At 63.8% G+C, this 54,852-nt stretch carries 59 protein-coding genes and 1 riboswitch (1 of these 60 only partly in view); of the genes, 46 read left to right on the forward strand and 13 right to left on the reverse strand.

Annotated features, from left to right (window positions below; all coding sequences use genetic code 11):
- Positions 1–20 precede the first annotated feature (20 nt).
- Positions 21–791 carry a YebC/PmpR family DNA-binding transcriptional regulator gene (locus ACFELO_RS01845; protein ID WP_440958875.1) on the forward strand — a complete coding sequence of 257 codons (771 nt, stop codon included), beginning with the start codon at positions 21–23 and terminating at the stop codon, positions 789–791.
- A 20-nt stretch (positions 792–811) separates the two neighbouring features.
- Positions 812–1,435: a (d)CMP kinase gene (gene cmk / locus ACFELO_RS01850; RefSeq protein ID WP_440959882.1), complete on the forward strand. Its 624-nt coding sequence runs from the start codon at positions 812–814 to the stop codon at positions 1,433–1,435.
- Between the two features lie 39 nt (positions 1,436–1,474).
- On the opposite strand, the gene ACFELO_RS01855 is transcribed toward cmk, so the two are convergent.
- Complete coding sequence (locus tag ACFELO_RS01855; protein WP_440958876.1) at positions 1,475–3,298, reverse strand: autotransporter domain-containing protein; 1,824 nt, start codon at positions 3,296–3,298, stop codon at positions 1,475–1,477.
- A 156-nt stretch (positions 3,299–3,454) separates the two neighbouring features.
- On the opposite strand from ACFELO_RS01855, the gene ACFELO_RS01860 reads away from it, so the two are divergent.
- The 5 genes from ACFELO_RS01860 to ACFELO_RS01880 all read left to right on the forward strand — a co-directional run bounded on the left by ACFELO_RS01860 (position 3,455) and on the right by ACFELO_RS01880 (position 9,383).
- Positions 3,455–4,273, forward strand: coding sequence for an aldo/keto reductase (locus ACFELO_RS01860; protein WP_440958877.1), 819 nt, complete (start codon positions 3,455–3,457; stop codon positions 4,271–4,273).
- Positions 4,274–4,382: 109 nt separating this feature from the next.
- Positions 4,383–5,348 (forward strand): ArsR/SmtB family transcription factor, encoded by a 966-nt coding sequence (locus tag ACFELO_RS01865; protein WP_440958878.1) that lies wholly within the window; start codon positions 4,383–4,385, stop codon positions 5,346–5,348.
- Positions 5,338–6,870 (forward strand): glucose-6-phosphate isomerase, encoded by a 1,533-nt coding sequence (gene pgi / locus ACFELO_RS01870; RefSeq protein WP_440958879.1) that lies wholly within the window; start codon positions 5,338–5,340, stop codon positions 6,868–6,870. Before ACFELO_RS01865 ends, pgi begins: the two co-directional genes overlap by 11 nt.
- A gap of 71 nt (positions 6,871–6,941) precedes the next feature.
- Entirely contained in the window at positions 6,942–8,930 is a 1,989-nt protein-coding gene (gene tkt / locus ACFELO_RS01875) for a transketolase (RefSeq protein WP_440958880.1), read from the forward strand.
- Positions 8,931–9,125: 195 nt separating this feature from the next.
- The gene (locus ACFELO_RS01880; protein WP_440958881.1) at positions 9,126–9,383 is read left to right on the forward strand and encodes a YjhX family toxin; all 258 of its coding nucleotides are present in this window, start codon (positions 9,126–9,128) and stop codon (positions 9,381–9,383) included.
- A gap of 17 nt (positions 9,384–9,400) precedes the next feature.
- On the opposite strand, the gene ACFELO_RS01885 is transcribed toward ACFELO_RS01880, so the two are convergent.
- Entirely contained in the window at positions 9,401–10,585 is a 1,185-nt protein-coding gene (locus ACFELO_RS01885) for a cupin domain-containing protein (protein ID WP_440958882.1), read from the reverse strand.
- 5 nt (positions 10,586–10,590) lie between these two features.
- The gene (locus ACFELO_RS01890) at positions 10,591–11,211 is read right to left on the reverse strand and encodes a hypothetical protein (RefSeq protein ID WP_440958883.1); all 621 of its coding nucleotides are present in this window, start codon (positions 11,209–11,211) and stop codon (positions 10,591–10,593) included.
- 126 nt (positions 11,212–11,337) lie between these two features.
- On the opposite strand from ACFELO_RS01890, the gene ruvC reads away from it, so the two are divergent.
- The 13 genes from ruvC to ftsH all read left to right on the forward strand — a co-directional run bounded on the left by ruvC (position 11,338) and on the right by ftsH (position 22,986).
- A complete protein-coding gene (ruvC, locus tag ACFELO_RS01895; protein WP_440958884.1) occupies positions 11,338–11,835 on the forward strand; it encodes a crossover junction endodeoxyribonuclease RuvC in 498 nt (165 codons plus the stop codon).
- Complete coding sequence (gene ruvA / locus ACFELO_RS01900) at positions 11,832–12,482, forward strand: Holliday junction branch migration protein RuvA (protein WP_440958885.1); 651 nt, start codon at positions 11,832–11,834, stop codon at positions 12,480–12,482. The genes ruvC and ruvA overlap by 4 nt, the downstream gene beginning before the upstream one ends.
- Positions 12,479–13,516, forward strand: coding sequence for a Holliday junction branch migration DNA helicase RuvB (ruvB, locus tag ACFELO_RS01905; RefSeq protein WP_440958886.1), 1,038 nt, complete (start codon positions 12,479–12,481; stop codon positions 13,514–13,516). Before ruvA ends, ruvB begins: the two co-directional genes overlap by 4 nt.
- A complete protein-coding gene (gene ybgC, locus ACFELO_RS01910; RefSeq protein WP_440958887.1) occupies positions 13,516–13,959 on the forward strand; it encodes a tol-pal system-associated acyl-CoA thioesterase in 444 nt (147 codons plus the stop codon). Before ruvB ends, ybgC begins: the two co-directional genes overlap by 1 nt.
- A 168-nt stretch (positions 13,960–14,127) precedes the next feature.
- On the forward strand, positions 14,128–14,781 hold the full coding sequence (locus tag ACFELO_RS01915; RefSeq protein ID WP_440958888.1) for a MotA/TolQ/ExbB proton channel family protein: 654 nt from the start codon (positions 14,128–14,130) through the stop codon (positions 14,779–14,781).
- A 3-nt stretch (positions 14,782–14,784) separates the two neighbouring features.
- Complete coding sequence (locus tag ACFELO_RS01920) at positions 14,785–15,216, forward strand: ExbD/TolR family protein (protein WP_440958889.1); 432 nt, start codon at positions 14,785–14,787, stop codon at positions 15,214–15,216.
- 11 nt (positions 15,217–15,227) lie between these two features.
- A complete protein-coding gene (locus ACFELO_RS01925; protein ID WP_440958890.1) occupies positions 15,228–16,055 on the forward strand; it encodes a hypothetical protein in 828 nt (275 codons plus the stop codon).
- Between the two features lie 29 nt (positions 16,056–16,084).
- Positions 16,085–17,431: a Tol-Pal system beta propeller repeat protein TolB gene (tolB, locus tag ACFELO_RS01930; protein ID WP_440958891.1), complete on the forward strand. Its 1,347-nt coding sequence runs from the start codon at positions 16,085–16,087 to the stop codon at positions 17,429–17,431.
- Positions 17,432–17,567: 136 nt separating this feature from the next.
- Positions 17,568–18,083, forward strand: a complete 516-nt coding sequence (gene pal / locus ACFELO_RS01935) for a peptidoglycan-associated lipoprotein Pal (protein ID WP_440958892.1) — start codon at positions 17,568–17,570, stop codon at positions 18,081–18,083.
- 78 nt (positions 18,084–18,161) lie between these two features.
- Positions 18,162–18,638 carry a hypothetical protein gene (locus ACFELO_RS01940; RefSeq protein ID WP_440958893.1) on the forward strand — a complete coding sequence of 159 codons (477 nt, stop codon included), beginning with the start codon at positions 18,162–18,164 and terminating at the stop codon, positions 18,636–18,638.
- 75 nt (positions 18,639–18,713) lie between these two features.
- Complete coding sequence (gene ybgF, locus ACFELO_RS01945; protein ID WP_440958894.1) at positions 18,714–19,679, forward strand: tol-pal system protein YbgF; 966 nt, start codon at positions 18,714–18,716, stop codon at positions 19,677–19,679.
- Positions 19,680–19,687: 8 nt separating this feature from the next.
- Complete coding sequence (gene tilS / locus ACFELO_RS01950) at positions 19,688–20,971, forward strand: tRNA lysidine(34) synthetase TilS (protein ID WP_440958895.1); 1,284 nt, start codon at positions 19,688–19,690, stop codon at positions 20,969–20,971.
- An 83-nt stretch (positions 20,972–21,054) separates the two neighbouring features.
- Positions 21,055–22,986 carry an ATP-dependent zinc metalloprotease FtsH gene (ftsH, locus tag ACFELO_RS01955; protein WP_440958896.1) on the forward strand — a complete coding sequence of 644 codons (1,932 nt, stop codon included), beginning with the start codon at positions 21,055–21,057 and terminating at the stop codon, positions 22,984–22,986.
- A 74-nt stretch (positions 22,987–23,060) separates the two neighbouring features.
- Here the strand turns inward: ftsH and ACFELO_RS01960 are convergent, their stop codons facing one another.
- The 3 genes from ACFELO_RS01960 to ACFELO_RS01970 are packed head-to-tail and all read right to left on the reverse strand — an operon-like array spanning position 23,061 to position 25,379.
- The gene (locus tag ACFELO_RS01960; protein WP_440958897.1) at positions 23,061–24,167 is read right to left on the reverse strand and encodes a hypothetical protein; all 1,107 of its coding nucleotides are present in this window, start codon (positions 24,165–24,167) and stop codon (positions 23,061–23,063) included.
- Positions 24,168–24,210: 43 nt separating this feature from the next.
- A complete protein-coding gene (locus tag ACFELO_RS01965; protein ID WP_440958898.1) occupies positions 24,211–24,957 on the reverse strand; it encodes a helix-turn-helix domain-containing protein in 747 nt (248 codons plus the stop codon).
- A 56-nt stretch (positions 24,958–25,013) separates the two neighbouring features.
- Entirely contained in the window at positions 25,014–25,379 is a 366-nt protein-coding gene (locus tag ACFELO_RS01970; RefSeq protein ID WP_440958899.1) for a hypothetical protein, read from the reverse strand.
- Positions 25,380–25,571: 192 nt separating this feature from the next.
- Between ACFELO_RS01970 and ACFELO_RS01975 the strand changes: the two genes are divergently transcribed.
- Both ACFELO_RS01975 and folP read left to right on the forward strand, forming a co-directional pair.
- Positions 25,572–26,504 (forward strand): LysR family transcriptional regulator, encoded by a 933-nt coding sequence (locus ACFELO_RS01975; RefSeq protein WP_440958900.1) that lies wholly within the window; start codon positions 25,572–25,574, stop codon positions 26,502–26,504.
- Complete coding sequence (folP, locus tag ACFELO_RS01980; protein ID WP_440958901.1) at positions 26,498–27,337, forward strand: dihydropteroate synthase; 840 nt, start codon at positions 26,498–26,500, stop codon at positions 27,335–27,337. Before ACFELO_RS01975 ends, folP begins: the two co-directional genes overlap by 7 nt.
- Here folP and ACFELO_RS01985 read toward each other — a convergent pair.
- The 3 genes from ACFELO_RS01985 to ACFELO_RS01995 form a co-directional block, all read right to left on the reverse strand.
- Positions 27,325–27,954: an ankyrin repeat domain-containing protein gene (locus ACFELO_RS01985; RefSeq protein ID WP_440958902.1), complete on the reverse strand. Its 630-nt coding sequence runs from the start codon at positions 27,952–27,954 to the stop codon at positions 27,325–27,327. The two genes, folP and ACFELO_RS01985, sit on opposite strands and share 13 nt — an antisense overlap.
- Positions 27,955–28,015: 61 nt before the next feature.
- Entirely contained in the window at positions 28,016–30,091 is a 2,076-nt protein-coding gene (locus ACFELO_RS01990; protein WP_440958903.1) for a DEAD/DEAH box helicase, read from the reverse strand.
- Positions 30,092–30,258: 167 nt separating this feature from the next.
- Positions 30,259–32,055: an ABC transporter ATP-binding protein gene (locus tag ACFELO_RS01995; protein ID WP_440958904.1), complete on the reverse strand. Its 1,797-nt coding sequence runs from the start codon at positions 32,053–32,055 to the stop codon at positions 30,259–30,261.
- Between the two features lie 388 nt (positions 32,056–32,443).
- Here ACFELO_RS01995 and thiD point away from each other — a divergent pair, with 388 nt between their 5' ends.
- Entirely contained in the window at positions 32,444–33,325 is an 882-nt protein-coding gene (gene thiD, locus ACFELO_RS02000; protein ID WP_440958905.1) for a bifunctional hydroxymethylpyrimidine kinase/phosphomethylpyrimidine kinase, read from the forward strand.
- Here thiD and ACFELO_RS02005 read toward each other — a convergent pair.
- Entirely contained in the window at positions 33,322–34,221 is a 900-nt protein-coding gene (locus ACFELO_RS02005; protein WP_440958906.1) for a DMT family transporter, read from the reverse strand. The two genes, thiD and ACFELO_RS02005, sit on opposite strands and share 4 nt — an antisense overlap.
- The gene (locus ACFELO_RS02010) at positions 34,218–35,351 is read right to left on the reverse strand and encodes an aminotransferase class V-fold PLP-dependent enzyme (protein ID WP_440958907.1); all 1,134 of its coding nucleotides are present in this window, start codon (positions 35,349–35,351) and stop codon (positions 34,218–34,220) included. Before ACFELO_RS02010 ends, ACFELO_RS02005 begins: the two co-directional genes overlap by 4 nt.
- A gap of 128 nt (positions 35,352–35,479) precedes the next feature.
- Here ACFELO_RS02010 and ACFELO_RS02015 point away from each other — a divergent pair, with 128 nt between their 5' ends.
- From ACFELO_RS02015 to ACFELO_RS02045, 7 genes are all read left to right on the forward strand, one after another.
- A complete protein-coding gene (locus ACFELO_RS02015) occupies positions 35,480–36,646 on the forward strand; it encodes a phosphoserine transaminase (RefSeq protein ID WP_440958908.1) in 1,167 nt (388 codons plus the stop codon).
- A 92-nt stretch (positions 36,647–36,738) separates the two neighbouring features.
- On the forward strand, positions 36,739–38,028 hold the full coding sequence (locus ACFELO_RS02020) for an adenylosuccinate synthase (RefSeq protein WP_440958909.1): 1,290 nt from the start codon (positions 36,739–36,741) through the stop codon (positions 38,026–38,028).
- 197 nt (positions 38,029–38,225) lie between these two features.
- Positions 38,226–38,714, forward strand: a complete 489-nt coding sequence (locus ACFELO_RS02025; RefSeq protein WP_440958910.1) for a DUF892 family protein — start codon at positions 38,226–38,228, stop codon at positions 38,712–38,714.
- Positions 38,715–38,755: 41 nt separating this feature from the next.
- Positions 38,756–39,199, forward strand: coding sequence for a PA2169 family four-helix-bundle protein (locus ACFELO_RS02030; RefSeq protein ID WP_440958911.1), 444 nt, complete (start codon positions 38,756–38,758; stop codon positions 39,197–39,199).
- A 93-nt stretch (positions 39,200–39,292) separates the two neighbouring features.
- On the forward strand, positions 39,293–40,141 hold the full coding sequence (locus ACFELO_RS02035) for a helix-turn-helix domain-containing protein (protein ID WP_440958912.1): 849 nt from the start codon (positions 39,293–39,295) through the stop codon (positions 40,139–40,141).
- 37 nt (positions 40,142–40,178) lie between these two features.
- Positions 40,179–41,702, forward strand: a complete 1,524-nt coding sequence (locus ACFELO_RS02040) for a serine hydrolase (protein ID WP_440958913.1) — start codon at positions 40,179–40,181, stop codon at positions 41,700–41,702.
- Positions 41,703–41,797: 95 nt separating this feature from the next.
- Entirely contained in the window at positions 41,798–43,072 is a 1,275-nt protein-coding gene (locus ACFELO_RS02045) for a dipeptidase (RefSeq protein WP_440958914.1), read from the forward strand.
- Positions 43,073–43,142: 70 nt separating this feature from the next.
- Here ACFELO_RS02045 and ACFELO_RS02050 read toward each other — a convergent pair whose 3' ends face one another.
- Entirely contained in the window at positions 43,143–43,655 is a 513-nt protein-coding gene (locus ACFELO_RS02050) for a hypothetical protein (protein ID WP_440958915.1), read from the reverse strand.
- A gap of 160 nt (positions 43,656–43,815) precedes the next feature.
- Here ACFELO_RS02050 and ACFELO_RS02055 point away from each other — a divergent pair, with 160 nt between their 5' ends.
- From ACFELO_RS02055 to ACFELO_RS02110, 12 genes are all read left to right on the forward strand, one after another.
- Complete coding sequence (locus tag ACFELO_RS02055) at positions 43,816–44,040, forward strand: RebB family R body protein (RefSeq protein ID WP_440958916.1); 225 nt, start codon at positions 43,816–43,818, stop codon at positions 44,038–44,040.
- A gap of 17 nt (positions 44,041–44,057) precedes the next feature.
- Entirely contained in the window at positions 44,058–44,579 is a 522-nt protein-coding gene (locus tag ACFELO_RS02060; protein ID WP_440958917.1) for a hypothetical protein, read from the forward strand.
- A gap of 83 nt (positions 44,580–44,662) precedes the next feature.
- A complete protein-coding gene (locus tag ACFELO_RS02065) occupies positions 44,663–45,571 on the forward strand; it encodes a hypothetical protein (protein WP_440958918.1) in 909 nt (302 codons plus the stop codon).
- A 1-nt stretch (position 45,572) separates the two neighbouring features.
- Positions 45,573–45,971 (forward strand): hypothetical protein, encoded by a 399-nt coding sequence (locus ACFELO_RS02070; RefSeq protein WP_440958919.1) that lies wholly within the window; start codon positions 45,573–45,575, stop codon positions 45,969–45,971.
- A 12-nt stretch (positions 45,972–45,983) separates the two neighbouring features.
- Complete coding sequence (locus tag ACFELO_RS02075; RefSeq protein ID WP_440958920.1) at positions 45,984–46,238, forward strand: hypothetical protein; 255 nt, start codon at positions 45,984–45,986, stop codon at positions 46,236–46,238.
- 110 nt (positions 46,239–46,348) lie between these two features.
- The gene (locus tag ACFELO_RS02080; RefSeq protein ID WP_009801838.1) at positions 46,349–46,639 is read left to right on the forward strand and encodes a RebB family R body protein; all 291 of its coding nucleotides are present in this window, start codon (positions 46,349–46,351) and stop codon (positions 46,637–46,639) included.
- Between the two features lie 178 nt (positions 46,640–46,817).
- Positions 46,818–46,922, forward strand: a riboswitch (TPP riboswitch).
- Positions 46,918–47,307 (forward strand): MmcQ/YjbR family DNA-binding protein, encoded by a 390-nt coding sequence (locus ACFELO_RS02085; RefSeq protein WP_440958921.1) that lies wholly within the window; start codon positions 46,918–46,920, stop codon positions 47,305–47,307. It overlaps the preceding riboswitch by 5 nt.
- A complete protein-coding gene (locus ACFELO_RS02090; RefSeq protein WP_440958922.1) occupies positions 47,297–47,824 on the forward strand; it encodes a hypothetical protein in 528 nt (175 codons plus the stop codon). The genes ACFELO_RS02085 and ACFELO_RS02090 overlap by 11 nt, the downstream gene beginning before the upstream one ends.
- Positions 47,821–49,704 (forward strand): phosphomethylpyrimidine synthase ThiC, encoded by a 1,884-nt coding sequence (gene thiC, locus ACFELO_RS02095; protein WP_440958923.1) that lies wholly within the window; start codon positions 47,821–47,823, stop codon positions 49,702–49,704. The genes ACFELO_RS02090 and thiC overlap by 4 nt, the downstream gene beginning before the upstream one ends.
- A gap of 386 nt (positions 49,705–50,090) precedes the next feature.
- Complete coding sequence (locus ACFELO_RS02100; protein ID WP_440958924.1) at positions 50,091–51,029, forward strand: hypothetical protein; 939 nt, start codon at positions 50,091–50,093, stop codon at positions 51,027–51,029.
- 252 nt (positions 51,030–51,281) lie between these two features.
- Positions 51,282–51,695, forward strand: coding sequence for a hypothetical protein (locus tag ACFELO_RS02105; RefSeq protein ID WP_440958925.1), 414 nt, complete (start codon positions 51,282–51,284; stop codon positions 51,693–51,695).
- A gap of 23 nt (positions 51,696–51,718) precedes the next feature.
- The gene (locus ACFELO_RS02110; RefSeq protein ID WP_440958926.1) at positions 51,719–52,135 is read left to right on the forward strand and encodes a hypothetical protein; all 417 of its coding nucleotides are present in this window, start codon (positions 51,719–51,721) and stop codon (positions 52,133–52,135) included.
- A 16-nt stretch (positions 52,136–52,151) separates the two neighbouring features.
- On the opposite strand, the gene ACFELO_RS02115 is transcribed toward ACFELO_RS02110, so the two are convergent.
- Positions 52,152–52,478, reverse strand: a complete 327-nt coding sequence (locus ACFELO_RS02115) for a YkgJ family cysteine cluster protein (RefSeq protein WP_009801833.1) — start codon at positions 52,476–52,478, stop codon at positions 52,152–52,154.
- A gap of 171 nt (positions 52,479–52,649) precedes the next feature.
- Between ACFELO_RS02115 and ACFELO_RS02120 the strand changes: the two genes are divergently transcribed.
- The 4 genes from ACFELO_RS02120 to ACFELO_RS02135 form a co-directional block, all read left to right on the forward strand.
- Complete coding sequence (locus ACFELO_RS02120; RefSeq protein ID WP_440958927.1) at positions 52,650–53,036, forward strand: hypothetical protein; 387 nt, start codon at positions 52,650–52,652, stop codon at positions 53,034–53,036.
- Positions 53,037–53,046: 10 nt separating this feature from the next.
- A complete protein-coding gene (locus tag ACFELO_RS02125) occupies positions 53,047–53,895 on the forward strand; it encodes a thioredoxin family protein (protein ID WP_440958928.1) in 849 nt (282 codons plus the stop codon).
- A 14-nt stretch (positions 53,896–53,909) separates the two neighbouring features.
- Positions 53,910–54,380, forward strand: a complete 471-nt coding sequence (locus ACFELO_RS02130; protein ID WP_440958929.1) for a hypothetical protein — start codon at positions 53,910–53,912, stop codon at positions 54,378–54,380.
- A 150-nt stretch (positions 54,381–54,530) separates the two neighbouring features.
- A protein-coding gene (locus tag ACFELO_RS02135; RefSeq protein ID WP_440958930.1) for a hypothetical protein crosses the window boundary here: on the forward strand, positions 54,531–54,852 show its 5' portion. The gene runs 101 nt beyond the window's last position; 322 of the gene's 423 nt are visible here — the first part of the coding sequence; its start codon is at positions 54,531–54,533; the stop codon falls past the right edge of the window.

Here is a 54,852-nt window from a genome sequence, read left to right on the forward strand (position 1 = left end):
CCCACCCGGAGGTTTCGACCATGGCCGGCCACTCAAAATGGGCCAATATCCAGCACCGCAAAGGTCGCCAGGATAAGGCTCGCGCCAAACTGTTCTCGCGTTTGTCCAAGGAAATCATGGTCGCTGTGAAAATGGGCGGCCCGGATCCGGACATGAACCCGCGCCTGCGCCTTGCCGTGCAGAACGCCAAGGGTCAGTCCATGCCCAAGGACAATATCGAACGCGCCATCAACAAGGCTGCGGGCGGTGATGCCGAAGAATACTTTGAAATCCGCTATGAGGGTTTCGGCCCGGCTGGCATCGGTCTGATCGTGGAAGCGTCCACGGACAACAAGAACCGCGCCGCCAGCGACATCCGCGCCGCTTTCTCCAAGAACGGCGGCAATCTGGGCGAGACCGGCTCGGTCAGCTTCATGTTCGACCAGCTGGGGGAGATTCGTTTCCCGGCTTCGGTTGCGGACGAGGAAGCCATGTTCGAAGCCGCCATCGAGGCGGGCGCCGAGGATGTGGTGCAGGAAGATCTCGTCGATGACGATGGCGAGCCTGCCCCTGAACACGTCATCTACTGTGCGCGTGAAGACCTCGCCGAGGTCAGCAACGCCCTGCAGGAGACGTTCGGCGAAGCTAAGTCCGCCAACATCATCTGGAAGCCGCAAAACCTGATTGAGGTCACCGGCGACAAGGTTGCGACCGTGATGAAACTCATGGAAGCGCTTGAAGATCTCGATGACGTCAGCACGGTCTTCGCCAACTTCGACATTTCTGACGAAGACATGGCCGCGCTCGATTGATGACCGGCTCATCGCGCTCCGTGATTATCGCCGTTGATGGTCCGCTTGCCTCAGGCAAGGGGACCATTGCGCGCGCGCTCGGGGCGCGGTTCGGCGTGCCGCATCTGGATACCGGCGCGCTCTATCGCGCGGTCGCGGTCGCCATGATCGAGGCCGGCCTGCCGCCTGAAGACGCCGACGCGGCGGAACAGGCGGCGCGTACGCTGGACGTGAGCGCCATTGATGAAAGCAAGATCCGTACGGCGGGCGCCGGCGTCGCCGCCAGCGTGGTTTCCGCCCACCCCAAAGTCCGCGCAGCGCTTCTGGATGTGCAGCGCACTTTCGCCAACCAGCCCGGCGGCGCTGTGCTGGATGGCCGCGATATCGGTACGGTGATCTGCCCGGATGCGGATGTGAAACTGTTCGTCACCGCGGACGAGGAATCCCGCGCCTGGCGGCGCCGGGCCGAGCTCGTCAATCGCGGCGAAGAGATCAGCTTCGAGCAGGTGCTGGGCCAGCTGCGACAGCGTGATGCGCGGGATGCCAGCCGGGCCGATGCGCCAATGCTGAAGGCGGATGACGCCATCGAGCTCGACACTTCAGAGATGTCGGTCGACGAGGCGGTCCGCGAAGCGATCCGGCTGGTGGAAGCGAAGTTGGGGTAATCCTGGCCGCTTGAGGACGGCCAGGATCAAGGCCGGTGTCTAGAAGCCCATCCGCACCTGCAAGCGCGCCTGAAGGCTTTCCGTTCCATCCCCGGTGCGGCCTGCTGCGGTCAGGGCGACGCTGATCCGCTCGCTGATCCGGCCCTCATAGCCCAGCTGCGCCCGGACAAGGCCATCCTCATTCCCGCCCACACGCGCCGTGGACAGGTCGACATCATTGAGCAGGACGCCCAGCGTGCGTTCCGCGTCGTCCTCGCTTTCATAGGCGAGGCCGACCTGCAGGACGCCAGCATCTGACACCTGCCATTCCGCCCGGACGCCCGCTTCATAGAGCGTGCTGCTGAAGTCGGTGTCCTGATAGCGCCCGGCGAGAAGCGGGCCCTGCTCAACATTTGACGCCAGGTCGTAATCGGTGAAGACGCCCCGCAGATAGGGTGTGAGCTCAAACCCCTCCGCGATGGCGAACCCGACCCCGGCTTCCAGGGCGGTGAAGCTGTGATCAATCGCCCAGGCCCCGGACACCGCATTTCGGGGCGCAAAGCCCGTTGCGCGTAGCGTATCCATATCCGTCCGGCCAAGACCGGCTGCGCCCATCAGATAGAAAGCGCCGGTCGACCAGCCGCCATGCACGGCGACTGCGAAAGTCTCCGCTTCGCCTGAAGCGGCGAGCACGCTGCTAACATCACTGCTGGTGTCAGCATAGCTGATGCGGCCGCCCGTGAAGAAGCCATTGCCGAGATTGGCGTTAAAGCCCCCGGACACGGTCCAGCCGTCATAGTCCACGCCTGCGCTGTCGCCCTCGGCGTCAACCGAGCCATCCAGCCAGCCGCCAGTCAGATAGGCGCCGGTTTCAGCCTGTCCGCGTCCGGCCGCATCCAGAGCATCCACGATCAGATGGCGACTGACCTGATAGGCGTGCTCGGACAGGCCGCCTGCGCTTTGCGCGGCATAGTCGTCATTCGCCCCGCTTGCGATGACGAAAGCGGCCAGCATGGCGTGAGACTGGGTTGTGGGGTGAACGCCGTCATAGTCCTGCCAGTCAGACGGGCAAGCATCCAGCAACAGGCCCTGGCTGACGCAATCAAGGCGCACCTCGCTGAAACCATACGCAGCCGGATCGGAATAGAGATCGAGCAGCAGGTCCTCGACATTGATGTAAAGCACGTCTGCGCCGTACTGGGCGGAGATGGCCGCATCCACGCCGCGAAGCCCCAGATTGAACTGGGAAGCAGCGAGGTCGAATTGGGCGTCAAACGGGGCGGGCGCCTCAACAGACGTGCCGATCGGCGGCAGTCCGAACAGCACGAAGCGCTGTGCGCCGGCCTCAGCCAGGGTCGCCAGTGTCTGCTGGATGTCCGCGACGCCCTGGTCAATATCCAGCGTGCCGCTGCCGCTCAGCGCGGACAGGAAGTTGTTCCCCCCGATCCAGATCGAGAAAATATCCGAGCTAGTGGGCGCGGCGATGCTGCCATTGGCCACCCCTGCCGCGTAGAACTGGGCCTGCTCGATCGAGCCGGGCAGGATGGGGCCGCCGGGACTGCTGGCGAAGCCATAGGTGCGGGCCCCGCCATGGGCGAAGTTGATGCCGTTGGCGGCGTCGCCAACAATCGCGGACAGGAAGGGCGACAGGGCCAGCGTGTCACCGGTCAGATATTCGTGCCAGACAGGCCCGTTGGAGAATCGGCCATTGAAGTGGACCGGCGGTCCGCCAGCTCCCACCGCCAAAAACACATTGCCCGTATCTGACAGGCTGTCGCCGAACACATAAGACTTGCCAGCGGTGAAATCCCAAGTCTGAGCAAGCGATGGTGCAGATGCGAAGGACAGGGCGGCCAAAGAGGCCCCCATGATTTGTTTAAACATTTTGCTCCTCCCCAGAGCGCATTCATATGGCGCGTTTTTTATTTTTTGCGCGACATGATTAGCTGTCTTTAACTGTGTTCTTGTCAAGTATTGTGGTTTTCATTCGAGCGGCGCTGAGGCGTGGCGAAACCCGAAAAAACGGCTTAGCGTCTGGGAATGGTTGAGCTTTCCCCTCTCGGTTTTGGCGTATCCGGCGCCCATGGCACGCCCCTCTTGCCGGCGTCGCAAACCCAGGCGTTGATCGAGGCGGCTGTGGCGGGCGGCGTGCGCTATTTCGATACCGCGCCGTCCTATGGCGCAGGGGAGTGCGAGCGTCGTCTGGGGCGGGCGTTACGGGGGCTGGATCGGTCCGATCTCGTTATTTCCACCAAGGTCGGGCTGATGAGCCACGGCCTCTCAGGGCGTCGCCGGGACCTGTCTCCGGAAGGGATAGAAGCCAGCCTGCGTGCTTCCCTCGATCGTCTGGGCGTGGAGGGCGTGGATCTGCTCATCATTCATGGCGCTGCGCTGCATGAGCTGACCTGGGAGTTGAAGCTGCGCCTTGATGCGCTGAAACAGGCTGGCGCCTTTCGCTGGCTGGGGGCGGCGGGCCGAACTGTAGCGCTCGACTGGGCGCTGGATGTGGGCATGTTCGATATGCTCATGGCGCCGGTGCATCCCTTTCTGGATGCGGCGGAGACCGCCACGCTTGATCGCGCCGCCGCTGCCGGCGTGGGCGTGGTCGCCATCGAAACGGCGGGGGATGCGCCGCCGGTTCTGCGCGCGCCCCGTACGCCGTCTGATCTGTATTCCCTGGGCCGGCGCTTGCGCGGCGTTCCTGCCGGTCGGGGCCGGATTGCGACCCCGGACGGGCTTGCGCAGGCGTTGAAGCGTCCGGGGGTTGTCAGCGCGCTGTTCACCACGACACGCCCGGCCCACCTTCAGAGCAACATTGCCCGGCTTGCGCACGCCCATGAAGATGACGAAGCCGGGTAAGGCTGAGCAGAAAGCGCATTAAGCCGCGCGGAAAAGATGACTTTTCGCCATTCTCCCGCTAATCGGTGGGGGATAGGTTTCAGGCGCAATGCGCCGGGTGGGAGAAACGATGCAATCTGATCTGTTGGCGAAGCTCAAGGCTCTGGCTGAGCCAACGCGCCTGCGGATCGTGTCGCTCCTGTCCCAGGGTGAACTCACCGTCAGTGAAATCATGCAAGTGCTGGGGCAAAGTCAGCCGCGCATTTCACGCCATCTCAAACTTCTGGCCGATGCCGGTCTGTGCGAGCGCTTTCCTGAAGGCGGCTGGGTGTTCTATCGCCTAATGCGCACCGGGCCGGTCAGTCGCCTCGCGGCTTTGGTGGAGGAGTTCACCGAAGCCAACGAGCCCCAGGTGCATCGTGATCGCCAGCGCCTGCAGGAGCTCAAGCGCCTGCGCGCCGAGGAAGCGGCCAAGTATTTCGAAGCCGCCGCACAGGAATGGTCGACGATCCGCTCCCTTCACTTCTCTGAAGCTGCGGTGGAAGCAGCGATGGTGGAGCTCGCCGATGGGCGGCGCTTCCATCAGCATGTGGACGTGGGCACCGGGACGGGCCGGGTGCTCGAGCTGTTCATCGATCAGGCGGATGAAGGCATGGGCGTCGATCTCAGCCGCGAAATGCTCCATGTGGCGCGCGCCAAGCTGACCGAGGCGGGCCTGTCCTCGCGCTTTGTGCGCCAGGCGGATGCGTCCGCCTTGCCGCTGGACGCCGGCGCTGCTGATCTCGTGACCCTGCATCAGGTGCTGCACTATCTGCCGGACCCGCAGGCGGCGCTGTCGGAATGCGCCCGCGTGCTGGCGCCCGGCGGTCTGCTTCTCGTGGTCGATTTCGCTGAGCACCATCATGAAAGCCTGCGTCTGGAGCATCACCATCGCTGGCTCGGCTTCCCGCCTGCGCAAGTCACAGCCTGGCTTCAAACCAGCGGGCTCACCCTGAAATCGTTGCGCACGCTTCAACCAGAGGGCATTGAAGGCGGTCTGACGGTGTTGATCTGGGCGGCGGAGCGCCCGGTCGAGGGGGACGGGGATGACGCCTGAAACGGGTGTGAAGGCGATCGCCGGGACGCAAGCAGACGTCCAGATGGCGGACCTTCTTGACGACAAGGCGCGTGACGAGGCCCTGCAGTTTGAAGCGGCGGGGCTTTATCTCGATCTGCGCCGTCAGAAGCTCGACCTTGATGGCTGGCGCGCGCTTCTGAAACAGGCGGAAGGTCTGAAGATCGACGCGCAGATCGCGCGTCTGTTTGCAGGCGAGATCGTCAATGGCACCGAGCAACGCCCCGCGCTGCACCCGGCTTGCCGCAACGCTGCGCTTTTAGGCGATGCCCCTGCGGGGGCGGCGCTGTCCGAGGCGCGCCAGAAAACCCGCGCCTTCGCCGAGCAGGTGGGGCGGCCTGACTGTCTGGACGGTCATCCGGTGCGCCGGATCGTCAATATCGGCATTGGCGGGTCCGATCTCGGTCCGCGTTTTGTCTATGATGCGCTCAAGGCTTTTCGGCGCGTCGGGATCGACACGCGCTTTGTGTCCAATCTTGATCCGGCTGACCTTGATGATGCGCTGGAAGGCGCGGACGCCGAGACCACGCTGATCCTGGTGATCTCCAAATCTTTCACCACCCAGGAAACGTTGATGAATGCCCGCGCTGCCCGCGCGTGGATCGTCGAGCGTCTGGGGGAAGAGGGCGTGGCGCCGCGCTTCGCCGCCGCCACCGCCTGCCCGGACAAGGCGCGAGAGTTTGGCCTTGAAGAGGCGCGCATCTTCCCGTTCCCCGACGGTGTAGGTGGGCGTTATTCGCTCTGGTCCGCCGCCGGGCTGGCGCTCGAAGTCGGGCTGGGCGCGGAGGTGTTTGACCGCCTGCTGGCGGGCGCGCGGGCCATGGATGAGCATGTCGCGACGGCGCCGCTGGCGCGCAACATGCCCGTCGCTAAGGCGCTGATTGATGTGTTCAACCGCGCCGGTCGCGGTCTGCCGTCTCGTTGCGTGGCGGCCTATTCCTCCCGGCTTGAGCGGCTCGCGAGCTATCTCCAGCAGCTCGAAATGGAGAGCCTCGGCAAATCGGTGAACGCCGAAGGTGGGCCTCTGGCCGAGAGCCATTGCGGGCCGCTCGTCTGGGGCGGACGCGGGTCAGACCTGCAGCATTCGGTATTCCAGTGGCTGCATCAGGGGCTCGATGAAGCCCCCGTCGATTTCATCGCGATTGCGGATCATGGCCGCACGGATGAACGCGTGCGCGCGCTCAACGCCAATCTCGCCGCCCAGGGCGCCGCCCTGACCCATGGCCGGGTTGGCGAGGGTGAGCTGGCTGCGCACACCGCCATTGCTGGGGGGCGGGCCAGCGCCACCTTCGTCATGGAGACGCTGAGCCCCGAAGCCCTCGGCGCGCTTCTGGCCCTGCACGAGCACAAGGTTTTCGTCGAGGCGTTGTTTTATGGCCTCAACCCGTTTGACCAATGGGGCGTCGAGCTGGGCAAAAGCCTTGCCCGCTCCATCCTTTCCGGCGACATGGCCGGGTTTGACGGTCCGGCACGGGACCTGACGCACAGATTGGGCCTTGATTGATTGTCTTCAGGGCTGTGTAAACACATTCCGGATACGCCCCCTCGCACCCGCGCTCTTAAAAGGCTTGCGATATGACCCAGCCCGCTCTTGATCCGGCCCGGATCCAGCCCCTCGCCAATGCTGTCCGCGCCCTGTCCATGGACGCGGTCGAGGCCGCCAATTCCGGTCACCCCGGCATGCCCATGGGCATGGCCGACGCCGCGACCGTTCTGTGGACCCGGCACATCAAGTTTGACCCCAAGGACACCAACTGGGCCGATCGTGACCGCTTCGTGCTGTCTGCGGGCCATGGCTCCATGCTGCTCTACTCGATCCTGCACCTGATCGGGGTCGAGGCGCTGAGCATGGACGAGCTGAAGAACTTCCGTCAGCTGGGTTCGAAAACCGCCGGCCACCCTGAGTTCGGTCATGCGCCGGGCATCGAAACGACCACCGGCCCGCTGGGTCAGGGCCTGTCCACTGCGGTCGGCATGGCGCTGGGCGAGCGGATCATGAACGCCCAGTATGGGGATGATCTGGTGGACCACCGCACCTGGGTGATCGCCTCTGACGGCGATCTTCAGGAGGGCGTCAGCCAGGAAGCCATCTCCATCGCCGGCCATCTCAAGCTCAACAAGCTCGTGGTGCTGTGGGACGACAACTCCATCCAGATCGATGGCGACACGGCCCTGTCTGACACCGTCAATCACCGCCAGCGCTTTGAGAGCGCCGGTTGGACCACGATGGAAGTGGACGGCCATGACGCCGCCGCCGTCGACAAGGCGCTCAACGACGCCAAGATGTCGGACAAGCCGGTGCTGATCGCCTGCAAGACCACCATCGGGTTCGGCGCGCCCACCAAAGCGGGCACCGCAGGCAGCCATGGTTCGCCGCTGGGCGCCGAGGAAATCAAGGGCGCGCGCGAAGCGCTGGGCTGGAGCCATGCGCCCTTCGTGATCCCTGACGAGATCTATGACGGCTGGCGCTTCGCCGCCGAGCTGGGCGGCCAGACCCGCGAGGCCTGGGACGCCCGTCTCGCGGCGTCTGACAAGGCCGACGCTTTCAAGGCGCAAATCTCCGGCCAGCCGCCGAAAGCCGCGCTTGACGCGCTTGACGCCCACATTCAGAAGACCCTCGCTGACAAGCCGGCGCTGGCGACCCGCGCCTCGTCCGGCAAGGCCATCGAAGCCTTTTGGGAAACCTTCCCGGGCCTCATTGGCGGTTCTGCGGACCTGACCGGGTCCAACAACACCCGTGCGCCGGGCATGGCCTCGATAACGCCTGACGATTTTTCGGGTTCCTACGTCCATTACGGCGTGCGTGAATTCGGCATGGCTGCGGCCATGAACGGCATGGCGCTACATGGCGGTCTGCGGCCCTATTCGGGCACCTTCCTGGTGTTCTCGGACTATTGCCGCGGCGCGATCCGTCTGTCCGCGCTGATGAACCAGCCGGTGATTTATGTCTTCACTCACGACTCCATCGGTCTTGGGGAAGACGGCCCGACACACCAACCGGTCGAGCATCTCACTGCCCTGCGCTCCATGCCGAATGTGGCGGTCTATCGGCCCGGCGACGCCGTCGAGGCGGCGGAAGCGTGGAAAGCCGCGCTTGAGCGCACCGACGGCCCGACGGTTCTGGTGCTGTCGCGTCAGAAAGCGCCCCATGCGCGTCAGGATGACGGCTCTGAAAACCTGTCGGCCAAGGGCGCCTATGTGATCCGCGAGGCCGAAGACGCGGCGCAAGTCACCCTGATCGGCACCGGCACCGAGCTGTGCCTGGCGCTGGAAGCGCAGGACAAGCTCAAGGCCAAGGGCGTGAACGCGCGCGTCGTGTCGGCGCCGTCGCTGGAAACCTTCCTCAAGCAGGATGCAACCTATCGCAAATCGGTCGTGAACCCGGACCTGCCGGTGGTCGCGGTCGAGGCGGCCATCCGCTGGGGCTGGGATGGCCTGATCGGCCTTGAGGGCGGCTTTGTCGGCATGGATGGCTTTGGCGCGTCCGGTCCGGCGGAAGCCCTGTACGAGCATTTCGGCATCACCGCCGACGCCGTGGTCGAGCAGGCGCTCGCCCGGGTGTGACCTGGAAGTCATAGGCGGCCCGGAGCGTTCATGCTATACGGGCCGCTTATGAGTAACACTCTGTCTGAGACCCGTTAGGGCCTCGCCTCGCATGTGCGGGGTGAGGCGGCCTTCAAGAGCCCGTTCGCTACGATCAGCGAGCGCCGATTTCTTGCGTCCGCGGCCTGGCTGCGGACCCTCGGGACCGACAGACCCATGGATATTTCAAAAGACGAACAGCGCGTGCTGCACGCGCTGGCTAAAGGCGGCCGTTTGCAGGCCGCCAAAACCTCATCCGGCCGCATTCTTGATGTGGAGCTGATCACGCGGGAGGGCTGGGCCATGCCCGGCGTCACCCCGCGCCTGTTCCGCAAGCTCAAGTCCAAGCGCGCGGTGGCGTCCTCACAAGGCGGGCCTTACCGAATTACGCGGCGAGGGTTGGAGCTGGTGCGCGCCCAGCTCGACAATCGTTAGGCGAAAGCGGGGCGGGCTCAGGCCCGCTCCGCCACGCCATAGGCGATCAGCCGCTCAAACAGGTCGCGCGCCTTGGCCTCGTCCAGTGCGGGAAAGTCTGACAGGCTGATGGTCTCGCCCTTTAAAAGCCGCTCCAGCCCGGCTTCAGCGGGCGCGTCAAAAGTCAGCGCGCCGCCCGGCGCCACCAGCGCCACATGATCCCCGTCATCCACAAGGTCGAGCGCAATCAGCGCCCGGCGCTTCAGTTTCGTGTCCGCCGTGATCGGACCAAAGGTCAGCGCGCCGCGCGTATCGGCGGGGCGTGAAGTGAGGGCGGTGTCGGTGAAAAGGCCCAGCACCGCATCGATGTCGGCGTTCCTGCCCACCGCTTCCAGCGCTTCGGCAAAGGTTTTTGCGAACACGCCGGAGCTGACGGCGCCGCGGGCGAAGCCGGGCGGCAAAGCGCGGCGCAGTTGCGGCGTGCGCAGCGCGGCTTCAGACACCGCTTCGAGCAGGAAGTCCGCCCAGGTCTTGGCCAGAAGGCCTGTCGTGATGTGTAGCGAGGCCTCGTCGGTCCCTTCATTGACCGCGTCATGCATCAGCCCGCGCGGCACATAAAGGACATCGCCGGGGTTCAGCACCAGCTCGTCGCGCGGCTCGGTCTGGGCGAAGCGGCCCGGCGTGAAGCGCTCGCCGCGATAGGGCGTGCCCACCGGGGCGTCATAGAGCCGCCAGCGCTTGGAGCCCTCGACCTGCAGCACCAGCACATCGTGATTGTCGTAATGGGTCTGAAAGCCCTGCGCGTTGGGCGGGGTGAGATAGATATTGGTCTGGACCGGGCACGAGAACTCCGCTTCCAGCTGACGGCAGAGATCGGCCAGCGGCCGGTGACGCGCCTGCAGCTGGGGCAGGATCAGCGTCGCGCCCTGCTGGTAGAGCCTCGCGACCTCGCCCCGATCCACCAGACCGTCCTCCCGCAGCCAGGCGCCGGCCTGCAGGCGGGGTTCGGCCCGCGCCATGGACAGATCGCCCTCCCGCAACAGGTCTTCAGCCAGAATACGGTCGATGGCGTCCAGACTGATCAGTGGCTTGAACCGGTCATGGTCCGTCCCCGCCGCATGCAGATGGGTCTGCTCAAAGGCGGTCTCAAAGAACGTATCTGTCTTGTGGGGCGCGAGGAGGCTGGCCAGCGCGCCGGACGTGGAAACAGGCGTGGATGACATGAGGGCTAGCAGCGCCGTCCCTGATTGGCCGGATCGGCATAGGGCCCTGAGTCAGAGTCCGTGCATTGGCGTCCGCCGCCCGGATGGCCGCCCCGACCCTGACCGGGCGGGTCCGCATACGGCCCCTGATCATTGTCGGTATATCCGCCCTGATAGCCGTTGCCGCGCCCTTGACCCGGCGGATCGGCGTACGGTCCCTGGTCGTTATCGGTGACGCCATTCTGGTAGCCCCCGCGTCCCTGTCCGGGCGGGTCGGCGTAAGGGCCCTGATCGTTGTCAGTATAACCGTTCTGGTAGCCGTTGCCGCGACCCTGACCGGGCGGGTCCGCATACGGCCCCTGATCATTGTCGGTAAAGCCCGACTGTCCGCGGCAATTGCGGCCCTGATTTGCAGGATCGGCATAAGGGCCCTGATCAGCGTCGGTGCAATTGCGTTCGCCGCCATAGGCGCCGCGGCGTCCGTATCCCACAGCGTCTGCGTAGGGGCCTGTATCCTGATCGGTCAGCCCGGTGTAGCCCGCGCCGGTCGTGGTGCAGCCCGTAAGACCCGCCGCGCCGATGGCGGTTGCGCCGCCTGCGACCTGGGTCAGGAAGGACCGCCGTGAGAGCGTCCGTTTCTTGCTCATGCCCGTCTCCCCCAAAGACAATGACCTTACACCGATTATGGTCCCTGAGAAGCTGAATGCGATCTGAACGGGCCCGCGTGCAGAGTTTGGTCGCGTTTTGTTCCAAGTGCTCTATGCTGGCGCCGGATGAGCAGCGCGATTCGCATATTGGGCATCGATCCGGGTTTGAACGCCACGGGTTGGGGGGTGATCGACCAGACCGGCTCGCGCCTGTCGCTGGTCGGCTATGGTGTCATCAAGGCCCCCTCCAAAGCGCCCATGGCTGAACGACTGACGGTGATCTACAACGCCGTTGAAGAGCTTGTGATCGCGCACAAACCCGACGAAGCCGCAGTGGAAGACCAGTTCGTTCACGCCAGCGCGGTCAGCGCGCTCAAGCTCGGTCAGGCCCGGGCGGCCGCCATGCTGGCCCCGGCGCGCGCGGGTCTGATTGTGGGCGAATACGCCCCCAAGCTTGTCAAGAAAGCGGTTGTGGGCACGGGCTCGGCGGAGAAGGCGCAGGTCGCGGCGATGATCGCCATCCTGCTGCCCGGATCGAAAGCGGATGCGGACGCCGCCGACGCGCTGGCTGTCGCAGTCTGTCATGCGCACCATAGAACCAGCGTGAAAGGAAGCGCGTCGTGATCGGAAAGCTCAAGGGCGTCGTCGATTGTGTGGGCGAGGAAGAGGCCGTCATTGATGTGAACGGCGTCGGCTATCTGGTCAGCGCCGGATCGCGCACTTTGGCCCGGCTTGAACCGGGCAAGCCGGTCGCGCTTCATATCGAGACCCATGTACGCGAGGACCAGTTCAAGCTGTTTGCGTTCCTGAGCGATTCCGAACGCGCCTGGTTCGTGCGCCTGCAATCGGTGCAGGGGGTGGGCGCCAAGCACGCCCTCGCCATGCTGGACGCCATCGAGGTCGGGGAGATCGAAAGCTCCGCCATTCTGGGCGATCCCATTCCGTTCGAGCGCGCCAAGGGCGTGGGCAAGAAGCTTGCCCAACGCATCGCCACCGAACTTAAGGACAAGGCGCCGCCATTGGGCCGGTCGCTGGGCGCTGGTGTTGCAGGTCTGGCCGCCGCTCTGGCCCCTGCGGGCGCGGATGCGCCGTCTGCTCCCTCCGCGCCACGAGACAATGTGATGCGCGAATCCGCCGTCTCGGCATTGGTCAATCTGGGCTATAGCGAAAGCGATGCACGCAAGGCCGCCGCCGAAGCCTTGCGTCAGCTGGGCGATGATGCGACCGAAGGGCTTGTGATCAAATCAGCCCTCAAGGAGCTGGCGCGGTGAGCGAAGCCGAAGAGCGCATCATTTCAGCAGAAGCCAGCCCCGGCGATGGCCGGGACAAGGCGTTGCGTCCGCTGTCCTTTGACGAGTTCGTGGGCCAGCCCGCCGCCATCGCCAATCTCAAGGTCTTCACCCAGGCCGCTGCGCGACGCGGCGAGGCGCTCGATCACGTCCTCTTGTCCGGCCCGCCCGGCCTTGGCAAGACGACGCTCGCCCAGATCGTGGCCAAGGAGTTGGGCGTGAATTTTCGCGCCACGTCCGGCCCGGTGATCGCCAAGGCGGGCGATCTTGCAGCGATCCTGACCAATCTTGAAGAACGCGACGTCCTCTTCATCGACGAGATCCACCGCTTGCTCCCGGCGGTCGAGGAGATTCTCTATCCGGCGATGGAGGATTTCTGCCTTGATCTGGTGATCGGCGAGGGACCGAGCGCGCGCACCGTGCGCATTGATCTGCCGCCCTTCACGCTCGTGGGCGCCACGACTCGGGCGGGTCTACTGGCGACGCCTTTGCGGGACCGCTTCGGCGTGCCGGTGCGGCTTGAGTTTTACTCTACCGAAGAACTCTCCGGCATTGTCGCCCGCGCCGCCGCCAAGCTGGGTGCGCCCATGAGCGAGGATGGCGCGACCGAGATCGCCAAGCGCGCCCGCGGCACGCCGCGCGTCGCCGGGCGTTTGCTTCGCCGGGTGCGCGACTTCGCCGAGGAAGACGGCGTGCCTGTCATTGATTCAAAAGCCGCCGACGCTGCGCTGAGACGGCTCGACGTGGACGAAGTGGGGCTCGACAGCCTCGATCGGCGCTATCTTCGGGTTTTGATTGATGGTTTTGGCGGCGGGCCTGCGGGCGTTGAAACGCTGGCGGCGGCCTGCGCCGAGGCGCGCGATGCGCTGGAAGACGTGGTCGAACCCTTCCTGATCCAGCAAGGTTTCATCATGCGCACGCCGCGCGGCCGGGTGGCGGCCAAGCGCGCCTATGAACATCTGGGCTTCACCATGCCGCGTCATCTCAGTGACGATCTGTTCGGGGAGGGCGCGTAATGGCCGAACCCCATGCCGGTGTCTGGCTCGATGACAAGACGCACCAGTTGTCTGTCCGGGTCTATTACGAAGACACCGATTTCACGGGCGTCGTCTATTACGCCAACTATCTCAAATTCCTGGAGCGGGGTCGGACCGACGCCCTGCGCTGTGCGGGCATATCTCACGCCGAGATCCTGAAACTGGACCCGCCGCTGGGCTTTGCCGTGCGCAAGATCAATCTCGATTATCTCAAGCCTGCCCGCATTGATGACGCTCTGACCATCGAGACGCGGTTTCTGTCTGCAAAGGGCGCCCGGCTGGTGATCCGCCAGCGGGTCATGGCGGCGGGTGAAGTGCTGGTCACCGCCGATGTGGAAGCGGCCTGTATCGACCTTGAGGGGCGCCCAAGGCGCTTGCCCAAGAGCATGCTGGATCAGGTGTTACGCTACGTAACCGACTAGAATTCTCCCTCAATTCGCCCCAATCGCGGTGTTTTCTGTTGATGTTATGCCCGGCTCGAAGAGTTCGGCTTGGCGTGGCGCGTGCGTGCGGTTACACCTGCTTGCCGAGGGCGTTTCATAATGACGCATCCGCTCGGCGCGGGTGCGTGAGGGTCTAGCGGAGTTTCCATGGAAAGCGTTGCAGTTGAGCTGACGGGTCCGGCCACTGAACTGACCATCATGCATTTGTTCATGCGCGCCGACATCGTGGTGAAGGCGGTGATGGCGATCCTGGCGTTGATGTCGATCTGGTCCTGGGCCATCGCCATCGAGAAGTGGATGCAGCTGAACAAGGCCCATGCCGGCGCCTCGCGCTTTGAAAACGATTTCTGGTCCGGCGGCTCCCTCGATCAACTGGTCGACAAATACGCCAAGCCCGCCAAGGAGCCCTTTGGCCGTGTGCTGGCGGCCGCCATGCGTGACTGGGACGGTTACGCGGTCGCCAAAAGCGGCGGCGCGGAAGCCAATCGCGAGCTGAACAAGATGGAAGCCGGTCTCGGCGTGCTGTCGATCATAGGCTCGTCCGCGCCTTTCATCGGTCTCTTCGGCACGGTGTGGGGCATCATGAACGCCTTCCGCTCCATCGCTGCGTCCGAGAATACGTCTCTGGCCGTCGTGGCCCCGGGCATTTCCGAAGCCCTGTTCGCGACCGCCCTGGGTCTTCTGGCCGCTATTCCGGCCGTGATCTTCTTTAACGCCCTGTCGTCCAATCTCGCCAAATACGCCGCCCGCCTTGAAGGCCTGGTGGATGACCTGGCGGCGCTTGCGAGCCGGGGGAACTAGCTCATGGCTGGCGGTCTCGACTCCGGCGGCGGCAATGGGCGTCGTCGCTTCAAGCCCAAGGCTGAGATCAATGTCACGCCGTTCGTGGACGTGATGCTGGTGCTGCTGATCGTGTTCATGGTGTCCGCGCCGCTCCTGACGGTGGGGGTCGAGGTCGATCTGCCTGACACCGAAGCGCGCGCCATGACCACGTCGGAAGAACCGCTGACCCTGACGATCCAGGCGGACGGCACGCTCTATCTGATGGAGACTGTGGTCGAGTTTGACGAGCTCGCCCCGCGTCTGGCCGCAATTACCGGCGCAGGTTCTGAAGCACGGATCTATATCCGCGCCGATGATGGCGCCCCCTATGGCGATGTCATGCGGGTGATGGCCCGGGTGTCGGCTTCTGGCTACACCAATATCGGCCTCGTCACCGAACCGATCCGCGAATAGGGGGTCGGGCCATGCGTCAGGCCCTGGGGTTCATCCTCTCCCTGTGCATTCATGCAGGGCTGATTGCGAGCGCGCTGATCGCGTTTCCGCATACGCGGCGTTTGACCGAAGAGCTGACCTATGTGCCCGTCGAGCTGGTGACGCTGGCGCGCGAGACGAATGTGCGCGCCGCCCGTCCCGAGCCGGAGCCTGAACCCGAAGAGGTCATCGAAACGCCTGCGCCGCAACCTGCTCCAGAGCCGGAGCCGGAGCCCGTGCAGCCTGAAGCCCAGCCGGAAGTCATTCCGCCTGCGCCTCAGGACGAGCCGGAGCCCGAACCCGAACCCACGCCGCCGGAGCCTGAACCCGAACCTGAGCCGGAACCCGAGCCGGTCCCGCAGCCCCGTCCGCGCGAGCCTGAACCGCGTCAGGAATCCCTCGATCTCAACGCGCTGTCCCAGCTTGTGGACCGCTCGCGCGATAACGCCGCCCCGCAAGGTCAGGCCGAAACGGGCGAGCAGCGCAACAGCGTCGGCGCAGGCACGGACATGACCGCCAGCCTGTCGGCGATGGCGGCGTCTCATATCAGTCGCTGCATTCGCTCGAACGCGGACGCGCCGGCCAGTATGGACCTTCGCGTCGCCATGGAAGTGCGGCTGGAGCGCAATGGACGCCTGTCGGTTCCGCCGCGTCTGATCGACGAAGCGCGCATCATGAATTCGCCCAATTCCTTCCTGAGAGTGGCGGGTGAACGAGCCTTGCGCGGCGCGATCGAATGCCAGCCCTATCCTCTGCCCCCCGAGCATTACGCCCAGTGGCGCGTGCTCCGGGTTAATGTCGACACCCAACGTAATCGCTGATCCTCCGTCCGAAACCCGGGAGCTTCTCCATGACCGTCCTGCGCTACCTCTTTGCACCGATCCTCGCCCTGATCGTGATAGCCGGCTCGGCCTTTGCGCAAACTCCGCTTGTTGTGGACGTGACCGAAGGCACGCTGGACCCGACCCCGATCGCCATTCCCGACTTCATGGGCGACGACAATCGCGAAGCCGAGATCGGCGCGGACATCTCCCGTGTGATCAGCAACAATCTCGAGACCTCGGGCCTGTTCGCTCCGGTCGATCCCGAGGCGTTCATCGAGGACATCTCAGACATCAATCTGCGCCCGCGCTTTGGCGACTGGCGCGTGATCAACGCCTCCGCGCTGCTGGTGGGCGAGGTGACGATTGACGAGAATGACCGCATGCTCGTGGCCTTCCGCCTGTGGGACGCCAATACCGAACAGCAGATGCAGGGCCTGCAGTTCGTGACGTCTCCAGACAACTGGCGCCGCATCGCTCACAAGGTGTCGGACGCCGTCTATGAGCGTCTGACCGGTGAGAGCGGCTATTTCGACACCCGCATCGTCTATGTCTCCGAGGGCAATGGCCCCAATAACGAGCCGATCCGTCGTCTGGCGGTGATGGATCAGGATGGCGCCAACCCGTCCTTCCTGACCGACCGGTCCTATATGGCGCTCTTGCCGAACTATTCGCCGAGCGCCCAGCAGATCACCTATGTGTCCTTCCGTGACGGTCGCGCGACCTCCTACCTGTACGACCTTGAGACGGGCCGTCAGGAAGCGCTGTTTGACACCGGCCCCTCGCTCGCCAGCGAAGGCCAGTCCCTGTCCGCGCGCTTCCATCCCAATGGTCGCGAGCTGGTGGTGTCCGCCGAGCGCCATAGCGGGCATGACCTGTTCAAGTTTGATCTGCGCTCGCGCACCCTGCGCCAGCTCACAACCCACCCCGCCGATGATGTGGAGCCTTCCTATGCGCCGACCGGCGAGCAGGTGGTGTTCTCGTCTTCTCGCGGCGGGCAATCTCAATTGTACGTGATGAACGCAGACGGGACCGACCCGCAGCGGATCACGTTTGGCGAAGGCCGCTACACCACTCCGGTCTGGAGTCCGCGTGGCGACCTGATCGCCTTTACCAAACAGCGCAATGGCCAGTTCATGCTGGGCGTTGTGGCTGCGGACGGCTCGGGCGAAGAACGTATCCTGTATGAAGGTTACTTCGTGGATACGCCCGCCTGGTCGCCCAATGGCCGTGTGTTGTTGTTCACACGCGGCGACAGAACGCGCGAAGGGACGACGTATTCGATCTGGAGCATCGATTTGGCGGGCTTCAATCTGCGCCGTTTGCCGACGCAGGGGCAAGCGAGTGATCCGGCTTGGTCGCCCTTGATCGACTGAGCTTAGCTCGGCTAATGTCATCACCGAGGTGCGCGTTTTGGGGATTTTTTGGGGGTGTGAAGCGCGCCCATTCTGATAGCATCCACACCGATTTGCCTATGCAGAGTCACATAGGCTTGGAGAGGACGACCTTATTATGAAACGCCTGTCTATTCTTGCCGCTCTGGCGCTCAGCGCTTCGCTGGCCGCCTGCGCCTCGCAGCCTGAGCCGTACACGCCGGAGCCTCAGCCGGATCCGGGTCCTGTCGTTGAGCAGAACCCTGAACCGCAAGGCCCGATCCCGGGTTCGGTGGAAGATTTTGAAGTGAATGCGGGCGACCGCGTCTTCTTCGCGCTGGACCAGCACACGCTGTCCAACGAAGCCCGCACGACCCTGCGTCGTCAGGCCGCCTGGCTGGCGTCCTATCCGGGCGCCCGCATCCTGATCGCCGGCAACTGCGATGAACGCGGCACCCGTGAATACAACCTGGCTCTGGGCGCACGCCGCGCCAACGCCGCTCGCGACTTCCTGGTCAGCCAGGGTGTGGATCCGTCCCGCATCTCCACCGTGTCCTACGGTAAAGAGCGTCCGGTCTGCAACCAGTCCTCCGAGCAGTGCTGGGCGACCAACCGGAACGCCATGACCGTCATCCAGTCGGGCGCTGTCTCCTAGGAGCAGCCCTGAAAAGGATTGATCAGACCGCCCGCAAGGTTCATCCTTGCGGGCGTTTCTGCTTGAGGGGGCAGCACAATGATCATCCGTCTTTTCATGGGGCTTATCGTGGCCCCGATCGCAGCTATTGGCGCGCTCTACGGCCTGTCCATGGTGGTGGAGTCGACGCCGGGCGTTTACGGCGCTCTGCAAGACGAGCCTGCGCCGGCCGGGGACGACACTCTCTCCGAACCTGGTGATGAGACGATGGGCGAGCCGCCGCTTGCACTGCCCTATGACGCGGGCGGGGCTGCGGCGTTTCTGGCGACGCTGTTTGAGGGGGATGAACCCTATTGGCTGGACGGTGCGGACAGTCGCGCTGATCTCGCCAGCGTCTCGGCGCAAATCGCCCAGCCGGGTTCTGGCGGCGAGGCGGAGTGTACGCCCAGCCATGTCCAGCTGCACTGCACGCTGCGTCTGCAGGACGGGTACGGCTATGGCTTCGCCCTGCAAAACCGTGAGGGTGAGGGCTGGACCGTCGTGGACGACGACGTCCGTCTGCTCAACAATTCCTGACTTCGCCTTGATTTTGCCGTTTGCTCGACGACACTAGCGCTCAAACGTCTGAGCCGCTGAACAGGACCCGTGCGTATGACTCGTCTCGTTTTGATCTCCCTGTCCGCCCTGGGCCTTCTGGCCGCCCTGGCCGCATCTCCCGCCGAGGCGCAATCGCGTCGGGAGCTGGCCGCACGGCTGGATGCGGTCGAGGCGAGGTTGGCCCAGGTCGAGACCCGCGCGCTGCAAGGCGATCCGGTGGCGGAAACCCTGATGATGCGGGTGGATGATCTGGAACGTCAGCAGCGCGTGCAGACCGGCGAGATCGAACGCCTGAACTTCGAGAACCGTCGCCTGCGTCAGGAGCTCGAGCAGCTGGGCGTGAATGTGGATCGTCTGTTCTCAGGCGGTTCGGCCTATGACGCCGGCAATGGTCAGGCCGCTTCGGGCGGGGATCCATTGTCGCTGGGCGGTCCGTCCGACCTGCTCACCTCTGACGAAATCGATGAGAGCGATCCTTACGCGCAGGCGCGCGCTTCAACCGTGCAGCCGCTGGGCGCCTCGGGTCAGCAGACCGCACCGCGGGGCCCGTCCCTTGATACGCGTTCCCAGAGCGGGGCGCAGGCTCAGCTCAATGCCGATGTGAGTTCGCTTGCGGCGCCGCCCGAGCCGGTGATGGATGCGGACACCCTGTTCGAGACCGCCAATGCCCGTCTTCTGGATGGCGATTTCGGCGGTGCGCGCGAGCTTCTGCGCGACTTCACCCAGACCTATCCTGAAGACCAAAAAGTCGGCCAGGCCTGGTACTGGCTGGGTGAGACCCATTTCATCAATGGCGATTTCCAGGATGCGGCGGATTCCTATATCGCCTCTCTGCAGGAAGATCGTCAGGGGCCGCGCGCTCCGGACGCCCTGGTCCGTCTGGGCGCCTCTCTGGCCGCACTGGGCGAGACGAACCGCGCCTGCCAGGTGCTGGCGACCTTCCCGTCCGAATTCCCGCGTGCGGGTGAAGACGCCCGGCGCAAGGCCCAGCGCGAGACCTCCCGGATCGGCTGTCGCTAGAGGTCGGGGTGACTGACGCCCTCGCGCTCGGGTTTTCCGGAGGCGGAGATTCCACCGCGCTTCTGCACGCCTTGCGGGCGAGTTTTCCAGAAACGCTGCTGCATGCCCTGATCGTGGATCACGGCCTGCGTCCTGAAAGCGCGGAAGAAGCCGCAGACAGTGCTGATTATGCCCGTGATCTGGGAGCGGAGCCGCACATCCTGCGCTGGTCGGCTCCGCGCAAGAACCAGGCTGCCGCGCGACAGGCGCGTCACACCTTGCTGGCCGGCGCCTGCGAAGGGCTGGGCGTCTCCCTTCTGTGCCTGGGTCACACGCTGGATGACCGGATCGAAACCCTGCGCATGCGGGCCAATCGCGAAGGCGGCTGGCGGACGCTGACCGGGATGACGCCGCTTGATGCGTCGCCGGTCTGGCCAGAAGGGCGACATCTGATGGTTGCCCGACCACTGCTGGGGCTGAGACGCGAGCAATTGCGCACCTATCTTGAACGCATTGGCGCGCGCTGGATTGATGATCCGTCCAATGACGACACGCAGTTTGAGCGCATCCGTTTGCGACAGGAGGCCTATCCGCCGGGCGGTCCAGCCGAACACGGCTTGCTGAGCCTGTCCGATCAGAGCCTGGACGCCGAGCGGCTCTTGCGCGGCGCGGCCTGGCGTCTGACCGAGCGGGCGGTCGAGATCACGCCCTGGGGCGGCGCGGTGCTGGATCGGGACAAGTTCACCCTGGCTGCACGGCCCATGGCGTTACGCGCGCTGGAAGCGGTGATGATGGCGGTGTCAGGCGAAGCCCGGACGCCGTCCCCTGATGGCGTCGAGGCCTGTCTTGATGCGCTGGAGCAGGGCGAGGCCCACACCCGGTCGGGCGTACTGCTGACGGTGGAGGGGGTGATGGGGCGCGATCCGGGCGCTGTACTGGGTCGGGCCGATGGCGGCGCCGAGGCGTTGAGGCTCGAGCTTGAGGCGGGAGATGTCGCGCTGTTTGACGGGCGCTTCGAAATCCATGCCGATCAGGATTGCCGGGTGGAAGCCCTGGGGGACCGACCGGCGCCCGAGGGCGTTGAGCTGTCATCTGTGCCGGCGACGTTGCGGCAGTCCCTGACCTCGATCATTTCACCTCAAGGTGATGATATTCTGGCTTTACCCGGATTTAAGCCCGATGCGACTGACAATTGGCCGCTGCTTTGCATGCTCAGACTCAGGCGCTGGCTGCTTCCGTGCGAGGCTCCGGCGTGGTTTGATGGGGATAAATCTGCGGCGCATATCCGCGCAGCACTGGCGAAACCGGCCTGACGCCCCAATATCAGGCATGACGAAATGACGACAGCCTCAGATGCGCGCCCGGTCGAAGGCGGCGCGGACAAGGACACAGACGGATGAATATGCGCAATATCCTGGTTTGGGCGATCTTGCTGGTGCTGCTGCTGGCCCTGTTCAACATGCTTCAGGGACCCAGCCAGACCGCGCCATCGAACGAGATCAACTATTCCCAGTTCATGAACCAGGTCGAGAGCGGTCAGGTCAGTGCGGTCACCATTCAGGGCGACACGATCACCGGCCAGACTACGGGCGGCGCCACCTTCCGCACGACGGTGCCCGAAGATGAGAACGTCACTCCGGCTCTGCGCGCCGCCGATGTGGACATCACCGCCCAGCCCCCGAACGAGGGCGGCATCAGCCCGCTGGGCATCCTGATCAACTGGTTCCCGATGCTGCTGCTCATCGGCGTTTGGATTTTCTTCATGCGTCAGATGCAGGGCGGCGGTCGCGGCGCCATGGGCTTTGGCAAGTCCAAGGCGAAACTGCTGACCGAAAAGACCGGCCGGGTCACCTTTGACGATGTGGCCGGCATTGATGAGGCCAAGGAAGAGCTTCAGGAGATCGTTGAGTTCCTGAAAGACCCTTCCAAGTTTCAGCGTCTGGGCGGCAAGATTCCCAAGGGCGCCCTGCTGGTGGGCCCTCCGGGCACGGGTAAGACGCTGACCGCGCGCGCTGTTGCGGGCGAGGCGGGCGTGCCCTTCTTCACCATTTCCGGTTCGGATTTCGTGGAAATGTTCGTGGGCGTCGGCGCATCGCGTGTGCGCGACATGTTCGAACAGGCCAAGAAAAACGCGCCCTGCATCATCTTCATCGACGAGATTGATGCGGTAGGTCGTTCGCGCGGCGCCGGTCTTGGCGGCGGCAATGACGAACGCGAGCAGACCCTCAACCAGCTGCTGGTGGAGATGGACGGGTTTGAGGCCAATGAAGGCATCATCCTGATCGCCGCCACCAACCGTCCGGACGTTCTCGACCCGGCGCTGCTGCGTCCGGGCCGCTTTGACCGTCAGGTCGTGGTGCCGAACCCGGATATCACGGGCCGCGAGAAGATTCTCAAAGTGCATATGCGCGATGTGCCGCTGGCTGACGATGTGGATCCGAAAGTCATTGCGCGCGGCACGCCGGGCTTCTCCGGCGCGGATCTCGCAAACCTTGTGAACGAGGCGGCGCTTCTGGCCGCGCGTCGCAACAAGCGCATGGTGTCCATGGCCGAGTTCGAGGACTCCAAGGACAAGGTCATGATGGGCCCCGAGCGGCGCACCATGGTGATGACCGAGAAAGAGCGCACGCTGACCGCCTATCACGAGTCCGGCCACGCCATCGTGGCGCTGAACGTGCCGGCGGCGGACCCGGTTCACAAGGCGACGATCATTCCGCGCGGTCGCGCGCTGGGCATGGTCATGCAGCTGCCTGAAACCGACAAGATGTCGATGACCCATCAGGAGATGACCTCGCGTCTCGCCATCATGATGGGCGGCCGGGTGGCTGAAGAGCTGAAATTCGGCAAGGAGAATGTGACCTCCGGCGCCGCCAGCGACATCAAGCAGGCGACCCGTCTGGCTCGCGCAATGGTCACCCAATGGGGCTTCTCTGAAGAGATCGGCCCGGTGGACTACGGCGAGGATCAGGGCGAGGTGTTCCTGGGCCAGCAACTGGTGCAATCCTCTTCCATCTCCGCGGAAACCGCCGCCAAGATCGAGAAAGAGGTCAAGGCGCTGGTCGAGGGCGGTCTCAATGAGGCGCGTCGCATCCTGACCGAGAAGAAAGACGACTGGGTCAAGCTCTCCGAAGGTCTTTTGGAATACGAGACACTCTCGGGCCAGGAAATCATTGAGCTGCTTCAGGGCAATCCGCCGCATCGCGACACTGATGTGCCGCCCAAGGCCGATGACGGAACTCCGCCGTCTGGCGCGCTGCCGGTCATCGATGATGACGAGGATGAAGCGTCAAACCCCGGCGGGCTTGAGCCCAAACCGGGCGGCGCCTGATCAAGGCTCCATCGTTACAGAAAAAGCCCCGCGTCAGAGATGACGCGGGGCTTTGAGTGTCTGGGGACAGGTCTTTAGCGTGCGATGCGCACGCCGTCCGCTTCTTCAAGCGCGGCGGTGACGCCCCAGCCGCCAAAGGTCTCCGAGACAGCGAATGTCAGGGTGTTCTCGCCATCTTGGAGGTTCAGCGGCACGGCTACATGTCGGGTGATGGTGCCGAGATAGCGGTAATCGCGGCTGCGCCAGTCATTGTTGCCGACGAACAGGCGCTCGCCATTCAGGAACACCTGCACCCGGTCCGAATATCCGAACCTGACCAGCGCGGTGCGGTCGCCATCGGCAATGAGCGAGGTTTCCGCCAGCACCGTATCCCCCTCAGAATGACGGGTGACGCTGGCGAGGTTGGCGATGTCATTGTAGGCGACTGGCAGGTCGGTCCAGCGCGACCGGCTGGCGCGCAGGGTTTCAATCGGGGTGTCGCCCAGTGCGTCCTCGCTGAACGGATCAGACACGCGCCAGGTCTCGACCAGATTGGCGACGGGCTCGGCCATCGGGCGTTCGGAGCGACCGACGATTAGCGGGTTCGCCTGCGCCTCCACTTGCACATTGCGCACATAGCCCGACGCCACGCCATTGGGCGCCAGCTGCCAGAACCCGACCCAGCCCGAGCGATCCTCACGCTGCAGGTCCGGCACATGGTGGACCAGCTGGCCATCCATGAAGATGTCGGCCTTATTCTCGGCTACGACCACGCGCACATCCATCCAGCGGTTCAGGCCGTGATTGACCTGGCTGATGGCGTCGGGATCGGAGAAGACTTGCCACGCCGTCACATTGTCATGGGCGGGCGTATACTGCACGGAATCGGGCAGGTTGTTGAGGTGGTGACGGAAGTAGAACTTCTCCCAGTCGCCGACACCCTGACCGCGCCACAGAACGCCGGTATGACCCGGAGAACCGCTGATCGCCATCTCGAAGCGGATTTCTCCGGTCTCGAACTGTGATCCATCGATCCAGATCACGCCGTCCCGGAAATGCAGCGCCTCACGGCCCAGAAACTCGGTTGTTTCCGCAAGGCCTGCTTCGATGCGCCAGCTCATCCCTTCAAATTGCAGGGTGTCCTGGGCGAAGGCGGGCGCGCTTATCACCGCGCACAGGGCGGCGGTCGTCATCAATCTCATGGTCTCAAGCTCCAGCAAAGGGACAGATGGCTTGAGACTGGTCTTAGACGGCGGCGGCGGTCTTGAATATTTCGGACTCTACGGACCTCTCCGCATGCAATGCGGCGGGGGAGAGCCCGCAGAGCGCCTTGATGGCGCGACTGAGATGGGCCTGATCGCTATAGCCTGTGGCATAGGCGATGTCGGCCCAGTCCGGCGTGACATGAAGATCAGCGTGCTCGACGGCGCAGAGGGCGCGGATCTGGCTGGCGAGCGCCTTGGGTCCGATCCCCAGCCGCCCTGTCAGGGCGCGATGCAGATGGCGTTCGCTGACCCCGGCGCGCCGGGCGAGACTGGCGGTGCGGATCTGCCCACCGGTTCTGCGCACCAGGCTTGCCGCCCAGATCGCCAGAGCATCCTGCGACCGCCGGGGCGGATCCGGACAGAGCGTCAGGGCCGGGAAATCGCTTTGCGGCAGGATGGCGTCAATCAGCTCGTCCGGGCGCACGCCCAGACAGCACACAGCGTCTTCGGGGGCGATGAACACGCCTTCCAGAACGGTTCCGGGCGGCGGCGTGTAAAGACGCGGGGTGCGGATCGGACCGAAGACCCAGTGCTGACGATCCACCAGCGCGCCATCGCGTTGGAACCGGCTTTCGGTGACAAGGCTCAGCCGGGTTTCGGGAAGCACCCTGTGCGGGGGCGTGTCAGCCTCAAACCCGGCGTCATGACGCCAAAGACGCCGTGAGCGCCCCATGGGGGTGTGCGCCTCGTGATAGGCGCCGAGCCGGGAAATCCATTGCACCGTCATGACAAGGCCGATAGCGGCCCTGTCATGACAGTTCAAATCGCATCTGCGTGAGCGGCCTAGTTGCCGGCGCCGGCGGACGGGGCGCCTGCCATGCGGGTCTGGGCGGCGGACAGGTTGGATGCGAGCACCGGATTGTTCGGGGCCAGCGCCACTGCAGTTTGGCATTCAGCAGCAGCATCAGCGGCTTGGCCCAGCTGATACAGCGCGATACAGGCATTGGCGTGGGCTGCAGCGCGAACGCTGGTGCGGGCGCCGCCTTCCAGCGCTTCACGGGTGAAGTGCAGCGCGGTTTCCCATTCGCCCTGATTGAGGGCGCGGACGGATCCGCGGATATCGGAATCGGCCACGCGGACCGGGGTGAATTCCTGGACCGGAGCGCCGGTCAGTTGCAGGGCGAGCACTGCGGTGGCAAACACGGACATATCAGCCTCCTAAAGAGCCTTTTCAGCGAAAGTGGATACCGGTTTCGCGGTTCGAAAAGGCGACCATCACAAGGTTGGAGTCGATGAGGTCGAACAAGGACGACCGAAACGGCTCCAGGTTATAATGTGAATATGCCGCGCTGCAGCATATGTGCAATTGACTGAATCCGCATATCTGGTATTCAAACGTGAATGGATAACTGGTCAGACTATCACCTCGCCCTCGCCGTCTTCGAAGCTGGCAGCCATGCCGCCGCCGGACGGGTCATGGGGCTTAGCCAGCCGACGGTCAGCCGCCGGATGCGCGCCCTTGAATCGCATCTGGGCGGCGCCCTGTTCGAACGTCGGGGCGATATCCTCACGCCCACCGGGCTCGGCCGCTCTGTGATTGATCACGCCCGGAACATGCAGGATGAGGCCGCCGCCATCGAGCGCGCCGCCCGCACCGGCCATGAACGGATCGAGGGACGGGTCACGGTCGCCGCCAGCGACGGCATTGGCGCGGACTGGCTGCCCGGTGCCCTGACCCCGCTTCTGCAGGCGCACCCGGACCTGTCTGTCGAGCTGAAGATCGGTTTCGAGCCGGCGAACCTGGCGGGCGGAGACGCCGATATCGCGGTGCGCTGGGGACAGCCCGGCCCGCAACACTCCCTGCTGGCGCGACGCGCGGCGGAAGTGGGCACCGGCATGTACGCCGCCCAGAGCTATCTTGACCGCTTCGGCGCGCCGCAGACCCTTGATGATGTGGCCGATCATGTTGCGGTGGGCTGGGCCTCGCCCATCGCCTTTCAATGGCCGCGCACCCCGATTGGCGATGAACTGCGCCCCCGCCGCGATGTAATGGTGGCCGCTCACCCCAGTGCGCACCTTGAAGGTCTGCGCAATGGTCTGGGACTGGGCATGACCTCGCACCGGCTGGCGCGCGCCCGCCCGGGACTGGTGCGCATCCTGCCCGATTTCGAGGTCATGATGGATTTGTGGCTGGTGGCGCATGGCGCCGTACGCCGGTCGCGGGCCCAGGCCACGGTGCTCGATCATATCGCCGAAGCCCTGCGCGCCGACCGGGATCACTTCCGCACGGGTGAGCCGTCCCGTTATGGACAGGAAGACACTCGGCCATGCTAGCCTTTCCCATCCGGCCACACGCGGATGGGCGCCCGCAAGTGATGGGCATTGTGAATGTCACGCCGGACAGTTTTTCCGATGGTGGACGGCACGCATCCATGCAGGCCGCGCGTGATCACGCACTGGGCTTGCTGGATGCAGGGGCGGACTGTCTTGATATTGGCGGGGAAAGCACGCGCCCGGGGGCGGAGCCGGTTTCCGTCGCGCAAGAGCTTGATCGCGTCATCCCTGTGATCGAGGCGATCAGCGCTGAACGCCCAGATGCGCAAATCTCTATCGACACCATGAAGCCCGATGTGGCGCGCGCGGCCGTGCATGCGGGCGCGGGTCTCTGGAATGATGTGAACGCGCTGCGCGCCGCGGGCGCGCCTGAAACCGCGATGGAGCTGGGCGTTCCGGTCTGCCTGATGCACATGCAGGGCGAACCGCGCACCATGCAGGCCGATCCGCACTATGATGATGTGGTCAATGATGTGGCTCGCTATCTGGGTCAGCGGGCCGGCGCTCTGCTTTCAACCGGGTTTGACCGCGAGCTGATCGTGCTCGATCCGGGCATCGGCTTTGGCAAGACGCTCGCGCATAATCTCAAGCTGATCGCCTCGCTGGAACACTTCGTCTCGCTGGGCCTGCCGGTGCTGTTCGGCGCTTCGCGCAAACGCTTCATCAACGCAATAGACGAGACCGCGACCGACGCCATGGACCGGCTGGGCGGGTCGCTCGCCGTGGCGCTTCACGCGGCTCGGTCGGGCTGCGCCATCGTGCGCGTGCATGATGTGCGCGAGACCGCGCAGGCGCTCAAGGTGCAGGTGGCGATTTCCCGTTACGCAGACTGACGCCCGGCCAGAACCGACCACAAGTCAGCATCGCCCAGCACACGCTCGCTTGTCCGCCACTCCGCTTCGGGCTTGAGCCCGGCTTCAATCAGCAAGGCCGCGCACTCGACATGACCACTGCGAGCGCCGGGCGGGGGATCGAGCCGGCCCTGAACCGCCCATCCCAATGGCGTGCCGTGATGCTGCGTGTCGCGCAGGAAAATGTAGACGCCATGGTCGATCAGGCGTTTGACAAGATCGGGCATGCCCATGATCGCGGCCCAGTGCAGGGCCGTTGAACCAAAGACGCCGCGCGGGTCCGGATTCGCGCCCTTGTCCAGTAGACGATGCGCGATGGCGGGGCAGGACAGGCTGATGGCGCTGATCAGCAGGCTGTCGCCATTGGCCGGGTGAATGGCGTCCAGATCCGCCCCGGATGAAATCAGGATATTTGCAAAGGCCAGACCCTGCGTATCACTGATCCGCCCGTCAAAGACGCGGTCGCAAACAGCATGGATCGGATGAGGCGCGTGATCGCCATCCCTCACAGGCGCATTGGTCAGATGCGGTTCCTGACCCAACAAGCGTGTCAGGGCGTTTGCGTCTTGTGTTTCAAGGCATTGCAGGAGCGTGGACATAAAACAAGCCTGCCGCAGGGCGGCAGGCTTGTCCTGTCCGACTCATGACCTCTTGGTCAGATTAGCTGGTCTTGCGCTTGATGCGTTTCAGCGGACGGTCGCCGCCTTCAGACTTCTTGAAGCCGGACGGCTTGCCGCCTTCGGCTTTCTTGAAGCCCGGCTTGCCGCCAAACGGCTTGTCGCCATCGCGCTTCTTGAAGCCGTCGCGCTTGCCCGCATAGGGCTTGTCGCCGAAGGAGCGTTCACCGTCACGTTTCTTGAACGCAGGCTTGTCGCCATAGGAGCGCTCGCCGTCACGCTTCTTGAAGTCGCCGGACTTGCCGCCCTTGGGCGCCCAGTCGCGCTTGGGACGGGTATCGCCGCGGGCATCATCCATGGCGCCCGAGAAGAAGTCGTCATCATCGTGCGAGCGCTTGGCGGCGCGTTCGGCCTTGCCCGGGCGCGGGGCGCGCTTGGGCTTGCCACGATCACGATCGCCGCCGCGCGGACCATTGCCAAAGCCCGGCCCTGCGGTTTCAAACGGCTCGTCGCCTGCGATTTTCACATGGACGTTCTTGTCGGTCTCACGCGGCTGGTTCATGGAGTCCGTGAAGCCGTCAATCTTGTCTTCGGCGATCTGGAAGCGGGTCGCGGTCTCGCCAATGCGGATCGCGCCAATGTCATTGCCGACAATCCCGCCGACGCGGCAGATCAGCGGCACCAGCCAGCGCGGCTCGGCGCGTTGCTTGCGGCCCAGATCAATTTCGAACCACTGACCGGCGTCAAAGTCTTCACGACCCCGACGCGGACCCCGGTCTGCGCGCTCTTCGCGTTGACGCTCCGGCGGCGTGCCCGACAGCTCTTCAGGCGCGGGCAGGCGGCGTTCCAGCTCGGACAGGAAGGCGGCGGCCAGCTTCTCGGCGCCGAAGCGTTCGATCAGCTCGCGAACCTCTTCAATCCGGTCCTCGTCCAGATCCTTGGCCAGAGCCGGGTGATCGCCCAGACGCTCACGGTCTTTCTCACGCACCAGATCGGCGTCCGGCGCATCCACCCACTCAGCCTGAACCTTGGCTTCGCGCAGCAGACGGATGACCCGGCCCTTTCGAGAGCTGGCGACGACAAAGACGCTGGTGCCCTTGGCGCCCGCACGGCCGGTCCGGCCAGAACGGTGCAACAGGCTTTCGGCATTGGTCGGAGGTTCGGCATGGACCACCAGATCCAGACCCGGCAGATCGATGCCGCGCGCGGCGACGTCGGTGGCGACGCAAACGGTCGCGCGGCCATCACGCAGCGCTTGCAGCGCCTTGGTGCGTTCGGCCTGGGTCAGCTCGCCCGACAGCGCCACGGCATGGAAGCCGCGATTATGCAGCTTCGCGGCCAGACGGTTCACCGCATCGCGGGTGGCGCAGAACACCAGCGCGCGCGGGGCGGCGTGGTAACGCAGCACGTTGATGACGGCGTTCTCGCGGTCATGCCCGGCCACGGTGTGCGCCAGATAGGTGATGTCGGCGTGCTGGTTGGTGGCGCTCAGGGTCGAGATGCGCAGCGCGTCGCGCTGATAGGTCTCGGCGATGCGCGCGATCTCTTTGGACACGGTGGCCGAGAACAGAAGCGTGCGGCGCTCTTCGGGAGCCGAGCCCAGGATGAACTCAAGGTCCTCGCGGAAGCCGAAATCGAGCATTTCGTCGGCTTCATCAAGCGCAATGGCGCGAATGTTGGACAGGTCCAGCGCCTTGCGTTCGATATGGTCGCGCAGACGGCCTGGCGTGCCCACGACGATATGCGCGCCGCGTTCGAGCGCCCGGCGCTCGGTGCGCGGATCAAGACCGCCCACAGCGCTGGCGAGCTTTGCGCCCGCTTCGGCATAGAGCCAGTCAAGCTCGCGCTGGACCTGAAGGGCCAGTTCGCGGGTCGGGGCGATGATCAGGGCCAGAGGCGCGCCAGCCTGCGGCAGGCGGTCTTCGCCCGCCAGCAGAGTGCCGGCCATGGCCATGCCGAAAGCAACGGTCTTGCCAGAGCCGGTCTGGGCGGAGACCAGCAGGTCCCGGCCATCGGCCTCATCGGTCAGCACAGCGTTCTGGACGTCAGTAAGGGTCTCATAGCCCTTCGCCTCCAGCGCCGTGACCAGCGCGGAGGGGATGGTGTTGGGGAAACTCATATGTACCTCGCAAAGGACGTCGCCTCACAATCCCTTGCTTGAGGCAGTCCCGAAAACCTTGTCGCGCGGAGATCCCCGGCGCGACTGAGCGGCGGCTGATAGCAGGCCTCGCATCGAAAAGATACGAAAAACCTGCATCAGCCCCGAAAAGGCCTTGATTGGACCGCTCAGGCCTCGGCCAGCGCAGCCAGACGCGCATAGACGCCTTCACCCTGGCTCGCCAGTTCGTCATGGGTGCCCTGTTCCACGACCCGGCCCTTGTCAAAGACCAGGATGCGGTCCGCATCGCGGATAGTGGACAGGCGGTGGGCGATGACAATGGCGGTCTTGCCGCGCGTCACCTCTTCCATCGCCAGCTGGACATCGCGTTCGGTCTCGTTGTCGAGCGCGCTGGTCGCCTCGTCAAAGATCAGGATCGGAGCGTCCGCCAGCACGGCCCGGGCAATGGCGATCCGCTGACGTTCACCGCCCGACAGCTTCACCCCGCGCTCGCCCACCAGCGTGTCATAGCCTTTGGGCAGGCCCATGATGAAGTCATGGGCGCGGGCGCGGCGGGCCGCATCCTCGACCTCCTCTGGGCTGGCGTCAGGCCGGGCATAGGCGATGTTCTCCGCGATTGAGCGGTGAAACAGCGCCGGGTCCTGGGGCACTAGCGCGATGGACTGGCGCAGGCTCGACTGGGTGACCGAGCGCACATCCTGACCATCGATGACAATGGCCCCGTTTTCGACGTCATAGAGACGCTGGACCAGCTTGACGAAGGTGGACTTGCCCGACCCGGTGGGGCCGACCAGCGCCACTTTCTCACCCTTGGGGATGGTCAGGCTGAAGCCGTCATAGAGCGGCGTATCCTGACCGGAATAGGTGAAGCGCACATCCTGGAACGCGATCTCGCCGTCGCCCGGCGTGAAGTCGGGCGCGCCGGGAATGTCGGCGATCTGGGCGTCGGTGCGGGCGAAGGCGGCCAGATCCTGGATCTCGTCCAGACCGCGCTGGACGTTCTGCACCTCTTCGCCAAAGCGCCGCATATAGCCCGCCATCATCAGGAAGGCGGTGATGCCGAACACCACATCGCCCGCCGTGGCGTCACCTTCGGTCCACAGTTTCAGCAACAGGCCCGCAAGGCCCGCCTGCAACAACAGAACGGCCGTCATCTGGATCAGCCAGGCATTGGTGAAGCGGTACCAGGTCTTCTTCGCCGCCGCCCGCCAGGTCCAGGCCATGGCATGGAAGCGGCTGTCCTCACGCGCTTCCGCGCCAAAGCTCTTCACCGTGGCGACGCCGGAGATGACATCTGCGATGGCGCCGCCAAGCTCTGAGTCCCGCGCATTGGAGATCACGTTCTGGGGCCGGATGTAATAGGTCGACACCAGCACGGTCAGCTCGATGAAGGCGAAGGTCACCGCCAGCGCGTAGATGCCTACGATCGGCCAGTGGATCAGCATGTAGACGCCAAGCGCCACCATCACGCCGATGGACGGGATCATCGAGAACCACAGCGTGGCGGTGATCGTGTCGTACGCCCACATGCCGCGCGTGATCTTGCGCACCACCGCGCCGGCAAAGGCATTGGCGTGCCAGTCCGCGCTGAAGCGCTGTACCTTGGCGAAGGCTTCAGAGGTCATGTCCGCCATGTTGGCGCTGGAGAACGGGATCTCGCAGCGGACCATGATCTGCCGTGCGGCGTTCACCAGCACAGCCAGCCCCACAAACACGGCGAGCGCGGTCCAGTGGCTCTGCCCGGTCGGATCGGCGTTCGCGCCGCTGATCGTATCGATCAGCTGGCCGGCGGCCACGGGAATGAAGACGTCGGCCAAAGTGGCGAGCGCAGAGAAGCTCACTACCAGGCTGAACAGCCAGGGGCGCCGCCGCCACTGGCTGGCGACAAAGCGGAGTACGGCGAAATTGGAAAGAACCCGCTCGGTTTGAGCGTCCTGGTCCTCGAACTCTTCGAAATCGGTCATCTCGGTCCTGCATGCGTGCGCGTCGCCAGGGCCGGAATCCGGCTGCGGGCAAGGGCGCGACCTTATATAAGCTGCGGAAGAGGCGAGGGATTTAGCGATTGGGCCGAACGCGATGCGCGCTCAGGTCCGCGGTTGCTGCGACGCTCACCGCCCGGGTTTCACCAGGCCGCCGCGGCTATCAAGATCGTGGCACGGGTCCGAGAACTCCTTCTGGACAGACACTCTGTCAGGGGAGGGTGTGCTTACTCCATTCCCGCCTCAGGGGCCAGCCATCCGCGTCAAAACCGTGGCGTTCCGGTTTCAGTGTGTCTGATCGGGCACACCCGTGGCGCTTGCGCCCGTCACCGTCACCGACTAGCTCAGGCCCATCACAGGACGGAGCACGACCATGACCGACGCCAGCGACACGCTCGACGAGACCCAGTTTGAAGATCCCAAGGGCCGGGTGCTGATCATCGCCGGGTCGGACAGCTCGGGCGGCGCGGGCATTCAGGCCGACATCAAGACGGTCACGGCGCTGGGGGGCTACGCCTCGACCGCGATCACTGCGGTCACCGTTCAGAACACCCAAGGGGTGACCGGCGTACACCCGATCCCGGACGACGTGATTGCGGCCCAGATCCAGGCGGTGCTGTCTGACATCGGAGCCGACGCCATCAAGACCGGCATGCTCGCCAGCGTCAGCACCATTGAAACCGTGGTCAAGGCGCTGGATGAGGCCGAAACCGCAGGCCTGCCGTTGATCGTCGACCCGGTCATGGTCGCTGGCTCTGGCGATAAGCTGATCAGCGAGGACACGGCCGAGGCGATCCGGACCCTGCTCTTGCCGCGCGCCAGCCTGATCACCCCGAACGCGCCTGAAGCCGCCGTGCTTGCGGGCGGGACGATCGAGGATCTTGATGACCAGCGCGCCGCCGCCGATGAGCTTCTGGAGATAGGTGCAAAGGCCGTGCTGATCAAAGGCGGGCATCTGGAGGGCTCTCAGATCATTGATCTTCTGGCGACCCGCAATGGCGTACGCCTGTTCACCCGCCCGCGCATTCATACCCGTCATACCCACGGCACGGGCTGCACGCTGGCGAGCGGCATCGCCGCTTTGATGGCGCAAGGTCTGGGGCTGGATCGCGCGGTCGAGATGGCGGGCGATTACCTTTACGAAGCGATCCGCCGCGCGCCCAAATTCGGCAAGGGGAATGGCCCGGTCCAGCATGGCTGGACGGTCAACGCGTCTGAATTCGCCCAGGCGCCGGTTCGGGGCGATCTCGACTAGGGTGCGGGCTTCGGCTTGCGGCGGGCGACATAGACGCCGAGCAGGATGACGCCGAGCGCGATCATCGTGGTGAGCGTCATGGGTTCGCCGCGCAGGAGCCCGATCACCGCGGCGACCACCGGAACCATGTAATTGATCAGCGCCACGAACGACGCGCCGACCTTCCGCGCCACGCCCATATAGACAATGGTGGCGAGTGCGGTCGGCAAGAGCCCCAGAGCCAGCACCGCGAGCATCGAGGGCAGGCTGGGGAGGATCGGCGGACCGGCGATGAGGTCGTAGAGCGCCACCGGCAGGCTCAACAGCGCCGCGCAGATCATCGACCCTGCTGCGATGACGCTGGGCGCGGTTTCGGGCGAGGCCTGATAGGTCACCGCGTTGGCGGCATAGCTCAACGTGGCGATAAAAATCAGAAGCTGGGCGAGAAAGTCCGCCTCCAGCATGCCCTTCAAGGCCGCAGGTCCCATCAGGATGACAATGCCGGAAAAGCCGATGAGAAAGCCCGAGGCTTTCCTGAGGCTCAGACGTTCATTGGGCAGGATGAAATGCGCCGCGGCGATCACGGTCAGCGGCATCATCCCCATCAGAATGCCCGCGATCCCCGACGGCACGGTCTTCTGACCAATGGCGATCAGGGTGAAGGGCAGGGCGTTGCCCAGAAAGCCAAGCGCGAGGAACCAGAGCCAGCGCACATCCTTGAGGGGTGGAAAGCGGCGGCGGCGGTAAAGCGCCCAGCCGGTCAGGATGACGGCGGCGAGGCTCAATCGTCCCAGCACGATGAGGGACGGCGGCAGGGTGTCGACGGCAACGGCGATGAACGCAAACGCGCTGCCCCAGACCAGCGCCAGCAGGCCAAGCGCACCCCAGCCTTTGGGGCCCGGAGCGTCAGGCGTCATCCCAGTATGGCTTTCAAGGCCGAGACGAGGCGGTCCACGTCTTCAGGCGTGTTGTAGATATGGGCGCTGATCCGCAGGCGCGGCCCGCGCTGGGATGCGTGCACATCCTGCTCGCGCAACAGGCCCGCCAAGTCAGACGGCGCGTCCTCAGGCAGGCTGAGTGACAGATAATGCGGCGCCTGATCGGGAATGTCGGCGTGAAGGCCCAGCGGTTTCACCGCTGTCTTGATCGCGCTGCTGGTCGCCGCGCAAAGCCGGGCGACTTCTGAAATCCCGATCTCGTTCAGCATGCGCAAGCTTTCTAGCGCGGCCGGCAGCAGCTGGTGATTGGCGCGTTCGCCCATGTCAAAGCGGCGCGCGCCCGGCGCATAGGTGTCGCGATAATCAATGAGGCGCGTGAAGTCCTGCGCGTCGCTGCGATTGATCCAGTTCTCTTCCAGCGGCACGCCTTGCTGGTGGCGCGGCGCGACATAGAGATAGCCGGTGGCATAGGGGCCCAGCATCCATTTATAGGCGCCCGCCACCACGAAATCGGGATCAACGGCTTTGAGGTCAAACGGCATAACGCCCAGCGATTGCGTCAGGTCGAGCACGAGCGCTGCGCCCTGCGCCTTCACGGCTTTCGAGACGGCGACGAGGTCAATCCGCCCGCCATCAATCCAGTGCAGCGCGCCGCAGGCGACCAGCGCGGTCTTCTCGCCGATGGCGTTCAGCAGGGCGTCCGTCCAGGTCTGGGTTTCTGCCCGGGACACCGTGCGGATCACCGCGCCGGTCTGTTTGGCCAGTGCGCGCCAGGTGTAGACATTGGAGGGGAATTGCCCGTCGAGGATGACGATCTCATCGCCCTCTTTCAGCGCAATATTCCGCGCCGCCGTCGCCAGCCCGTAGGAGGCGGCGGGCACGATGGCGATGTCGTCCGCAGCAGCCCCGAACACTTTCGCCGCTTCCGCCCGGACGCTTTCGGGCAGGTCAAAGAACAGCGCGTTCGTGGTGTGTCGCCAGGGCGCCATCTTGTTGCGGAAGGCCGCATGACCGGCCTCGGCGGTGCGGATCGCCAGCGGACCCGACTGGGCGGCGTTGAAATAGGCGGTGGAGGCGGGGATGTCGAACAGGGCGCGATAATCAGTCATGGCTTTTGCGCTACGCTTCGGGCCTAAGAGGGTCAAGTGAGGATTTTCCAACCTTTGCGCAATTGACCGCACATGCAGCACGGCCTACCGGTGAACCTCCATTGTCATAAAGCTGAGGTCATCGTGTCATGACGGTTCTCAAACCCACCAACCGCCCCAATGACGCCCGCTTCTCCTGCGGGCCCACCAAGAAGCGTCCGGGTTGGGAACTCTCTGCATTGGCCGCCGCCCCGCTGGGGCGCACGCACCGGGGCGGCACGCCGAAAGCGCGTCTGGCCGAAGCCATCGAGCGCACCGCGGCGATCCTCGAGATTCCGGACGACTACAAGGTGATTATCACCCCGGCCTCCGACACCGGCGCCATGGAAGGCGCCATGTGGTCCATGCTGGGCGCGCGCGGCGTGGATGTGCTGGCGTGTGACGAGTTTGGCGGCCGCTGGCTGATCGATGCCCGCGACGAGCTCAAGCCTGAAGGCCTGACCATCCATCACGCCCCCTATGGCGTGGCGCCGGACTATTCCAAGGTCGATTTCAACAATGATGTCGTCTTCACCTGGAACGCCACGGCGGCGGGCGTGCGCGTGACCGATGGCGACTGGATCAAGGATGACCGCGAGGGCCTGACGATCTGTGACGCCACCTCGGCGGCGTTCGCGATGGATCTGCCGTGGTCCAAGCTCGATGTGACCACGTTCAGTTGGCAGAAATGCATGGGCGGCGAAGCCCAGCATGGCATTGCCATCCTCAGCCCGCGCGCACGTCAGCGCCTGCGCGAGTATCGCCCCAGCTGGCCGGTGCCGCGCATCCTGCAGCTGTTTGAAGCGGGTGATGAGACCGCCAAGATTTATGAAGGCTCCACCATCAACACGCCGTCGCTTCTGTGCACCGAGGATTATCTCGACGCGCTGAAATGGGCGGCGAAAGAGGGCGGCGTCTCGGCGCTGATCGACCGGACGCAGGCCAATTTTGATGCGTTGGCGGACTGGGTCGAGAAGACCGACTGGATCGATTTCCTGGCCCAGGAGCCGGCCACCCGCTCGCAAACCTCTGTGACGCTGAAGTTTTCCGGCAAGGAACTTGAGGGCAAGTCCGAGGAGGAGCGCTGGGCGGTGTCGCGCCGCATGGGCGTGCTTCTGGATCGTGAGGAAGCGGCGTTTGACGTCATTCCCCACCCCAAGGCCCCGGCGGGTCTGCGCATCTGGTGTGGTCCGACGATTGATGCCGACGATGTGGTCGCCCTTGGCCCGTGGCTGGACTGGGCCTATCACGAAGCGCTTTCCAACCCGGCGGACTAGGCGTCCACAGCGCTTTGCCAGCGCGCTTCTTGCCCCTGGGCTGAGAAGCGCGTAAGCCACCCCCGGTTTTTCCGCGATACGGAGTATGCGCGATGTCCAATGTTGTGGTTGTCGGCGCCCAATGGGGCGATGAGGGCAAGGGCAAGATTGTCGACTGGCTGTCTCATCGCGCCGACGTGGTCGTGCGCTTTCAGGGCGGTCACAACGCCGGTCACACGCTGGTCGTGGACGGGGTGACCTACAAGCTGTCGCTGATGCCGTCCGGCGTCGTGCAGAAGAAGCTGTCCCTCATTGGCAATGGCGTGGTCGTTGATCCCTGGGCCTTCATCTCCGAGATCGAGAAAGTGCGCGAGCAGGGCGTGGATATCAGCCCCAAACTGGTGCGCGTAGCGGAAACCGCGACCCTGATCCTGCCCGTCCACCGCGAACTCGACGCCATGCGCGAGAATCGCGATGACGGCATGAAGATCGGCACCACCCGTCGCGGCATTGGCCCGGCCTATGAAGACAAGGTGGGCCGTCGCTCGGTGCGCGTGATCGATCTGGCGGACGAAAAGCAACTGCGTCGCCGGGTGACCGAGCTTCTGCATCACCACAACGCCCTGCGTCGCGGCATGGGTGTCGAGGAAGCGGATCCTGATGCGCTGGTTGCAGAGCTGCTGGAGATCGCGCCGAAAATCCTGCCCTTCGCCGACCCGGTCTGGCGCACGCTCGACAAGGCGATGGCGGACGACAAGAAGGTCCTGTTCGAGGGGGCGCAGGGCGCGTTTCTGGATGTGGATCACGGCACCTATCCGTTCGTGACCAGCTCCAACACGGTCGCGGGTCAGGCCGCCGCCGGTTCGGGCGTCGGCCCGGGCAAGGTCGGGTATGTGCTGGGCATTGTGAAAGCCTACACCACCCGCGTGGGCGAAGGCCCGTTCCCGACCGAGCTGACCGATGACGTCGGCAAGAAGATCGGTGAGCGCGGACGCGAGTTCGGCACCGTCACCTCCCGCCAGCGTCGCTGCGGCTGGTTCGATGCGGTGCTGGTGCGCCAGTCGTGCAAGATCAATGGCATCAACGGCGTGGCGCTGACCAAGCTGGATGTGCTCGACGGTTTTGACGAGCTGAAGGTCTGCATCGGCTACAAGTTCAATGGCGAGATGTATGACCGCCTGCCCGCCGGCACGGGCGCCCAGGCGGGCGTCGAGCCGGTCTATGAAACCTTTGAAGGCTGGTCGGGCTCGACTGCGGGCGCGCGATCCTGGGCGGACCTTCCGGCGCAGGCCGTGAAATATGTGCGCCGCATCGAGGAGCTGATCGAGACGCCGGTGGCGCTGCTGTCCACCAGCCCTGAACGCGACGACACGATCCTGATGCAGGATCCCTTCAAGGGCTGATCCTCAGCACAGATGAACGACAAAGGGCGGCCCTCGGGCCGCCCTTTTTGTTTGCGCCGCAGCACGTTGCGCCTGCAGGGAAATTGGAACGCGTCCTGCCCGGAGGCGTTGAGTCGGCACGATACCCGAACGCGAACCTGTGACCGTCCCCCCATTGTCCCTGTTCGTGGATCGCCACCCCGCTGAGGAGACGTGTGATGAACAGCTTGAAAGATCTCTATATCGACCAGCTTCAGGACCTTTACAGCGCGGACAAGCAATCGCTGTCCGTCTCCAAGGAGCTTGTGAAGGCCGCCTCCAATCCCGACCTCAAGGAAGCGCTCGAGCGCAGCGTTGTGGGCATCAGCAAGGGCATGGAAAAGGTCAAAGGCCTGATCCAGGACCATGGCGCTGACCCCAGGGGCGAACATTGCAAGGGCATGGAAGGTCTGGTCTCGGAAGTCCGCGCCCATGCCCTGGACGCCGAGATCAGCGATGACGCCGTGCGCGACGCCTCGATCATCGCCCAGACCCAACGCATGACCCATTACGCGCTGGCCGGCTATGGCGTGGTCCGCGCCTTCGCCCAGCGTCAGGGTCTGAAAGCTGACGCCGAAGTTCTGCAGGACTGTCTGGATGAGACCTATGGCGGTGATCGTGAGCTCACGCGCATCGCCGAAACCCAGGTCAACGCTGCAGCGGCCTAGAGCCGCCGCCGCTCATCCCCAAATCTTGAATGGAGGTCCTCATGGGACACCAGACCGCACAATCACTGAACAATATTATCCCGATCCTCATCGACAGCCGACGTGGCTATGAGATGGCTGCTGATCTGTGTGACGATGATTATGCGCACAAGGCGAAGTTCCTGAAGAAGATCGCCGAACGCGCCGCCATCACCGCCGAGTTCCAGGCGCATGTGCGCCTGCAGGGTGAAGAGCCCAAGGAAAAGGGCGGTCCGCTGGGCAGCCTGCACCGTCTGCTGACCGGCATGAGCAAGAATTTCGGCTCAGAGGAGAAGACTGCTCTCAAGGCCATCGATGATGGTGAGGGCTTCCTGCAGCAGGCCTGCGAGACCGAGCTGGAGAAAGACGATGTGGACTCGGTGGGGCGCAACCTGCTCAAGCAGGCGCTCAGCTCCGCCAAAAGTGGTCAGGCCTATGCCGAAGCCGAGGCTGAGGCGGACGCCTGATCCGGGCGCACTTGCGTTGCATCTGACACGATCGTCACTTGCATCCTGACAGGGGCCGGCGATCCTTCGTCGGCCCTTTGTTATGGAGCCCCTGTGTCCGAGACGTCTGCATCCGCTGAAACCGCCGCCCGTATCGCCCTGGCGCCGCAAAGGCGTCGGCTTCATCAGGGCGCGCAAGGCGAACTGGTGCTGAGCTATTATCCGTCCGGCCATTACATGGCCGAGCACGCCCATGACGTGGACCAGCGCTCGATCATCCTGTCAGGCGGACTTGCCGAAGACACACCTTCACACAGTGCAAGACCCGGCGCCCGCCAGACCGGCTTCAAGGCGGCCGGCGTCCGTCATGAAAACCGCTATGGTCCGCAGGGCGCGCTGATCCTGGCGCTGAATGCCGAACCGCAAACGGTTATGGGGGCGGGCTGGGGCTGGGCGCCGGCGCCATCCGCGACGCACATCGGCGCTCTGGTGTCTGCGGTGACGGCTCAGCGTGAGTCCGCTCAGGACGCGCTTGATGATCTGGTGGCCCTGCTGTCTGAGCAGTCAGAGGGGACGGATGCGCAAACGCCCGGCTGGCTCTTGCGTGTGCGGGAGACCGTGCTTGAAGATCCCGATGCAGCCAATATCGAGGCCTTGGCCGAGGAGGCCGGGGTGCATCGCGTGCACGTGTCGCGCGCCTATAGTCGATATTTTCACGCTCCGATCAGTCTGGACCGTCGCCGGGCCCGGATGGGACGGGCGGTGCGGGCGTTGATGGAGCAAGGCGCGACGGTCGCAGAAGCGGCGTTCGAGGCCGGGTTTGCCGACCAACCGCACTTTGCGCGGACGCTGAAAGCTGAAACGGGTCTGACGCCACGCACGCTGATGCGGGTTTTCAGGGATGTGTGCGCATCGCCGTCAGAGGTTACAAGCGTTCAAGAGCGGTCTCGTCGATGCGCCTAAGCTGAAGCCTTGATGAGACTTTGTCCTGGAGGCTGATTTGCGAAACTTGGGTCTGACTGTCTGCGCCGCCGTACTGAGCGCGAGCATCCTGCCCGCCTTGTCTGTGGCGCAGAGCCCGCAAGCGGCTGCGGAGCGGATGGAAGAGTTTCTGTCGGGCTTCCCGGATCTGGGTCCGGGCTATGCCGTCGTGGCAGTGACCGCAGACGAGGTTCTGATCCGCCATGTGGAGGGCGTGCGCCGGGCCAGCACCGGCGCGCCGCTGACCGCAGATACGCCGATCTATGTCGCGTCGCAGACCAAGGCCTATATGGGTTTGCTGGCGGCGCGGCTGGATGCGGAAGGCGTGCTGAGCCTGGACTCCACCCTGGCTGATCATTGGCCGGATGTGCGCTTTCCGGACGGGGTGGACCCGGCGGCGTGGACACTGCGCGATCTTCTGAGCCATCAGGTTCCGGTCGAGGCGGAGCTGATCACAATGCTCGAAGCCTATGTCACCCGTGTTGATCCGGCGGATTATCCGGCTTTGATCGAGGCGGTGATGACCGCGCGCAAGCCCGGCTTTGACTACAGCAATCTGGGCTACAATCTTTATGGCGCGATCCTGGAGACGGCGACGGGGCGCACCTGGCAGGACTGGCTGGATGAAGAGGTCTTCACGCCGCTCGGGCTGGAGCACACCAGCGCTCGCACGTCTGACTTCAGTCTCGATGAGCAGAGCTGGAACCATATCTGGACCGGGCCTGAGGGCGGCTGGTTTGAAGTGAGGCCCAAGACAGACGGGCAAATGCAGTCTGCGGGCGGGATCACCACTTCGCCCAATGACATGATCAGCTGGCTCCAGATGAATCTGCGCGGCGAGGGACCCGCTGGCAGCGGTCTGACCGAGGCGATCATCACAGACGCCCAGACCATCGCCGCCGAGGTGAGCCGGGATGCGCGCAATGCCTATGAGCTGCCCTGTTATGGCTATGCACTGGGCTGGAATGTCTGCGATTTTGAAGGCCATACGCTCTACGCCCATGGCGGCGGCTATACCGGCGCGCGCACCATGATGGCGTTTTCGCCCGATCTGGGCGTGGGGATCGGCGTATTCTCCAATTCCGACAACATGACGGGCTGGCTGACCAGCCGCACCATGATCCAGTTCCTGCAGTTCGTGATCGACCATGAAGATGCGGATATGTGGATGGCTGAACGCCAGCGGCAGTATCCGCTGCGGGTCGAGCGCCTGCTGGAGCAGCGGCTTGAAAGCGTTGAGGCGCACCGGGCTGATCCGGCGTTCGGGGATTGGAGCTGGACTCCCGACGAGGCCGCTTTGTCAGACTATGTCGGCGTCTATGAGAACCCGGCGATGTATGCGCCTGTGACGGTCCGGATCGAAGAGGGGCGCCTTTACGCCGCCTGGGGCGATTACGCTTTTACGGGGGAACCTGCGCAGCCGGATGTATTCGGCCTGCAGCAGCACCCGCTGGATGACCTGCTGCCGCTGGAATTTGAGCGCAATGCAGCGGGCGAGATCATCGCCTTGAGCTATGAGGACGCGCGCTTCCAGCGTCGCTGATCACGCATGTGTTTATGCTTGGCCGCGCCTTGGCCTTGCCCCTCTGCCCCGGCGGGGACTAGCCTTCGCTGTCCTATAAAACAGGGGAGAGGGCGATGAAGGCTTGGATGGCAGGCGTTGCAGCGCTGGCGCTGACCGGTTGTGTGAGCGTGGAGTATTCCGAAGAGGCGGGCTATGTCCCGGTCGCGGATGAAGGCGCCTACGCGCTGCGCGGCGCCGAGGCGCTGGGCGCGACGGATCGTTCCCTGCATGATCGCGTGCTGACCATGGACACCCATGTGGACATTGGTCAGGGCTACGCCACGGCGGCGCTCGATCCGGGCGGTTTCACCCGCGCCCAGGTCGATTTGCCGAAAATGCGTGATGGCGGGCTCGATGCGGCCTTCTTCATTGTCTATGTCGGCCAGGGCACGATCAGCCCGATCGGCTACGAGGACGCCGCCGCGCAGGCCGAGGACAAGTATCAGGCCATCATGCGGATGATCCGCGGCTATCCCGACCAGATCGCGCTGGCGACCACGGCGGATGATGTGGAAGCCATCCATGAGTCCGGTCGTCTGGTTGCGTTGATCGGCATGGAGAATTCCTGGCCGCTGGGCGAGGACCTGTCCAATGTGGCCATGTGGGCCGAGCGCGGCGTGCGCTATGTCTCGATCACCCATTTCGGCAATAACCAGTTTGGCGGCAGCTCGAACCCGAACCTCGCCCAGGGCGATCCGACCGAGGATCCCGGCCTGACCGAGCTGGGACGGGGCCTGGTGCGTGAGCTCAATGATCTGGGCGTCATGGTGGACGTGTCTCACGTGGGCAAGCGCACCATGATGGAAGCCATCGCGCTGAGCCGCGCGCCGGTGATCGCCAGCCATTCGGGCGCCCGCGGGGTCTATGACCATCCGCGCAATCTGGATGACGAGCAATTGCGGGCGATCCGCGACAATGGCGGCGTCGCCCAGATGGTCGCTTTCCGTCGCTATATCGGGGAGGTGGATCCGGAGCTGGCTGAGGCCGAACGCGCGCTGGCCGAGGAGATGGGCTTTACCAGCCGGGAAGCCTTCGCCAGCGCCAGCGAGGCCCAGCGGGATGCCTATCAGGCGCGTTTGCGCGCGCTGCGGGCCTCGATGAACGACATCACGATCTCCACCCTTGCTGACCATATCGATCACGCAGTCGAGGTGGCGGGCATCGATCATGTGGGTATTGCATCGGACTTTGATGGTGGCGGCGGCGTTGGCGGCTGGGATGACGCCAGCACCACCCCGGCGGTCACAGCCGAGCTGATGGCGCGTGGTTATTCTGAAACCGACATCGCCAAAATCTGGGGCGGCAACCTGCTCCGCGTCATGCGTGCGGTGGAAGCAGCGGCACGCTAGGGCCTCGTAACATCTCTCATTTCAGCGCCGGCGCCCTGTGGCGTCGGCGTTGTCATGTGGGCGCACACCTTCAGGATGTGGCTCCGCCTCTGCGGTCCTGCGCACCCACCCGTTGCAGCCTTTGAACCGTGCGCAGGCTGATGCCGCACAGATGCGCCACTTCGGCGGTGGACGCGCCCGCATTGAGCGCCTCAACGGCGATAAAGCGCCGGATATTCTCGATAAATCCGGACTTTGACTGGATCTCCACATAGCCGGTCTGTCCGGCATTGTTCATCACCACCGAGGTGAAACGCGGCGAGCCGGGAATGTCGGCGAGCACTTTCTGCGTGCTGATCCGCCGCGAGGCGTGCCGGTCCAGATAGGCCAGGCCGCGCGCGACCCCGCATTGAAAAAACAACTCTACGGTGAACCAGTTCAGGTGCGGGCTGAGGGCGTCAAAGTGCGCCTCGATAAACTGCACCAGACTCGGGTCCTGCGTGGCGTCCAGCTTGGGCGCAATTAATTTGTAAGGCGCATCAGCGCTTTGGGGTGGTTCCGCCAGTGTCTCCATCTGGCCGTCATCGATGCAGTAAGAAGTCACCCTGTCTCTCCCCTAGGCTGTTTTTATCCGCAGGAGTGCGGTTCCTTCTTTGTTCGGCTTCAATTTAAGCGCGAAGTCAATCTGCAACGCAAGGGACATTGTCGCCGTAGCGACTCTCGCATTGGTTGTGTTTGGTTAACGGGTACTCAGGAGGCGAGACATGGCGACGAATGACGAGGTCAACGGGAAGATTACCGATGCGGTATCGCAAACCGCGGTCGGTGTGTTGGCCGAAGCGCCAGCGGTAGCGATTGGCGCGCTCTATCAAAGTCTGGCGAACGCCAATGGTCTGGCGCTGTCGAACTCTGTGTCCAACCAGCAGAACCTCAATCAGCTCAATCCTTCGATCGTCGCCCAGGCGATCGCGAAGATTAACGGCGGCTAGGCCGGAAGGAGCACCAGATGGCGAGACAGCCCACATCCAGAACGCCCCGCTCCCGGTCGCGCAAGACCGCTTCCAAGTTGGGGGGCTCGGCGCAGACAGCCGGGCAGGTCGCGGAAGACGAGGCGCTGGAAGACGCCGTTGCCGACGCCCAGAAGCTGGCGGACGCCACGATCTCTTCAGCTGACGACAAGTTGCAGACCGCCAACCTGCCCACGGCGACCACGCCGATCCAGAAGGCGGCCAGCTTCAACCAGGCGCAACTGACCGCCCAGACGGGCGAGGTGCTTGGCGCGCTGGAAAGTCCGCTCGCCGATCAGGCGGCCGTGATGATGCTCGAGGATTTGCGCGGCTACATGCAGGGCTCCGAACAACTGGTCCTCGCCGCCTCAGGTCAGGCGATGGCGTTGCTGCTCGATCCGGCCACGCAGGATACCGGCAAAAAGGCGCTTCAGGAGCTGGCCACCTGGCAGACCTCGCTGATCACCTTCTCGGGATCGGTCACCACCACCGCCAGCACCATCAAGACTGACTTTGCGTGATGAGACGCGCCCAGCCCATCAGACGGGCGCCCGTGCGCGGGCCTGCCCAGAACCGAACAAGCCCAGCAGGAAAGGGTGAAGCCATGTCGTGTACTGCCCAGAATACGCTGACCACATCGGGGTCATCCTTCGCAAAGCCTGTCTTCGCGCCGGGCCTGAAGACCCTCGCTGAAGCGTCCTCGCTGGCCTATGTGCAGCCGATCACGGAGAGCTATAGCGCGCAGGGCGCCCCCCGCCTTCACTATGGCGCTCTGGGCGCCGAGGAGAGCGGCAATGGCGTGGTGCAGATCACGCTGGCCGGCAGCCGGATGAGCCCTTTGATGCGGCCTGTCTTCGTGCCCGATCTCTCCAGCTATACCAGCCTTCTGATCGAAGGCGGCGCCAATGAGCGTGGTCTGGTTCTGATCAGCTACGCCCAGACCGGGGCATCGGGGCAGGTGACCCTGATCGTGACGATCGCGCCCTACACCACGGTGAGCGACATCTCCCAGGGCGACCATAACGGCATCCTGCAGATCATGCCGCCGACGCAGAACATCCTGTCCACGACCCTGATGCTGCAAGCCAATGCGCTGGGTGATTATGAGTTCACGACCCAGTCCAGCACGGTCGCGTTCAGCCTGCTCTCCAATCAGGAAGTGGCCGAGCTGACCCGGCGACTGGAGGGGCGGACCTCGGATCTGGTGGCGGCCATCGCCTCCAGTCTGATCTTCGCCGAGCCCAGCCAGCTGGCGACGGGCGAGGCGTTGCGGATCACCCAGCTGACCAAGAAATGGATCATCGGCTCCTTGCAGGTGGTCGGGGCGCTGGCCACGCTCGGCGGCGGCGCGCTCGCGGCCGCAGGCCTGAGTGAAGACGACAATCCCATGAAGTACTGGGGCATTGGCCTGTCCACGCTGGGCGGTCTGTGCCGGGCCACAGCCGGCATGGTCGGAACCTTCGTGGACGCCGAGCAACCTGCGCCGCCGCTGGCGGGTGGCGGGGGCGTCTGAGATGAGCCTTCAGGACCAGATCGCCCGGGAGGTCGCCCGCCAGGTCGCACCGCTGAACGAGGTGCTCAACCAGATATGGGCGCAGATGCAGGCTGATCCGGGTGTGCACATCCCCCCGATCCCGGATCCGTCCATCCCCGATCCCTCGATCCCCGACCCGTCCATTCCGCAAACGCCGATCCCGGACACGCCCATCGATCTGCCGCCCATTCCCGGTCTGGGGGCGCAGCCGGGGCAGGGTGGAGCAAGGCAGGCCACGCCTCAGAACGAAGCGGAGATCCGCCAGAAGCTCGAACAGGCGACGCAGTCCCGCCAGCAGGAACAGTCCGCCGCCATCGCCCGCCGCACGGCGATGATCCAGGCCCGCATCGCCCAGAAGCTCAACGCCTTCCATCGCTAAAGGAGACACACCATGAGTGACGACAAGCAGATTACCCTGACCATCGACGAGCTGTCGGTTGTCAGCAACGAGAACATCGCCACCAACGCCAGCGCCAGCTCTCTGGCCAAGCTGTTTGAAGGCAATGTCCAGTCCCAGCTTCTGAACAATCAGACCGCCGCCGCCACCACGGCCACCTGCGTCGCCTACATCCTGACGATGGGGCGCAGCGCGGAGAGCATCTGGAACCCGATCGGCGGCCCTTCGGTCAACGTCCAGCAGGACTGATTTTCCCAAGTTTCTGAAGGCGTCAGCGCCGCAGAAAACCCGGCAGATCCGGCTCACAGGGCCTCGGCCACGGGTCTGCCCTTCACCACGAAAACCAATGAGGACAGAACATGACGACGCAAGCTAACGAGCAAGTGAATTCCCAGGTCACCGATGCCGTGACCCAGTCCAATGTCAAAGTGGTCGGCGAAGCCCCGGCCATGGCCATGGGCAATGTCTATCAGGCGCTGGCGCACTCGCACGGCCTGATGTTCGAGAACGCGGTGAACGCCCAGTCGCACGCCTTCACAAATGCGCAGGCCGCCTCCACCCAGGGCGTGATGCAGATCTATTCCGTGGACACCATCTCCGACGCCATCGCCGTCGCCCGGATGATCTCGGCCAACTTCTCGTCCACCTAAGACGCGAAAAAGCCGACGAGATTGCTCCCGTCGGCTCTGCTTTGGACTTCAGACCCGCTCCGGTCCCCCCGGGCGGGTCTTTTTTTATCTGCGCCGAGTATAGCGAAGGCGGACCCCGTTGCCCAGCCCTGGCTGAACGCAAACCCTTGCCAAGCGCGTCGGTCGTCTTCAGTGTGGCGTCAGTTCCAAGGGGTGTCCCGTGCGGTGGTCGTGCGGGGCTGAGACGTCACCCTCAGGACCGGATCCGGGTCATGCCGGCGGCGGGATGGAGCAGCGCGATGACGCTCGAAGAGTATAACCAATTCTGTTCGTCCCTTCCCCACGCGGCCCATGTGGTCCAGTGGGGCGGCGCCCATGTCTGGAAAGTGGGCGGGCTCGAGAAGGGAAAAGTCTTCGCCATTGGCGGCTGGCCGGACAAGGATAGCGACGAGCCCGCACTCGCCATCACCTTCAAATGCTCCGAGATCGTCTATGAAGTGTTGCGTGACGCCGAAGGCTGTCGCCCCGCGCCCTATCTCGCCAGCCGCGGTATGACCTGGATCCAGCGCACCTCTGACGCCGCCGTCTCTGACGAAGACCTCACCGACCATTTGCGCGCCTCGCATGCCCTTGCCGCGCAAGGGCTGACGAAGAAGCGCCAACGGGAGCTGGGGTTGGATGCACTTTAAGAGCGCTTCATCCCTCGAAGAGGCCTTGGAGGCCGGTGAGCGTTTGATCTGGGTTGATAGGTCCAGTCCTGATCAACCACGCCGTACCAATACCAGATGGATCGATGTAATCCCTGCTGAAGCTGAGCTCATAACAGTAAGTTTTGCGGCTGTGATCTTGGGCGGGATGATTGCGGTCTTCACTGAAGGCATCATTGGACAAGTTCTTGGATTGAGTCTGTTGGCCATAAGCTGCGTCATTTCAGGAACTTTGATACGTACACTTATTCGGAAAAAGAACCGCGGCGAGTACGTCTGGCTCGACTACATGCTCACCTCTTCTCGTTTGGTGGCGGTGCAGCCGAACTCCCAAGTTTATGAACAGGTTGAGCTTAAGCGCATCATCGCAATGACACGCGACGGGCATGGCCTGACTTTGCGGGCAGTCGATCCGAAAGACGAGTTTCACCTTTACGACCTCGCGGACGTAGACGCCGCTGAGGCGATCATCGCCAAAACCCTAGGACCCCTCTCATGAACAAGCCCACCAACCAGGCCGAATTTCCGACCCCGACCGTGACCACCGGCCCGCTGGCGGGCTCATCGCGTGTCTATTCCTCGCCCAAGGCCGCGCCGCATCTGAAGGTGCCCCATCGCGAGATCGAGCTTCATCCCACTGCGATGGAGCCGCCGGTGCGCGTCTATGACTGTTCGGGGCCCTATACCGATCCCGACCAGTCCATTGACGTGGAGAAGGGCCTGCCGCGCACCCGCATCGACTGGGTGAAAGCCCGCGGCGGCGTGGAAGAGTATGAGGGCCGCGAGCCGAGCCCGCTCGATAATGGCGGCGCGACGGGCAAGTATCTGGCGCGCGAGTTTCCAGTGCGTCACCGCCCGCTGCGCGCTACGGGCTCGGCCCCCGTCACCCAGTATGAATTTGCGAAAGCCGGCATCATCACCGACGAGATGATCTATGCCGCCGAGCGCGAGAATCTTGGCCGCGCCCAGGCGCTGCATGACGCCCATATCCGCCATGCGGACGGGGAGAGCTTTGGCGCCGCGGTGCCAGAATTTGTGACGCCGGAATTTGTGCGCGACGAGATCGCGCGCGGCCGCGCCATCATCCCCGCCAATATCAACCATGGCGAGCTGGAGCCCATGGTGATCGGGCGGAATTTCCTGGTGAAGATCAACGCCAATATCGGCAATTCCGCCGTCGCCTCATCGGTTGAGGAAGAGGTGGACAAGATGGTCTGGGCCATCCGCTGGGGCGGGGACACGGTCATGGACCTCTCCACCGGCAAGAACATCCACAACACCCGCGAATGGATATTGCGCAACTCGCCCGTGCCCATCGGCACCGTGCCGATCTATCAGGCGCTGGAGAAGGTCGGCGGCGTCGCCGAGGACCTGACCTTTGACATCTTCGCCGACACGCTGATCGAGCAGGCCGAGCAGGGGGTGGACTATTTCACCATCCACGCCGGGGTGCGCCTCGCCTATGTGCCGCTGACCGCGGACCGGGTGACGGGCATCGTCTCGCGCGGCGGCTCGATCATGGCGAAATGGTGCCTCGCGCACCATAAGGAGAGCTTCCTCTACGAGCGCTTTGACGAGATTTGCGACATCATGCGCGCCTATGATGTCTCCTTCTCGCTGGGTGACGGCCTGCGCCCCGGCTCCATCGCCGACGCCAATGACCGCGCCCAGTTCGCCGAGCTCGAAACCCTGGGCGAGCTGACCCAAGTGGCCTGGAAGAAGGGCTGTCAGGTCATGATCGAAGGGCCGGGCCATGTGCCCATGCACAAGATCAAGGCCAATATGGACAAGCAGCTCGAAACCTGTGGCGAGGCGCCCTTCTACACGCTCGGCCCGCTCACCACCGACATTGCGCCGGGCTATGACCACATCACCTCGGGCATCGGTGCGGCGATGATCGGCTGGTTCGGCTGCGCCATGCTCTGCTATGTGACGCCGAAAGAGCATCTCGGGCTGCCCGACCGCGACGACGTGAAGACCGGCGTCATCACCTACAAGATCGCCGCCCATGCCGCCGACCTCGCCAAGGGCCATCCGGCGGCCAAGCTGCGCGATGACGCGCTGTCACGCGCTAGATTTGAGTTCCGCTGGGAAGACCAGTTCAACCTGTCGCTCGACCCCGACACCGCCCGTGATTTCCACGATCAGACCCTGCCGAAAGAAGCCCACAAGGTTGCCCATTTCTGCTCCATGTGCGGGCCGAAATTCTGCTCGATGAAGATCACCCAGGAAATCCGCGACGAATTTGGCACGGCCCGGTCGCCAAACTTCAACGCCGAGGTCGAAGAGGCGATGGCCGAGAAAGCCGAGGAGTTCAAGGCGAAGGGGTCCGAGATCTATCTCAACGAAAAAGGCGAGAAACGCGATCCGATTGATTAGGGCGGCTGGTGGTGAGGAGGCGAGCAGTCGATTCTGCTCTGCTTCCTCCACAGTTTGGCAACCTAAAGCCGAATAGCACCGATTTGAAAGGGATTTACCTCGACAATACAATCTATTGGCGTTGAGTCGCGCTCGTGTTGCCAGTATGTTCCAGATACAGTATATTGTGTATCGTGGCGATCGATACACAACATCTGCTTGACAACAAGCAGATGGCTTTAGCTTTGCGAATCGCTGCAAATTAGTAGGCCGCTGAAGCTGCAACTTCAGCGGCCAGTACGATAAGCCATCGGCAGGCCGATGACGTGTGTGTATCGTCGGATCAAAATGAGTCGAACCGACGTTTTCGTCAAGATCGGACCTGCCTCTAATCAGAGGAGGCGGTTTTGATCCGTCTATCTAAAACTCGTGTTCGAAATCTTGGGCGCTGGCTCAGCCATGTTCCAACAGGAACCATGATTGATGTTAGTTCCGATGTTGTGACAGCTGACACAGTCCGCAAGCTAGCGGGTCCAGAACTCCCTCTTGAAGAAGGTGTTACCTTTCTTCCTCGAGCAATGGGAGCCGTGAGCCGATTCAATGCGCGCGGAAAGTTCAACATTCGCCGCGATTTGCCGAAAGAGCAGCGCTACACGCATACAATCCGCTGGACTTGGAAAGAGCGCCACGGTCGGCATGAGACGGTGGAGCGTGAGGAAACAAAAGACATCTATCGGCTCTGCTATCCGAGGGAGTTAATCGAAGCGCCTAGCATCGAGCTGTCAGTTATGCCCGAAGCCGATGGGTACCGGCTTGTAAGCCCACCGATTCCTTGGAAGCAGACTGACCAAGATGACCTACTTCATGTCACCAACCTTTTTCTCGAGTTGTTTGGTGCGGTGCTTCTCGCTCCGCAGGATGTGGGAAAGAAATCAATCCCTAATCCCAAGCGCGTCAATTGGAGGATGCTGCCTTCTGGTGAGTATCCTTGGGAAGTTATTCGTGGTCATGTTGAAAGCCTGACCCGACGCAGGGCTAAAAGGTCGCAAGATCCAATTCTTGAGCGGCAAGAGTATCTCGCTCAGTTCAAGCCGTCAGAGACTTTCGTTGGTCAGGGTGGGTTTCGCGAGTACATCGCTTATGTTTTCAAGGATCGTGGGCTGGTCGTCCTTGAGGCTATCGAGTTCGGAAATGCGGTTTATGTTTTTGGAGAGGACTGGGAGCGTTTGTCTCAGTTGACCAAACGTGAAATTATTCACGGAAACTACGCTATTGAACGTATTCCTCATACCGAAGGTTGGAGGGGGCGGTTAGGTTCGCTGCTAAACAGGTCTGCTGCAGCCTAGCCCCTTATCACTCTGAACGTTAGCAGGGGCGCCGGTCATTAGTGACGGGCGTCCCTAGCGGCACATAAATCAATTTGGGTGTCGGAAAAGCGTCTCAACTTGGCTGTGCATGTGATCTTTAAGATATTGGCTAGTGGCGCACGTCGCATGCGTAGATACCTTCCTTAAGGTGAAAAATGGGAAGTCCCCCCATTCACGCCCCCTTCACCCCTCATCCCGCAGGCTCTGCGCCATAGGCAAAGGGGGATAGCCATGACAGCCTTTTTGAAAACCGCTGCAGCCGGTCTGGCGCTGGGCGTTATGGCCCTCGCCTCAACCGCCAGCGCACACGCCGCCGACCCGGAGGGCCGGTTTCGGATTTCGGCGGAGATGGACGGGTATCTGACTATCCATTCCGATGGCTCGATGGATCTGGATGCGGTGCTCGCCAGCGAGATTTTCGGGGTCAGTTGGCCGCCCTCGGGCGTGGGCTGGGGCAATTGGGTCCGCACGGGCGAGGGAGAGATCCTCTTCACCTATACCGGCGATCAGGGTGAGCTGACTTACATTTGCGGCGACTGGCCGGGCTATGCCGTGGGCGAGTCTCTCGATGCGGGCGAGCTGTGCTGGCTGGGTCATGGCGCGGGCGAGGGTCTTGAGCTCGGTTCCGCCACGCGGGTGCAATAGCGGTCTGGGCAGGGAGAGCCAGCATGAAACCGGGTCTGGTCGTGAGCGCCGCGATACTGCTGGGCGCAGCCCTTGCGGGCGGGGCGTCCGCGCAGGACGTGCGCAGCCCGTCAGGACAGAGCTATTCCGTGTCGCTGTCGGGCGCGGTCACTTGCAGCGTCAATTTTCTTGAGGATGAGGGCGATCAGTCGGCCTGGGTCATGGTCAATTGTGACCCGAATAGCGGACGCTATCCTGAGGGGCTTGCGACGCAATGGCGGCTGGAGGGCGAGCGCGTGAGCTTCATGCTCGACACGGGCGATCCCGCGACGGCGCGTTTTTTCGCCCATGATTGCGAGCTCTGGCCCGACATGGCAGTGGGCGAGACCGCCACCGAGGCGTGCTGGATCAATTCCGGCGAGGGCGGCCCGTCCATCATCTCGCTCTACAGGGTGGGCTAGGGCCAGGCGTTGCGCTTCAGGCCACCTGTTCGGTCTGGCGCACCTTTTCGCCCATAATGCCGTTGGCGCGGATGGCGCGTTGGCATTCAAAGCTGCCCGCGCGGAAGGCGCGGCAGGCTTCGGGACGCTCCTCATAGACCGCGCAGATGGCCTGGCCGGTCTCGAGTTTGAGATGGGTGCAATGCCCGCAGGAAAAGTCGACAAAGCTGCGCTCGCCCTCCTGAAACAGGCTTTCAGGCGGCAGCTTGCGGTCCCGATCTTCGGGCAGCAGGACCAGATAGCGCGGATGCTTGCTGAAACAGCAGGCTCCGCAGGCGACGCAGTCAAACGCCGTATTGGACATCGTGTGATGTAAGACCCACCGCGCGTGGACGGCCTCCCGTCCCGGCCCGCGGCGAGCGGCATTTAGAGCAAAACGAGCGGGCGCGCATCAGGAATTTTGAGACGGGCCGGGCGCGCGACACCGCTTGTTAAGCGCCGCCATGCTGTGCTGGGTTCAAAGAGGGGGATACGCATGAAAACCGCACTATCCGTATTGTCGCTCCTGGCCCTGACGAGCGCCGGGGCTGTCGCGCAGGACCGGCCCTCCTCCATAGGCGAGGTCTACGCCGTCGAGCTTGATGAGCTGGGCGCATGCGAGGTTGATTTCCAGTCCTATGTGCTCGGCGGAGATCGCGGCGATATCTCCATGCTGTGCGACAATGGCGACAGCACGCGGGGCATGTGGACGTTCACACATGGCGGCGATCTCTACATCCATATCGAACCTTTGGGCGAGCCTGCACTCTGGGGCGATGGCTGCCTGGAATGGCCGATCATCGAAGAAGGCGAAACGGTGATGGATCCGTGCTGGATGTCCTCGCTGCGGGGTGGGCCGGTCCAGGTCACACGAACCCGATAGAGGCGCCCTGATGATCCGCTTGATTTTGAACGCCAGTGCGGCGCTTGTGCTGGGCCTGACCGGAGCCGCGATGGCTCAAGAGGCCCCGCTCTACCCCGAAAACGCAGACGCCAGTGCCGTCATCGATGCGGCATTGGCGCAGGCCCGTGATGAGGGCAAACAGGCGCTGATCGTCTTTGGCGGCGACTGGTGCCATGACAGCGTCGCGCTGGCGGAAGCGCTGGACGAGAATGACCGGCTCGCCAGCCTTGTGAGCGATCATTACGTGCTTGCCCGTGTGGATGTGGGCCATCGCCATCGCAATCAGGACCAGCTGCATCGCTTTGGCCTTGAGGGAACTTTCGGAACGCCCACGCTGGTGATTGCTTCGGGGGAGGGCGCTGCTCTCAATGGCGCGACGGCGCATGACTGGCGCACCGCCTATAACGCCGCGCCGTCCGACATCGCCGCCTATCTCAGCCATTATGGCGGGGCGGACTGGGATGGCTCGCCCGTCGCCAGCGTTGATCTGGACGCGGTCGCGGAGAGCTGGTCCCCCTATCAGACCGCGATGCAGACGCTGGCCAGCCAGCGTGAAACCGGTGAGATCAGCGCCGAGGACGCAGCAAGCCTGCAGGCCTTTGTCACGGGCATGGCGCGCTCCATCGCCCGCTACGGGGCGGGTCAGGAAGCCGAGGCTCAGAGTCTGGCGGTCGCGGACCGGGCAGACCTGAACGCGCTGGGGGTGACGCCGTCAGGTGATCTGACCGATGCGGTCATCGTACGCGTGGCCGAGGTCGAGTTTGACTTGCTCGCCCGCTTCGAAGCCCAGACTGAAGAGACGCGCGCGGCCTTGGCGGGTGAGCCTGATGCCGAATGACACGAGGAACACTGATGATGACGCCCGCCCTGTTGAGCCTTGCGCCTGCCCTTCTGATGGTTGCGGCGCCCGTCGCGCTGGCCGAGGACACCCCGTCACCGGCCGGGCAGGTCTATGACATCGACTTCCTGCACGGGCAGGCGCCGCGTCACCACACCTATCAGTGCGAGCTGACGATCGCTGAGGATGGCGAGGACATGTCCTTTGGCGAGGCGGATGCTCACATGCCCATTATGTATGACTATCAGGCTGAGTGCAGCACGTCGGGCTTCAACGGGGAAAGGCAAAGCTTCTCCGGCCAGCTGGCAATCAGACCGGGGCACTCTGTCCGTTTTGAGGGCGGCGATCCGTACCCGCCTTTTCTGACCGAAGAGACTGACTGCCAGGGCTGGCCCGATACGCCCCTGGGCGAGGTGGACGCGCCGCCCTGCTGGGTGAAGCCCGGTGTCGCAGACATCAGGTTCCACATGTTGCGCCGGAAATAGGGCGGGTTTGTTTAGTCAAGATTAAGCAAGTTTTCGGTTGCACCGGATGAAATGCATGATTTGTGCGTGTATTTATTTGGCTGCCTTACAATTTCTCACCCTTTGTTAAGTTGTCGCGTGGTTTGCTCGCGCCAAAGGGGAGATTTGCTCATGAAAACTCTTATTGCGCTGGCTGCGGCGAGCTTCATCACGACCGCCGCGATGGCGGAGGACGTCCCGTCTCCTGATGGCGAAAACTATTCTTTCGACGTCAGCTACGAAGGTGAGACCTTTCAGTGTAATGTCCACTTCCTGCCCCATGATGATAGCGCCCACACCGGGCTGATGATGCATGACTGTCATGACACTGAACATTCGGATGGCGGTTCGAGTGGCGGTGGGCAAACGGGGGATTGGATATCGGCAGGCGGATCTGACCTGACCATCTCCATTGAGCTCCAGTCGATCATTCCGTCTGTCATTTTCAATGATT

This window comes from Oceanicaulis sp. LC35 (genome assembly GCF_052055585.1).
Classification (GTDB): domain Bacteria; phylum Pseudomonadota; class Alphaproteobacteria; order Caulobacterales; family Maricaulaceae; genus Oceanicaulis.

Coding starts and splice junctions, on each gene's coding strand:
- ACFELO_RS01845 (WP_440958875.1), top strand. CDS start 21: ATGGCCGGCCACTCAAAATGGGCCAATATCCAGCACCGCAAAGGTCGC.
- ACFELO_RS01855 (WP_440958876.1), bottom strand. CDS start 3,298: ATGTTTAAACAAATCATGGGGGCCTCTTTGGCCGCCCTGTCCTTCGCA.
- ACFELO_RS01860 (WP_440958877.1), top strand. CDS start 3,455: ATGGTTGAGCTTTCCCCTCTCGGTTTTGGCGTATCCGGCGCCCATGGC.
- ACFELO_RS01865 (WP_440958878.1), top strand. CDS start 4,383: ATGCAATCTGATCTGTTGGCGAAGCTCAAGGCTCTGGCTGAGCCAACG.
- pgi (WP_440958879.1), top strand. CDS start 5,338: ATGACGCCTGAAACGGGTGTGAAGGCGATCGCCGGGACGCAAGCAGAC.
- tkt (WP_440958880.1), top strand. CDS start 6,942: ATGACCCAGCCCGCTCTTGATCCGGCCCGGATCCAGCCCCTCGCCAAT.
- ACFELO_RS01880 (WP_440958881.1), top strand. CDS start 9,126: ATGGATATTTCAAAAGACGAACAGCGCGTGCTGCACGCGCTGGCTAAA.
- ACFELO_RS01885 (WP_440958882.1), bottom strand. CDS start 10,585: ATGTCATCCACGCCTGTTTCCACGTCCGGCGCGCTGGCCAGCCTCCTC.
- ACFELO_RS01890 (WP_440958883.1), bottom strand. CDS start 11,211: ATGAGCAAGAAACGGACGCTCTCACGGCGGTCCTTCCTGACCCAGGTC.
- ruvC (WP_440958884.1), top strand. CDS start 11,338: ATGAGCAGCGCGATTCGCATATTGGGCATCGATCCGGGTTTGAACGCC.
- ybgC (WP_440958887.1), top strand. CDS start 13,516: ATGGCCGAACCCCATGCCGGTGTCTGGCTCGATGACAAGACGCACCAG.
- ACFELO_RS01915 (WP_440958888.1), top strand. CDS start 14,128: ATGGAAAGCGTTGCAGTTGAGCTGACGGGTCCGGCCACTGAACTGACC.
- ACFELO_RS01920 (WP_440958889.1), top strand. CDS start 14,785: ATGGCTGGCGGTCTCGACTCCGGCGGCGGCAATGGGCGTCGTCGCTTC.
- ACFELO_RS01925 (WP_440958890.1), top strand. CDS start 15,228: ATGCGTCAGGCCCTGGGGTTCATCCTCTCCCTGTGCATTCATGCAGGG.
- tolB (WP_440958891.1), top strand. CDS start 16,085: ATGACCGTCCTGCGCTACCTCTTTGCACCGATCCTCGCCCTGATCGTG.
- pal (WP_440958892.1), top strand. CDS start 17,568: ATGAAACGCCTGTCTATTCTTGCCGCTCTGGCGCTCAGCGCTTCGCTG.
- ACFELO_RS01940 (WP_440958893.1), top strand. CDS start 18,162: ATGATCATCCGTCTTTTCATGGGGCTTATCGTGGCCCCGATCGCAGCT.
- ybgF (WP_440958894.1), top strand. CDS start 18,714: ATGACTCGTCTCGTTTTGATCTCCCTGTCCGCCCTGGGCCTTCTGGCC.
- ftsH (WP_440958896.1), top strand. CDS start 21,055: ATGAATATGCGCAATATCCTGGTTTGGGCGATCTTGCTGGTGCTGCTG.
- ACFELO_RS01960 (WP_440958897.1), bottom strand. CDS start 24,167: ATGAGATTGATGACGACCGCCGCCCTGTGCGCGGTGATAAGCGCGCCC.
- ACFELO_RS01965 (WP_440958898.1), bottom strand. CDS start 24,957: ATGACGGTGCAATGGATTTCCCGGCTCGGCGCCTATCACGAGGCGCAC.
- ACFELO_RS01970 (WP_440958899.1), bottom strand. CDS start 25,379: ATGTCCGTGTTTGCCACCGCAGTGCTCGCCCTGCAACTGACCGGCGCT.
- ACFELO_RS01975 (WP_440958900.1), top strand. CDS start 25,572: ATGGATAACTGGTCAGACTATCACCTCGCCCTCGCCGTCTTCGAAGCT.
- folP (WP_440958901.1), top strand. CDS start 26,498: ATGCTAGCCTTTCCCATCCGGCCACACGCGGATGGGCGCCCGCAAGTG.
- ACFELO_RS01985 (WP_440958902.1), bottom strand. CDS start 27,954: ATGTCCACGCTCCTGCAATGCCTTGAAACACAAGACGCAAACGCCCTG.
- ACFELO_RS01990 (WP_440958903.1), bottom strand. CDS start 30,091: ATGAGTTTCCCCAACACCATCCCCTCCGCGCTGGTCACGGCGCTGGAG.
- ACFELO_RS01995 (WP_440958904.1), bottom strand. CDS start 32,055: ATGACCGATTTCGAAGAGTTCGAGGACCAGGACGCTCAAACCGAGCGG.
- thiD (WP_440958905.1), top strand. CDS start 32,444: ATGACCGACGCCAGCGACACGCTCGACGAGACCCAGTTTGAAGATCCC.
- ACFELO_RS02005 (WP_440958906.1), bottom strand. CDS start 34,221: ATGACGCCTGACGCTCCGGGCCCCAAAGGCTGGGGTGCGCTTGGCCTG.
- ACFELO_RS02010 (WP_440958907.1), bottom strand. CDS start 35,351: ATGACTGATTATCGCGCCCTGTTCGACATCCCCGCCTCCACCGCCTAT.
- ACFELO_RS02015 (WP_440958908.1), top strand. CDS start 35,480: ATGACGGTTCTCAAACCCACCAACCGCCCCAATGACGCCCGCTTCTCC.
- ACFELO_RS02020 (WP_440958909.1), top strand. CDS start 36,739: ATGTCCAATGTTGTGGTTGTCGGCGCCCAATGGGGCGATGAGGGCAAG.
- ACFELO_RS02025 (WP_440958910.1), top strand. CDS start 38,226: ATGAACAGCTTGAAAGATCTCTATATCGACCAGCTTCAGGACCTTTAC.
- ACFELO_RS02030 (WP_440958911.1), top strand. CDS start 38,756: ATGGGACACCAGACCGCACAATCACTGAACAATATTATCCCGATCCTC.
- ACFELO_RS02045 (WP_440958914.1), top strand. CDS start 41,798: ATGAAGGCTTGGATGGCAGGCGTTGCAGCGCTGGCGCTGACCGGTTGT.
- ACFELO_RS02055 (WP_440958916.1), top strand. CDS start 43,816: ATGGCGACGAATGACGAGGTCAACGGGAAGATTACCGATGCGGTATCG.
- ACFELO_RS02060 (WP_440958917.1), top strand. CDS start 44,058: ATGGCGAGACAGCCCACATCCAGAACGCCCCGCTCCCGGTCGCGCAAG.
- ACFELO_RS02065 (WP_440958918.1), top strand. CDS start 44,663: ATGTCGTGTACTGCCCAGAATACGCTGACCACATCGGGGTCATCCTTC.
- ACFELO_RS02070 (WP_440958919.1), top strand. CDS start 45,573: ATGAGCCTTCAGGACCAGATCGCCCGGGAGGTCGCCCGCCAGGTCGCA.
- ACFELO_RS02075 (WP_440958920.1), top strand. CDS start 45,984: ATGAGTGACGACAAGCAGATTACCCTGACCATCGACGAGCTGTCGGTT.
- ACFELO_RS02080 (WP_009801838.1), top strand. CDS start 46,349: ATGACGACGCAAGCTAACGAGCAAGTGAATTCCCAGGTCACCGATGCC.
- ACFELO_RS02085 (WP_440958921.1), top strand. CDS start 46,918: ATGACGCTCGAAGAGTATAACCAATTCTGTTCGTCCCTTCCCCACGCG.
- ACFELO_RS02090 (WP_440958922.1), top strand. CDS start 47,297: ATGCACTTTAAGAGCGCTTCATCCCTCGAAGAGGCCTTGGAGGCCGGT.
- thiC (WP_440958923.1), top strand. CDS start 47,821: ATGAACAAGCCCACCAACCAGGCCGAATTTCCGACCCCGACCGTGACC.
- ACFELO_RS02105 (WP_440958925.1), top strand. CDS start 51,282: ATGACAGCCTTTTTGAAAACCGCTGCAGCCGGTCTGGCGCTGGGCGTT.
- ACFELO_RS02110 (WP_440958926.1), top strand. CDS start 51,719: ATGAAACCGGGTCTGGTCGTGAGCGCCGCGATACTGCTGGGCGCAGCC.
- ACFELO_RS02115 (WP_009801833.1), bottom strand. CDS start 52,478: ATGTCCAATACGGCGTTTGACTGCGTCGCCTGCGGAGCCTGCTGTTTC.
- ACFELO_RS02120 (WP_440958927.1), top strand. CDS start 52,650: ATGAAAACCGCACTATCCGTATTGTCGCTCCTGGCCCTGACGAGCGCC.
- ACFELO_RS02125 (WP_440958928.1), top strand. CDS start 53,047: ATGATCCGCTTGATTTTGAACGCCAGTGCGGCGCTTGTGCTGGGCCTG.
- ACFELO_RS02130 (WP_440958929.1), top strand. CDS start 53,910: ATGATGACGCCCGCCCTGTTGAGCCTTGCGCCTGCCCTTCTGATGGTT.